We start from the raw sequence: 57,671 nt of genomic DNA on the forward strand, positions 1-57,671 counted from the left end.
AAGAGACAGGTGCTGCACTGCCCTCGGTCTCCCTGTCCCCGGCGTGGCTCGCCGGCCGGACCGTAAAGGAATTCCGGATTTCCCGCGAAGGGGTGCGCGCCCTCGTCATTTCGGAACAGAACGGCGTTACCCGCGTCCAGGTGGCCGGCATCATCCGCGCCGCAGATGGGACACCCCGGGAGCTGACGGCGCCGGTAACCCTTGTCACCGGCAGCAACCCTGACCAGGGTGTCTGGGTCAATGACACCACCGTGGCCGTTATGAAAAGCTCCACGGCGTCCAACGTCACACCTGAGATCCTGTCGCTGACCTCGGGGGCGCCGCAGCAACTGGCTCCGTGGCCCGGCCTCCTGTCGCTGAGCGGTGGAAACGGGCCGGACGAGATCTTCGCGCAGTCGGCCGAGGGTATCTTCCAACGGCTGGGCAACGGCTGGTCACCCCAGATCAAGGGCCCAACTGAGATGTCCTTCCCCGGCTGAGGTGGACTGCGCCGGTTCCAGCCCGGCAGTTACCCACATGCGGGGTCCGGCCTGTTCCGTCCTGGCCCCTCAGATGGCATTTTTTGGGGTATGGGCATTGAACTCTTTCCGCCTGCCAACCCAGCGTCCGACCCGGACCTGACGCCCGCCGAGCCCTGGCCCGCCCGCCATCGATCACCGTACGGCAGCGCTTTCCTGCGCTTCGCTGACCAGCTGGGCGCAGCGGCCATGGAGCTCCTCGCTGCCGCCGTTCCCGTGGACTGCGTCTGCTGCGGAGCAGAGGACCGGGCCCTGTGCGCTGGCTGCAGCCGCCGGGTGCGGCGACTTTCCACGCTGCCCTTCCGCGCCGAAGGCGGCGCCCCTGCGCTGATGGATGTCTCAGGGAGGGTGCTGCTGCCTGTGGTTGCAGCCGGCGTCTACCGGGAAGAACTGGCCCAGGCGCTCCTGTCCTTCAAACGGCATGGCCAGTACCAGGTGCGGCACTCCTTGGCACAGGCGCTCGCGGGGGCCCTCCGCGGCGCGGCGCCGGACGGTGCCGCCATGATCTGCGTCCCCGTGCCCACCAGCACGGCTGCGTTTGCGGCCCGGGGATTCAGCCCGGTCCACTCGCTGCTGGGGGTGGCCGCCCGGCAGGTGCCGGGCGTTGCCGTGGCGGATGTGCTGGCCAGGACGGGAAACGGTCACCCGCAAGTGCCCGGAGGGCAGAAGGGGCTGGATCGGGGGGACCGGGCGCGCCGGGTCCGGGGATCCATGCGGGTCCGGCGCGGAGCGGCTGCCACAGTGGCCGGCAAGGCTTGCATCATTGTCGACGACGTCCTTACCACGGGCGCCACGCTCGCCGAGGCGGCCCGCGCTTTGCACCTCGCAGGGGCCTTCGTCAGGGGTGCGGTGGTCCTGGCCGCGACACGCCCGCCAGGGGCGGCCGACGCCAGCGCAATACCCGCCGGGGCGCAAGGAAGCCACCCCGTCTTAGAAAAAAATAAACCGGAAAAAGGTGAATAACCTGCGTCGATGAACTAACGTCGGTTGTGGGTACAAAGAACAGAATGTACCTTTCGATGGCGGCTCGGAGAGGGGCTCGACTGTCAAGCAGATCGGCCCTAGGACGTGCCGTCGTCGTGTCACCGAAGTCATTTGGAGGGCACCATGGAGTTTATGATCAGCGGACGAAATCTGACGGTCTCAGACCGATTCCGCGAATACGCCGGTGAGAAGATCTCGAAGATCGAGTCTCTCGGCGACAAGGTCCAGCGCGTGGACGCGAAGGTTTCCAAGGAAACAAACGCCCGGCAGACCGGGGACCAGCTCACCGTAGAAGTGACAGTCTTGGGGCGCGGACCCGTAATCCGTGCCGAAGCCAGCGCCGCCGACAAATTCGCTGCCTTCGATCTCGCTTACAACAAGTTGCTTGAACGGCTCCGCCGCGCCAAGGACCGTAAAAAGGTCCACCACGGCCGGCACACGCCCAAAGCCGTCCGCGAAGCCACCGCCTCGCTTGAACCGGCCAGCGCCAGCGAACCGCTTTACCTTGAAGCCAGCCACCGGTCCGATGCCGTGGCCCCGTCAGCGGACAAATCACCTTATGAGGTGGACAACGACATTCCTGCCGGTGACTCACCGGTCCTGATCCGGCGCAAGGTCTTCCCGGCAGCATCACTGACCCTTGACGATGCAGTGGACAACATGGAGTTGGTGGGTCACGACTTCTACCTGTTTGTGGACAAAGAGACCAACACGCCGTCGGTCGTGTACCGCCGCCGTGGTTGGACCTACGGTGTCATCACGCTGGACAGCGACTGCGAGCCCGGCGACTCGGTGGTGGAAGAGAAGATCCTCGCCTACCGTTCGGACGACGTCGCAGCCAACGCCTAGCGTGGGTGTTTTGACTGCCGGAAAGGACTGATGTGCCGGCTGCGCTGAGCCTGAACCAGGCACGGCGGATTGCGCTGGCAGCACAGGGACTTTCGAAAGGGCGGCCCACCGGGCCCGTGTCTTCACGGGCGGTGGGCCGCACCTTTGCCCGGCTGCAGCTGGTCCAGATTGATTCCGTAAACGTCCTCTCCCGGAGCCATTACCTTCCGTTCTTTTCCCGGCTGGGGGACTACGACCGCTCCATCCTGCACAGGATGTCAGGTACACACCCCCGTCGGATGATGGAATATTGGGCCCACGAAGCCAGCTATATCCGGCCCGAGCACTATCCGGATCTTCTCCTGTGGCAGAAGCGTGCCTGGGTTGATGCTGCCGCCATGGACGCGGAACTGCGCGGTGATGTGTCTGGCCGGATCTTGTCGGCGCTGGCACCGGGCCGGCCAATGACTGCTGCCGAACTGACGGCCAGGATCGGCCACGTCGAGGAAAAATCGACGGATAATTGGGGCTGGAACTGGAATGCCGTGAAACGGGTCCTGGAACACCTCTTTGAGGCGGGGCTGGTTTCGGCCGCGGCCAGAACCGACCAGTTTGAACGCAAGTACACACTGACGTCCAGGGTCCTCCCGCGCGACGGCGGCAAAGCGGTCGATGATCCGGACGCAGCCCTGTGCCGGCTGACGGAAGCCGCAGCGCAGGCCCACGGAATCGGATCCGTCAAATGCTTCGCGGACTACTTCCGTACACCCATCAAGCCCACGGCCTTGGCCGTACAGCGGCTTGTGGCGAATGGCAGGCTGGAACCCGTCACTGTTACCGGATGGCCGCGGCTGCTGTACCGGCACGTGGATGCGGCCATGCCCCGGAAGGCGGCGGGCCGTGCCCTCCTCAGCCCTTTCGATTCGATGGTGTTCGAACGCCGGCGCCTGGAAGAGCTGTTCGGCTTCCACTACCGGATTGAGATTTACACTCCGGCGCCCAAAAGGCGCTTTGGCTACTACGTCCTTCCTTTCCTCCTTCGCGACGCCATGGTCGCCCGTGTGGACCTGAAAGCCGACCGCGCCGGCGGCCGGCCGCTGGTCCGATCCGCCTTCGCCGAACCAGGCGCGCCGCCGGATACCGCCGTCGAACTCGCCGCTGAACTGGGCCTTATGGCCCAATGGCTGGGGCTGGGGGATGTGGAGGTCCAGCCGGTGGGTGATCTGGCGCCGGCCTTGCTGATCGCCGTCGCCAGAATGGTGCGCTGATCCGCTCTGAGGAGAAAAGGCACCGCGGTGGTGTCTCTCACGTAGACTAAAAACGCCAGAATTCGGCCGGCAGCAGACTGGGAGCATCTTCACGTGGCATCACTTATCGAAAAACTTCTCCGCACGGGTGACAAAAAGACACTCCGGCAGCTGAGGAACTATGCCGACTCCATCAATGCCCTCGAGGACTCGTTCAAGACCTTTACGGATGCTGAACTCCGCGAGGAAACTGACCGGCTGCGTGAACGCCATCAGGATGGCGAGAAACTGGACGACCTCCTGCCCGAGGCTTTTGCGGCGGTCCGTGAGGCATCGTCGAGGACCCTGGGGATGCGGCACTTCGATGTCCAGCTGATGGGTGGCGCTGCGCTGCACCTGGGCAACATCGCGGAAATGAAGACCGGTGAGGGCAAGACCCTCGTTGCCACCGCGCCTGCCTACCTCAACGCCCTGGCCGGCAACGGCGTCCACGTCATTACCGTGAACGACTACCTTGCCGAGTACCAGTCGGACCTCATGGGCCGCGTCTACCGCTTCCTCGGCCTCACCAGTGGCTGCATCCTTTCGAACCAGGATCCGGCGGTCCGCCGAGAACAGTACGCAGCCGACATCACCTACGGCACCAACAACGAATTCGGCTTCGACTACCTCCGTGACAACATGGCGTGGGACAGGAACGAACTGGTCCAGCGCGGGCACCACTTTGCCGTGGTGGATGAAGTGGACTCCATCCTCATCGACGAGGCAAGAACCCCGCTCATCATCTCCGGTCCTGCCCAGGGCGACACCAACCGGTGGTACAGCGAGTTCGCCAAGGTTGTCCTGCGGCTGGAGCCCGAGAAGGACTACGAGGTCGACGAGAAGAAGCGCACCGTAGGCGTGCTCGAGGGCGGGATCGAAAAAGTCGAGGATTACCTCGGCATCACCAACCTGTATGAGTCAGCCAACACTCCGTTGATCGGATTCCTGAACAACGCCATCAAGGCCAAGGAACTCTTCAAGCGCGACAAGGATTACGTCATCCTGGACGGCGAAGTCCTGATCGTTGACGAGCACACCGGGCGTATCCTCGCCGGCCGGCGCTACAACGAGGGAATGCACCAGGCGATCGAGGCCAAAGAAGGCGTCGAGATCAAGGCGGAGAACCAGACCCTCGCCACGGTGACGCTGCAGAACTACTTCCGCATGTACAGCAAGCTCTCCGGCATGACCGGCACAGCTGAGACTGAAGCCGCCGAATTCATGAGCACCTACAAGCTGGGTGTGGTGGCCATTCCCACGAACCGGGACATGCAGCGCATGGACCAGGCCGATCTTGTTTTCAAGAACGAAACCGTCAAGTTCGATGCAGTGGTGAAAGACATTGCCGAACGGCACGAAAAGGGCCAGCCCGTCCTGGTGGGTACCACCAGCGTCGAAAAGAGCGAGTACCTTTCCCGCCTGCTGGCGAAGGAAGGCATCCGCCACGAAGTCCTGAACGCGAAGAACCACGCCCGGGAAGCTGCCATTGTTGCCCAGGCCGGCCGCAAAGCCGCTGTCACCGTGGCAACCAACATGGCCGGCCGAGGCACGGACATCATGCTCGGTGGCAACGCCGAATTCACCGCCGTCGCCGAACTGGCCAAGCGTGGCCTTGACCCGGAAGAGAACTCCGAGGAATACGAGGCGGCCTGGCCAGGCGCGCTCGAAGCTGCCAAACAGTCGGTCAAGGACGAGCACGAGGAAGTCCTCAACCTGGGCGGGCTCTACGTCCTGGGCACGGAACGGCACGAATCGCGCCGCATCGACAACCAGCTTCGGGGCCGCTCCGGCCGCCAGGGTGACCCGGGGGAGTCGCGCTTCTACCTGTCCCTGAAGGACGACCTGATGCGGCTCTTCAACTCCGGTGCCGCGGAGCGACTGATGAACAGTTCCGTCCCGGACGATGTGGCGCTGGAGTCCAAGCTGGTTTCCCGGGCCATTGCCTCCGCGCAGGGCCAGGTGGAAGGCCGCAACGCCGAGCAGCGCAAAAACGTCCTCAAATACGACGACGTCCTCAACCGCCAGCGCGAGGCCATCTACAGCGACCGCCGCCGAATCCTCGAAGGGGACGACCTGCACGAAAAGGTGCAGTTCTTCGTGGAGGACACCATAGTTTCGCTCATCGACGCGGCAACCGCTGAAGGCAACGGCGACGACTGGGACTATGCCCAGCTGTGGACCAACCTGAAAACGCTCTACCCCGTAAGCGTCACGGCCGACGACATCATCGAGGAAGCCGGCGGCCGGTCGAAGCTGACCGTTGAGATGCTCAAGGAGGAACTCCTCTCCGACGCACGTGTGGTGTACCAGACGCGTGAAGAGACCATCGGTGCCGAAAGCATGCGCGAACTTGAACGCCGTGTGGTCCTTTCCGTCATTGGCCGGAAGTGGCAGGAGCACCTCTACGAGATGGACTACCTCAAGGAAGGCATTGGCCTGCGCGCCATGGCCCAGAGGGATCCGCTGGTGGAATACCAGCGGGAAGGGTTCCTCCTCTTCCAGAGCATGATGGAAGCCATCCGCGAGGAAAGTGTCGGATTCCTCTTCAACCTCGAAGTTGAAGTCACACCCGCCCAGGACGTCGTGGTGCAGGATGATTCAGGAGCCCACACCGAGCACGTGGAACCCCAGGTCCGGGCGGCCGGACTGGAAGCCCCCGAGAAGCCGGCCCAGTTGCAGTACACGGCTCCCGGCGAAAGCGGCGGCACCGAGACCCGCGTCGAAACCCGGACGTCAGGCCGTTCCGGGAACCCGGCAAAGGCTGCCAACCAGGACGCCGGCAAGCGGACCGCGAAGAAGAAAAAGCGCTGAACGCAAGGGACATGTGCACCCTGAAGTGACCACGTGAGGCAGGGTCGGACATCATGTCCGGCCCTGCCTCCGTTAGCGGGGCCCACTCAGCCCACCATAAGTTCGGTGACCCGCCACACCTGCTTGCTGCGCTCAAGCCTGACGGCCACGGCACGGACCCGGACATCGTCGATGACCACCGCGCTTGCCTCGTAGATTCCGTCGCCGACCCCGCAGACCCGGATGGAGCGGACCATCGAGTTCCGGTGCAGCCGGGCCAGGTCTGGATTGCCGGTCCGGACCAGCTCATGCCGGATCAGGGCCGCGCGGTGCTGCAGAGTGGACAGGCACTTCGGGTCGAGCCTGCGGGCCAGTTGGTGGACGGGCCGGATCCCAGCCAGCACCTCCATGGCGGCCTGGACAGTGCCCCGGGCGATGGCCCGCACCTCGGCTGCCTCATCGGCAAACCGCAACGGGGGCGCTTCCGCCCGGCTCCGGGCGTCCGGCCAGGATCCAGGGGGCAGGGTCTTGGCGACTTGCCCGGACGCGGAGTTCTGCTGCAGCCCGTGTCGCTGGGCGCTGAGGGCCTGGGCAGTTGTTCCGATAGCGGCTCGGATGGGGATGCTGGCGGTCATTGGATTTCCCTAGGTTGGTAACGGAGGAGCCGGTCTGGTGCAGGCAGGTCGTCGGAGTCCCTAAGCCGGTCCGGGAGGCACCAGCACCTGCCCGGGCAGCAGGTGGTCGGGGTCAGGACCGATTACTGCCCGATTGGCCTGATACCAGCGGGGCCATTCGACGGCAATGTCAGCGTCACTGGCCTCCGGCCCCAGGTGATCTGCGGCGATGTCCCAGAGGCTGTCGCCGGCGAGCACTGTCACGGCAGGTCCTGCCGGTGCCAGGTCCTGCCCCGGCAGGTTGCCGGGGCGGCCGGGGCTACCGGGCAGCAGGCCCGGGCCTTGATGTTGGGCGGCAGGTTGCCAGCCGGGATGGAGTGCTCCCGGCAACGGCGGGGCGGGGGCGCTGATGCCGGGGATTGATGTGCGGCTTTCGGCAGGCTGCCAGGGTGGTCCGGGTACGGCCGCATTTGCTGCGGTCACGGACACGAGTTGGGCGGACAGGGCGGCAACTGCGAGGCGGCGCATAAAAGCCGGGGAGAGCCAGCCGACCGCTGCAGCCGCCGTGGGCCTGCCGATTCGTTCCAAGAGGGCGCTGCCGGCCGCCAGAACGAAGGCAAGCAGCCACCAGGCCACCAGCAGGCTGCCCACGGCAGCCGCTGCGACTCCCAGGATGTCCTCGGATCCAGGTTCCTGGTGCCGCGAAGCAGAATCCACCCACTGACCGGCAAGGCCCGCACCAATCACAACGAGGAGAATCCCCAGCAACAGAAGAGTGGCTGCGGCGGCGGTGTCTGAAAGCTGTTGTTGCCGTGGCGAAATCACCATTGAAAGCCCATCCAATGCAGTTTGATGCTGTTTGATAGCGTTAAATGCAGTTTGAACCTGATGAAGTACTTTTGTCCAGTGTCCGAACTGACGGGACCCGGCATTGACCTCCCGCTGGCCCCGTCCTACGCTTTGCGCATGCGGTGGGATGCACTCTTCGAGGACCTTGAAGGCCAGTTGGCCGAACCCGGCCGGCTCGCACTCGATGCTGAAATCAGCGACCGGGTGCGGGCCGAGATGGTAAACATCGCCTTGGCAGACAGGCTCCGCGGCTCGCTGGGCTGCGTGGTGGCGGCACACCTCACCTGCGGCGAAGCAGTGCAGGGAACCCTGCAGCATGCCGGCGCCGATGCCCTGTTGCTGGTAGCGGGCGGGTATCAGATGCTCATCCCTTACGCCGCGGTCGGCAGGTACGTGGGCATTGGCCGGCACTCGGCCGCCGAGGAATCGACGGTCCGCAGGAAAATCGGACTGGCCCACGCATTACGGAGCCTGGCGCGGGACCGGGAGGAACTGGTGGTTGTCCTGTCGGCGGGCGAGGGTGCGATGCGGCTTGCCGGCGTGATCGACAAGGTAGGAAAGGATTTCCTTGACCTTGCAGCCGTGGCCCCGGGGGAGGCGCGCCGGAGCGGGCGGGTCACTGAGTTTTCCACCATCCCGTTTGCTGCGGTGGCAATGGTCCGGTCGCCCCGAGGGGACGGCTAAGAACCGGGCATGGCGGGTCAGCCTGCAGAAACGGTGCTCAGAGCTGCTCGGCCGAAGCCTCAGGCCTGCTTGGCCTTGGCTTCACGGATCATCCGGCTGGCCTCGGCGTAGCGTTCCTCGATGTACTGCTCAAGCATTTTTTCCTCCACCCGCCACTGGCCGCGACCGCCCACCTGAATGGCTTTGAGCTCTCCGCTGCGGACCAGGGCATAGGCCGCCGGCGAATTTATCTGGAGCTGCTCGGCGACGTCGGCAAGAGTTAGGAACCTGGGCATGGAACCATTTTGCCATCGGGTGGACAGGTTTGCTGCTGTTATCCACAGATCCGCAGTGTTTGGCCGGATCCCTTTCGCCCTGAGGACCTTGCGGCAACAATGAGGAGTCTGAAGACTGCGGCACGCAAGCGCACCGAGGGAGGCACAGTATGGTTGCTGATCCGCCTGTTCCCGTGGCCAGGTTGAAACGTCCCTCCTGGAAGGACCCCCGGTTGCTGGTGGGCCTGTTGCTTGTCCTGGTATCCGTTGCCGGAGTGGTTTTCCTGGTGGGCAGTGCAGACCGGACCACCGAGGTTTACGCCGCCAGGGACGGCATCGCCGTGGGTGAAGCGCTGACTGCCGCCAACGTGGTGCGGGCCAAGGTCCGCCTCGGTGAAACTGAAAAGCAGTACCTCACCGTGGAAGAAGGCCTGCCGGCGGGAGTTGTAGCCATCCAGCGGATCGGCAAGGACCAGCTGATTCCGCGGGGGAGCCTCGGCGCCGTGGACCGCCTTGACCGCAAACCGGTGGCTCTCACCATCCAGGATGCACTCCCGTCCCAGGCTGTGGCAGGGGCCCGGGTGGACGTCTGGGTGGCACAGCCTGACGCAAGGAACGGCTTCGGTGAACCGACACTCCTCCTGAACGCGGCGGAAATAGCGGAAGTAACCACAGGTTCGAGCACGTTGGGCTCCACCCGGACAACAGTCCTGATGGTGTTGGTTCCGGATAGCCGGATGCCGGCGCTGCTGGGTGCCCAAGCCAATGACGCCCGCATCGCCGTGGTCTGGAATCCGGGCGCCGGTCCGTCATGAGTATTCCCGTCGTCACCGTGGGGCGGGCCGGAGATGACCTGGTCGGTGGACTGGAACGGCTGCATGGACCGGTCACCGTCGTCAGGAGATGCGACGGATTGCCTGAGCTGCTGGCGGCCTGCCAGAGTGGACTGGCCCGGGCAGCCATCGTAGCGGAAGGCTCCGAAGGATTGACGGCAACCCTGGTGGACCGGCTCAGTGCAGTCGGAGTGGCTGTCCTGGCCATCACCGACAGCCAGTCGGAAGCGGCCAGGCTCCTGGGACTCGGGGTAGCATCTGCACCCGCCGGGGTGGGGCCTGAGGACCTGTCCGGCAGGATCGCCGAGGCCGTGGCGATGCTGACCCGGTCAGACGCACGCCATCCGGGCACCAGCTGGACGGCAGACGCAGGTCCTGCCCTGCGACGCCTGCCGGAGCGGCCGGCTGCATCCCGTGAGCCTTCGGCATCGGGACGTGTCCTCGCGGTGTGGGGGCCGGCAGGCGCTCCCGGACGGACCATCGTCGCCACCAACATCGCCGGCGAACTCGCCGGCGAGGGCAAAAAAGTCCTGTTGGTCGACGCCGACACCTACGGTGCGAGCACTGCGGCGGTCTTGGGTCTGCTCGACGAATCAGCCGGGCTGGCCCAGGCCTGCAGGCTTGCTGACCAGGGGGTGCTGGACGCGGAGGCGCTCCGGCGGGCAGCCAGCACCGTTGCGGCACGCCCAGGGACCTTCCAGGTCCTCACCGGCCTTACACGCGCGGACCGTTGGACGGAGGTGCGCGCGTCAGCCCTGACCATTGTCCTTGAACGCGCCCGGCAGCAGTATGAGGTGGTGGTCGTGGACACCGGGTTCTGCCTGGAATCGGACGAGGAGCTCAGCTTCGACTCCATGGCTCCGCGCCGGAACGCGGCTACCCTGCGCACGTTGGAACTTGCTGACACTGTCTACGCCGTTGGAGCCGGCGACGCCGTGGGGGTGCCGCGCCTGGTGCGCGGTCTTACCGAGCTGGAGGCAGCGGTGCCCCAGGCCTCCCCGGTGGTGGTGATGAACAAGGTGCGGGCGTCGGCTGTGGGGCGTGGGCCGGAACGGCAGTTGCGCGAAGCCTGGGAGCGGTACGGACCTGCGGTGGATCTTGGGATCCTCCTGCCGTACGACCGCGCCGCAGCCGACGCGGCGTTGCTCGCCGGGGAGCTCCTGATGGAGGCGGCGCCCGAGTCGGCGCTGCGCAGAGCCATCCGCGGAATCGTTTGTGCAGTTGAACAACGAAAACGAAAATCCTCTGTTTTTTCTTCCACACCGCGTCGCAGACCAAACGGCTAGGCTCGGCATAAGAGCTGCAACGGTGCAGTAAAAATCTTGTGATGGAGGCGTGTGTCGATGTCGTCTGGATCCAGCGTGGAGGATCAGCCCCTTTCCACGGAAGGCCTTGAAGGCTTCCTTGGGGACTACTACCAACACCTTGCCGAGGAGGACGCCCGTGGCTATGCCGGCGAAACGCTCGCGGCCAGGGCACAGCACCATCGCGGAGTGGGGGCCAAGCGGCTTCCGGGCCAGGCCATCGTCTCAATCTCCGACGAAGAAGACAGCAGCGTGGTTTTTGTCGTCACGGATGACATGCCGTTCCTGGTGGATTCCGTCAATGCCGAGATTGTCCGGCAGCATGCAGCCATCAAACTCGTCATCCACCCGCTGTTCGTTGCCACCCGCAACCGGGAGAGCGGCGAGCTCGCGAGGGTCAACAAAGTGCCCGCCTCCCTCGGCATCTCCAGCGGCGACACCGCGGCGATGCCCAGCCTGTCCCACCTGATCGCTACGGGCGAGAACGCTTCGCACATGGAGTCCTGGATCGCCGTCGAAATCAACCGCATCCCCGAGGATGCGAAGGAGGCGCTGTTTACGGGCCTTCGGCGGGTCCTGAATGATGTCCGCGCCTCGGTGGAGGACTGGCCCAAGATGCGCCAGAAGGCCCTGCGCATCGCCGACAGCCTGGACCAGGTGGCCAACCCCTCCCAGATCGTTGAGCTCCGCCAGGCCCAGGACCTTCTGCGCTGGCTGGATAACGGCAACTTCACTTTCCTCGGCTACCGCGAATACGATTTGGTGGACGTTGCGGGCGAGGACGTGCTCGAACTGCGTGACGACAGCGGGCTGGGCCTGCTTCGGGATTCAGCCGACTCCCCACACGTCCAGCACCTCACCGACGCCGGGCGGAAGAAGGCCCGCGAGAAGCGGGCCCTGGTGATCACCAAGGCAAACTCCCGCTCCACCGTCCACCGCTCCGCATACCTGGACTACATCGGCGTCAAAAGCTTCGACGCCGCGGGCAACGTCAATGGCGAACGCCGGTTCATTGGCTTGTTCGCGACCAGCGCGTATGCCGGTTCAGTATTGGATATCCCCATCGTCCGGGAAAAAGTCGACGCTGTCCTCCGTAGCGCGGGGTTCCCCGCCGACTCCCACTCCGGCAAGGACCTGCTGGGCATCCTGGAGACCTACCCGCGGGACGAACTGTTCCAGATCGAGGCCGAGGACCTTGCAGCCACGGCGCTGGGCATCCAGAAACTGCAGGAGCGGCGCCGTACGCGGCTCTTCCTGCGGCCCGACATCTACGGCCGGTTCATGTCGGCCCTGGTCTACCTCCCCAGGGACCGGTACACCACCAACGTGAGGCTCCGCATCGAGCAGGAACTGCGGGAAACGTTCCAGGCCGTGTCCATCGACTACGAGGCCCGGATGACGGAGTCCGCGCTGGCCCGGCTTTTCTTCCGCATCCGCCTGCCCAAGGACGCCGATGTGGTGGACATCAACGCCGAGGAGCTGGAGAAGCGGCTGGTCCGTGCTGCCCGTTCGTGGAGTGAAGGCGTCGCGGAGGTCCTGCGGGAAACCCCTGATGTGGACGATGCCAAGATGCTCGCAGCCATCTGGTCCGAGGCGTTCCCGGCAGGGTACCGGGTGGACTACGAGGTGGAGGATGCCCTTGAAGACATCCGCCGTTTTGAAAAGTACGGCGCCGCAGCCGAACGCATCGAGGGTGCCCGGCAGGAACGGCCAGGTGTCCACGTGTACCTGCCTGAGGGTGCCGGGACAACCCTGGAAGAAGACGCCCGCGTAAAGCTCTACATGCTCGAGCCCAAGAGCCTGAGCCAAATCCTGCCCTTCTTCCACAACCTGGGCCTTGAAGTCCTCGACGAGCGGCCCTTCGAAATTGAAACTGCCGATAACCGCGACTTCTTCCTGTACGACCTTGGCCTGAAATACCCCGCCGGTGTGGATCCGCTGGCCACAGGGGAGCTGCTGGCAGACTCCTTCGGCGCCGCTGTTGGCGGGGCCACTGAAACGGACAGCTTCGACAGGCTGGTGCTGCGCGAAGGTGTCCATTGGCGCCAGGTGACGGTGCTCCGCGCCTACGCCCGTTACATGCGCCAGATGGGCAACACCAGTTCGTTCGGTTTTATGGCCGACACCCTGCTGGCCAATCCAGACGTGACCCACGGGCTCCTGAACCTGTTCGCGGCCAGGTTTGATCCGGCAGGCGGGAACAACAAGCGCACCGAAGCGCAGGACGCCGTGCGGCAGGACCTGTCAGCCTCCATCGAGAAGGTGGCAACGCTCGACGCCGACAGGGTGCTCCGCACCTTCGTTAACCTCATCGAGGCCACGCTCCGCACCAACTACTTCCAGCACAAGCCGCACCTCAGCTTCAAGCTTGACCCTTCGCAGGTCGAAGGCCTGCCCTTCCCGCGGCCCATGTTCGAGATCTGGGTTTACTCACCCCGGGTGGAAGGCGTCCACCTGCGCTTCGGCAAGGTGGCCCGCGGCGGGCTGCGCTGGTCTGACCGCCGCGAGGATTTCCGCACCGAGGTGCTGGGCCTGGTCAAGGCACAAACCGTCAAAAATGCAGTGATCGTGCCCACCGGCGCGAAGGGTGGTTTCTTCGCCAAGCAGCTGCCGGACCCTGCAGCAGACCGTGCAGCGTGGATGGCGGAAGGTGTGGAGAGCTACAAAACCTTCATCCGTGGCCTGCTGGACCTTACCGACAACCTCGTCACCGAAGGCGAAAACGAAAGGCTCGTGCCGCCGTCGGACGTCATCCGCCATGACGACGACGATTCCTACCTGGTGGTGGCTGCGGATAAGGGAACCGCCACGTTCTCCGATATCGCTAACGGGCTGGCCGCCGAGTACGGATTCTGGCTCGGCGACGCCTTCGCCTCCGGTGGTTCGGTGGGCTACGACCATAAGGCCATGGGCATCACGGCCCGCGGCGCCTGGGAATCCGTCAAGCGCCACTTCAGCGAGCTGGACCTGGACACGCAGTCCCAGCCCTTCACAGTGGTGGGCGTGGGCGACATGTCAGGGGACGTCTTTGGCAACGGGATGCTGCTGTCCCGCCATATCCGGCTCCTGGCGGCGTTCGACCACCGCCATATCTTCCTGGACCCCACCCCGGATGAGGAATCGTCGTTCGTTGAGCGGCAGCGGCTCTTTGAGCTGCCCCGCTCGTCCTGGGACGACTACGACAAGTCGCTCATCAGCGCCGGCGGCGGAGTCTTCCCCCGCCACGCAAAATCCATTCCGCTTTCCCCGGAAGTCCGGACAGCGCTGGGCCTTCCGGCCGCAACCTCCGAACTCAGCCCGCCGGAACTCCTCCGCGCCATCCTCCTGGCGCCGGCAGACCTGCTCTACAACGGCGGGATCGGCACCTACGTTAAGGCGGCCGGCGAAACCAACGCCTCCGTAGGCGACAAAGCCAACGACGCCATCCGCGTGGACGGCGGGGACCTGCGGGTCAAGGTGGTGGGCGAAGGCGGAAACCTGGGCATGACCCAGCGTGGCCGAATCGAGGCGGCCCTGCAGGGCGTCATCCTGAACACCGACGCGATCGACAACTCTGCCGGCGTTGATTGCTCCGACCATGAAGTGAACATCAAGATCTTCGTGGACCGTATGGTGGCCGCAGGGAAGCTTTCCCGTGAAGAACGGGCCGGATTCCTCGCCTCGATGACGGACGAAGTTGGCCGCCTGGTGCTCGAGGACAACATCGACCAGAACATCCTGCTGCTCAACGACCGCACCCGGGTGGCGGAGTGGAGCCCCAGCTACGAACGGCTGATGGATTGGCTGGAGGTGCGGGCTGAACTTAAGCGTGACCTTGAGGCCCTTCCCACGACGGCAACACTGCGGGATCGGCTGCAGCAGGGGCAGGGCCTGACCTCACCTGAGCTGTCGGTCCTGGCCGCGTACGCCAAGATCGAACTCGCCTCCGCCCTGCGCGAGAGCGACCTGGCGGATGATCCGTGGTTCCGGCAGACCCTGCGGGCCTATTTCCCGCAGCAACTGCGGGAACGCTTCGACGATGAACTGGATACACACCCCCTGCGCCGGGAAATCATCGCTACGGTTGTAGCCAACGACATCATCAACCTCGGCGGCATCACCTTCGCGTTCCGGGTCATGGAGGAGACGTCGGCCAGCGAGGTCGCCGTAGCAAAGGCCTTCGTAGCACTCCGTGAGGTTTACGGGCTGGACGCCATGGTGGCGGAACTGAACAGCCTGCCGGCCTCGTTCCCAACCGAGCACTGGAGCGCCGTGCACCTCGACGTGCGGCGGCTCCTGGACCGCGCCGTCCGGTGGCTGCTGAGCCAGGGCGGGGTGTCACAGTCCATCGCTGATGTCATAGCCGAGTTCAAGCCCCTCGTGGAGCCCATGCGGGCACACCTGCTGGACTACCTCCAAGGCAGCGACCGCGACCGGGTTTCCGGTTGGCTGGACAAAGCCCGCGAGTGGGACCTCCCCGAAGGTCTCGCGCTGCGGTGGGCCGAACTGTTCGAAAGCTTCGTGCTGCTGGACATCGCCAAGATCGCAAGGCTCCGTGAAGATTCGGTGGCGGACATTGCCGCGGTCTACTACACGGTCTTCAACCGCTTCCACGCGGACTCGCTGCTGGAACGGATCAGCAGCCTTCCGCGCCAGGACCGGTGGCAGGCCCTGGCCCGGGCAGCTTTGCGCGATGACCTGTACTCCACAGTCTCGGACATGACGACGGCGGTGCTGGACGCCACCCCCGCGGGTGGGAAACCGGAAGCGCGGCTGACGGACTGGGAGACACAGAATGCCGAACAGCTGGGCCGGGCAAAGAGCATGTTCGACGAGGTCAACTCGCTCGAGGCCGATGATATGGCTTCACTGTCGGTAGCATTGAGGCTCTTGAGGTCAATCGTCCGACGCTGATAAGCAGGCGTCGCAACTGGAGGTGCAGTGGCAATCTTTACGGACCCCATCAGGGAACATGCTGATTTCGGGCCGGGGGATGCGGAGTGGCTGCACCTCCTGGTGGGGGACTGGCAGATGGTGGCGGACCTGGCGTTCGCCGACCTGGCACTCTGGTTCCCCCACCCTGACCACGGCTATGTCGCTTTGGCGCACGTCCGGCCCTCCACCACGCACACGGTGTTCCATGGGGACTTCGTGGGCGAGGGGATCCGGTCTGACCTGCAGCCCCTGGTGGACAAAGCCTGGCACAGCCGCACCATCGAGCGTTCCAGCGAAACCAACTGGAGCAGCGACATGGCGTTGCGCGTCGAAGCGGTTCCAATGGTGCGCAATGGGCGGACCCTCGCCGTCGTCACCACGCACATGGACCTGTCCAGCTCGCGCATGCCGTCCCGCCTGGAGCTGACCTACCGCCAGTGCGCCTATGACCTGCTCCGGATGGGGACGCTGGGCCTGTGGCCTGATTTCGCCTCACCTACCGGCTCCCGCCGCGGTGCGCCGCGCGTTGGCGACGGACTGATCAGGCTGGACGCCGAGGGCATCGTTCAGTACGCCAGTCCCAACGGCGTATCGGCTTTCCGGCGGCTGGGTGACGGCGAATCGCTGGAAGGCCGGTCGCTGGCGGAGGTGACCGCGAGCCTGCTCAAGGACCGGCGCATGGTGGACGAGACCCTGCCCCTGGTGGTCACGGGCAGGATGCCCTGGCGCAGCGAAATCGAGTCCCGCGGCGTAAGCCTGTCCCTCCGGGCCATCCCGCTGCGCGATGAGCAGCAGCGGTTCGGCGCCCTGGTCCTTTGCCGCGACGTGTCCGAGTTGCGGCGCCGCGAAATGGAGCTTGTTACCAAGGACGCCACCATCCGGGAAATCCACCACCGGGTCAAAAACAACCTGCAGACCGTGGCGGCGCTGTTGCGGATGCAGTCCCGGCGGATGGTCAGCGATGAGGCGAAGCAGGGCCTGGAGCAGGCCATGCGCCGGGTTGCCACCATCGCCCTGGTCCATGAGACGCTGTCCCAGGGCCTGACGCAGAGCGTCGACTTCGACGAACTGATCGGCCGCCAGTTCCGCCTCTCGGCGGAGGTTGCCTCCCCATCCCAACAGGTCAAAACCGAGCGCTCCGGAACGTTCGGAGAACTGCCCAGCGATCTTGCAACGCCGCTTGCCCTGGTCATCAACGAACTCGTAACCAACGCAGTGGAACATGGACTGGCCGGCAAGGCTGGGACGGTTTGGCTGATTGCGGACCGGACGGACGGGGACAACGGCGAAGAAATCACGGTGACCATCGCCGACGACGGGGTGGGACTTCCCGAGACGCCGCACGTTGAGGGACTGGGACTGCAGATTGTGCGCACCCTGGTGACCAGCGAGCTGGGTGGCAGCATCGCGTGGCTTCCCCGCGACGGCGGCGGAACCGCGGTCCAGATCCTGTTGAGCCTCGAAGGCAAATAAGCCCCTCTCGTTACCCGCGGCGGCGGGAACGCAGAAGCCCCGGTGGCAACCTTGTGAGGTTGCCACCGGGGCTTCCGGCTAAAGCCATGGTTGGGGACCGAAGCCCCGCGGGATCAGGAGGCGCGGCGGGCCCTGGCTGCGCGGCGCTTAAGGGCACGGCGCTCGTCTTCACTCATGCCGCCCCACACACCGGCGTCCTGGCCGGACTCAAGGGCCCATTGCAGGCAGGTGTCCACCACCGGGCAGCGACGACACACGCTTTTGGCCTCCTCGATCTGCAGGAGGGCAGGTCCCGTGTTTCCCACGGGGAAAAAAAGTTCCGGGTCCTTTTCGAGGCACGCTGCGCGGTTACGCCAATCCATGCTGATCAGTCGCTCCAATTCTGGGAAAAGCTCTTGTGAAATTATTCACTAAGCGCTACAAAGGAAAAGGGCCCGGCAGGGCCCCGTTGGTCATCTGAATCCAGCCTGTCATGTTAACGCTGTGTAAACAAGGGGTAATAACGCTTGATATCCCGGGAACGCTGAGCGATACATCACACTGTGGGGGCAGGCCCGCACCACTGTCCGACTATGTCCGGTAGGGTGCCAGTGTGTCAAGACCCCCCGCACCGCCACCAGAGCCCGCCGTCCCCGCGGAGGAACCGGACAGCCGCCCGGATTCCGCTGTGGGAGACATAACCCTCCACCGCCCCCGGGCCGTCCTTGTGGTGGCCGGTATCGTGACCGCCGAGGCCACCGCACTGCTGGTGGCCGCAGCCTGGTACGGCTACCAACTGTTCTCCGGCAGCCCCGTGCTTTCTTTCTGGGGAGCCGTGTTCACGCTGGGGCTGATGCTGGCTTTTTCGGCATGGCTTTACGCCACGGCGGTTTTCCTGAGCCGCGGCTACCGCTGGACCCGGGCCGCCGCCCTGGTGGCACAGCTATTTGTCCTGGTCATCGGATTTCCGAGCATCAGTGGTGGGGTAGTGATCCCCGGCCTGTTGATGGTTATCCCGGCGATCATCGCCACCTTGCTCCTTTTCAGCAGCAAAGTCATTGGCTTCGCGACCCGGACCGGGAACCCGGCGCCCACCCTCTGACGGTCCTGCTGGTCCTGACGGTCCTGCCCAGGCCACCTGCACAGGGCGGGAACGTCCGTTGGACACCAGGACCGCCCGTCCTGGCGGGGGCCTGTCCTCGAGTTCGAAACGGATTCCCAAAAGATCCCCGTCCGCCAGGCTCCGCGGCGACAACAGCAACGCGGTTCCAGCGGCCCGGACGTCCGTGGCGAGCGGAAACCGGTGCATCAGCAGGGGGCTGAACCGGGCCGTAAAAACCACTGCGTAGCCCAGGGTGTGCACGGCTGCCAGATCCGCCAGCGCAGCGGCCGGCAGCAGGTCTGCGTCATCGGCCAACAGCACGGTACTGCGGGGGAGCCGGCCCGTGCCCGCCTCCGCCAGGGCGCGCTGGAGCCTTGGAGTTGCGTCGGCATCAGCGGCCAGCTGCAACCACCGGTCCGGGGCCGGATTCAGTGCCTGGATGGCAGCCAGGACCGCTGACTTGCCGCTTCCCTGCCCGCCCAATACCGCCAGCACGCCGCCGGGCGGGAGCGGCAGAGAAGCGGGAGCCAGTTCGTCGCCGCCGATTCCAAACACCAGTGATGGGCCTGCGGCCGCCGTGCCGGCAGCTGCAGCGTACGGGTGCGGCCCAGGAAACCGGGTCCGAACCTGACTGACCGTCACCACGGCAGGCAACGGTTCCACCTTGAAGGGACGCCGTTCGACCTGTGGCGCCACCGGCGTTCCGGGCGACCCAACAAATACCTGGCATACCGCAGCGTTGCTGCCGGCCACGGGCCCGAAAGCCACAGCCCGCCCCCTGGCGGCCGCGACGGCGGGCAGTCGCGGCCAGGCCAGGCGGCCTTCCTCCGTGGAACCGGCAGGGAAAAACAGCCTGTTGGGCAGCGCCCCGAAAAACCTTGCAGTCACCAGTTCCCGGCCGCCGGAAACAATGATGGTGATCGCTGCCTGCGAGCCATCCCGGACCAGGTCGTGAACCAGCTCTTCGGCCCACGCCAGCGGACCGGCACGGAACGCCGAAACCCAGGATCCCCAGCCGGTAATGACCAACACCAGTGGCGTGCCGGATTCTTCTCCGCCGAGCCTGCGGGCCATCTCCTGGTGCAGCAACTCGAGGACCCGGACGGCATGGCGTGCCTCATGCAGGCCGGCGTGGGCACCCGTCCGGTGATCGCCGGCCCGGTGGCGGAAGGCGCCAACGGCGTCGAGGTAGTACAGGTGGCTCTCCTGAGGGTGCGAGGCAAGCCCTATCACTGCAAGTTCCAACGCATCCAACGCTCCGGAACCGGCTCCGCCCAGCAGGGCCAGATGGCTGTCCAGGGCCGGATCCCACACCAAAGGAATGACCTGCTGTTCCGCCGGCAGGTCCAACAGTCCCAGGCCAACGGGCCGGGACTGCACGCCGGATTCGGATCCGGCGCCTGCAGGTTCCCGGCCGCCACGCCACGGCGGGCCGACAGGCCGCTGATTGTCGATTACGGGCTCCTGGACCAACAACGGCAATGGCGCTGCTACCGGCCGCCTTGGGGGCGCCCCGTTCCAGCTGGCCCACAGGTCCCTGACCAGGGCCACCAGTGGAGCTGCTGCGCGGGCAGGGGTGGGCGCAGCGTCAGGTTCACCGGAGCCGGCGCCGGGATGTTCCAACTGATCCACCGCCCGCCGCACCCATAACGGCGGCGTTGCCCGACCCGTAGCGCTGGTTGCGGTTTGAAACTCCTGGATGCATTCGCTGCCCCGGGCCAGGAATGCCCGGCCCGGTAAGCCGATGCCGATGGCGGCGGCCGCCGGGGATCTGATGATCTCCATCGATTCCATCTCCGACTGGACACGAAGGGCGATGCTGGACGTGACATTGGCCCGGATGTCCGCGGTGAGCGCACCCTGGGGCCGCTGGGTGGCCATCACCAGGTGCAGGCCCAGCGACCTGCCAACGGCAGCGATCCGCATCAGTTCACGGAGTACCTCGGGTGCATCGTCGACCAGCATCCGGAACTCGTCGATGATAATCACCAGGTGGGGGAGCGGCGGATCCCCCGGTGCGGGCAGGAAGGCGCCGAGGTCCGGGACGCCCGCAGCGGCGAGGACCCGCTCACGGAACCGGACTTCGGCACGCAGGGAGGCCAGCGTCCGATCCAGTTCGTGGCTCGAGAGGTCGGTCAGCAGACCCACGCAGTGAACCAGCCCGGCCAGGGGACCCAGGCCGGAACCGCCCTTGAAATCAATAAAAAGAAAAGTGACCCGATCCGGCGGATACGTGAGGGCCAACGCCAGGGCCAGCGTCCGCAGCAGCTCCGACTTGCCTGATCCCGTGGTCCCGGCCACCAACAGGTGGGGGCCGTCCGCTTCCAGGTCAAACCCGCACGATCCTTCCGGTCCCAGCCCCAGCGGAACTGGAAGCCCGGCCTGCCCGGCACCGGATTTCCAGCGGAAGGCCGTTTGGCCGGCAGAGGTCGGAACCAGCGCACTGAGTGGGCAGGCCGCCGGTGTTGGCTGCGTGCCCGGATCCGGACGCATCGGAGCCACTGCTGACTGACGGCAGAAGCGGCTGAAAACAGACTCTGAGGCCAGGTCCGGGACAAATTGCAGCCGCCGCGGGCCTGACTGCACGGTGGATCCCCGCCCGGAGAGGATCACAGTGGAATCGTCCGGGCCTCCTGCCGGAAAGAACTGCAGGACGCGCCAGCCCCGGCGCAGAGCCTCACCAGGCAGTCCATCGCCGGTGCTGTCTTCGGCTGGGTCTGCCGGTGAACCAAGGACCAGGAAAACGCCGGCGCCGCCATTCCGGGACAACGCATCCAGGCATGCAGGCGTGGTGGCGGTCAGGGCCACCTGTGGCAGATACCGCGCGGCCAGGGGCAGCAGCGAAGCGGGACCGTGGACAAGCACCCGGGCATTGCGGCCCCGCGGGTACCCTGTCAGCTGCATCAGGAACGACCGGCACATCCCCAGGACGAGGTCTCCGGGCCCGCGGATGGTTGCATGCCGGATACCCGGGTCCAGGGACACGGGGACAGTACCCGCTGACGGGATGCGGGCACCGGGAACAGGCGGTTCGATCAGGACATTTGCCGGCCGCCGGGCCAGGCCCAGCCGGAGCCACAGGCCGTCCGGCGGCGGATCGTCAGAGGTCCCGGCAGCCTGCCGCGCTGCCAGTGCCACCAGGGACAGGGCCGGAGCGGACTGCACCCGCCGCTGCCGGTCCTGTTCCACGGCCGACCGGACGGCCGCAGAAAGTTCGCGCCTGTAGCGGCGGGAAGCTGCCACCGGAAGGGCGACGGAGACCGCGGACACAGCAGAAAACGCCAAAAACAGCCACATCCCGGTGAAAGCCGAGAGGCCGACCCCCACCACAAGTGGCAGGAGGGCAGGCAGCAGCAGGGCCCTGCTGAACGGTTCGCTCCGGCCGGGGACAACCAAGGGCATCTGCACGGAAAGCCCGGCATCCGACAGCGGCGCCTGTGGCACATCGACGAAAACGAGGGACATGGTGGTGTTGCCGCACCGGATGCCCGACGAGGTGGACACCGTCGCCCGGTTGACCTGCACACCGTCAACCTCGGTGCCGTTGGCACTGTCCAGGTCGACAAGAACGATGTCTGTGTCCGTGACAACCAGCCGGGCATGTTCGCGGGAAAGGTCAGGGTCCGGGATGGAGATCCGCGCATGGTCGCGGCCGATGGTGTAGGTTCCCCGCCGCAGGGGTATCAGGGTGCCGGCGCCGGGTCCGCTGTGCACTGCGAGTATCAGTGACGCCGGTGGCAGGCCATGGCTGCCGGGCCGTTGGGCACCCCGGCCCTGCTGGCGGTCCGTGCGGTACCTTGCTCCGCAGGCCACGAGCACCGCCCCATTGACCAGGGGTGGCGTTCCAACGGCCAGGGAGCCCAGGTCCTGTCCCGCCACCGTCACCCCAACCACGGCATAGGACGCCGCGAGGACTGGGAGCAGGTCACTGCCGGGAGTCCCCGAAGGGGCTGCAACGGTCAGCTCCAACGGTTCCGTTGGCACCGCTGAGCCGGGGCGGCCCACCAAGGTGAAATGCAGTGTCATGGTTGTGGTCCTTACCTCGTTGCCACCACGCTAGCCAGCAGGCTTCCCGCCGTCGCGGCTGCGGGTTTCCATGTGGAAAAGTGCGGATGTCAGCGGGCGTCCGGTCTCGCCGGTGGCATCCGCCTCGGTTAGGATCGCTACACCATCACCTCCGTCCGTTTGGAAAGCAGGCGCCTCCCGTGAGCACCGTAGCCGCCAGCGCAGACGTCTCCGCGGATGCCCTGATCGGTGCCGGGACAAAAGTCTGGCATCTGGCCCAGGTCCGGGAGGCTGCACGTGTGGGGGAGAACTGCGTTGTGGGCCGGGGGGCCTACATCGGCCCCGGAGTGGTGCTGGGCAATAACTGCAAGGTCCAGAACTACGCCCTGGTCTACGAACCGGCAGTGCTGGCGGCCGGTGTTTTCATCGGCCCGGCAGTTGTGCTGACAAATGATGTTTTCCCCCGCGCAGTAAACCCCGACGGCGGCCTGAAGACTGAGGACGACTGGCACAAGGTCGGCGTCACCATCCTGGAAGGCGCCGCTGTGGGTGCCCGCGCCGTCTGCATCGCCCCGGTGACCATCGGGGCTTGGGCCACTGTGGCAGCAGGCGCCGTTGTCACCAAAGATGTGCCGGACTTTGCCTTGGTCGCAGGGGTCCCGGCACGCCGGATCGGGTGGGTAGGGAAAGCCGGGCAGCCGCTGCGGCTGGAGGGACAGGACTGGGTTTGCCCGATCACCGGAGCGCATTACCGGGAACACGACGGGACCCTGCGGGAGGCCTGATTCATGGGCCGTGCGTGCCGCCGATATTGGTTGGCTTCATACCCCCTCAGGTACGCTAGAGCCGCAGACCCTGCACAACAGGGTGCTGCCCGCTTTCTATCCAGGAGATTTTGTGACCGCTGACCTCGTTATCGTAGGGTCCGGCTTTTTTGGCCTGACAATTGCAGAGCAAGCCGCAACGGAGCTCGGGCTCAAGGTCGTTGTCCTCGACCGCCGCCACCACATTGGTGGAAACGCATACAGTGAAAAAGAAGAGCAGACGGGAATTGAGATCCACCGCTACGGCGCGCATCTCTTCCACACCTCAAATGAGCGGGTCTGGGAGTACGTCAACCGCTTCACCACTTTCACAAACTATGTGCACAAGGTTTACGGCGTCCACAAGGGCGAGGTCTACTCACTCCCCATCAACCTGGCCACCATCAACCAGTTCTTCCGGGCCAACCTCACCCCGGGCCAGGCCAAGGACCTGATTCAGGAACAGGCAGGCGAACTGGCGGGAACCGATCCGCAGAACCTCAATGACAAGGGAATCCAGCTGATCGGCCGGCCCCTATATGAGGCCTTCATCAAGCACTACACCGGTAAACAGTGGCAGACGGACCCCAAGGACCTGCCGGCCGGCATCATTTCCCGGCTCCCGGTGCGCTACAACTATGACAACCGGTACTTCAACGACAAGTATGAGGGCCTGCCCACCAACGGTTACACGGCCTGGATCGAAAAAATGGCAGAACACCCGAATATCGAGGTCAGGCTCAACACCGACTTCTTCGACGAAAGCCACGAGTACAGCAAGGAAAAGGTGGTTGGCACCATACCCGTCATCTACACCGGGCCTGTCGACCGCTACTTCGATTTCTCAGAGGGCGACCTTTCCTGGCGGACCATCGACTTCGAAGAGGAAGTCCTCGACGTCGGCGATTTCCAAGGCACGTCAGTGGTGAACTACAACGACGCCGACACTGCCTACACCCGCGTCATCGAACCACGGCACTTCCACCCCGAGCGGGAGTACCAGACTGAGAAAACCGTCATCATGCGCGAGTTCTCACGCGCGGCCGAAAAGGGCGACGAACCCTATTACCCCATCAACACGCCGGTGGACCGTGACCGCCTGCTCAAGTACCGCGATCTTGCAGCGGCGGAAAAGGACGTCCTGTTCGGCGGGCGCCTGGGTACCTACAAATACCTGGACATGCACATGGCCATCGGCTCTGCCCTGGCAATGTTCGATAACAAGATCCGGCCGCATTTCGAGAGTGGCGCCAAGCTGGAAAGCGGAGGCGTCGACGCATGAACGAAGCTCCGGGCTGGGCCACCCTTCAGCGGGTGATTTTCCCGCCGGAGTCCGGGGTGGACACCATGTCGCTCTATGCGGACGCCGGCCCGGCCACCGGGGCACGGTTCAAGGAGAGCGATGAGTTCGCCAGGAACACCAAGCCTGTCGAGGAAAAACTCCACCTTGTAGGTTCAAGCTCACGCGACGTTCATTTCGATGATCTGCTGTCGCGCCACTCCATCCGGGTTCGGGCGGGCGAGCAGCTCTCCCTGGGAACGTATTTTAATGCCTTCCCTGCAAGCTACTGGCGACGCTGGACCCCGTTGCGCGACATCCGGCTTGTGGTCGAGACGGCAGGACACGGCTCCGTCGCGGTCTACAAGTCCAATGCCCGCGGCACCGTTCAGCGGGTGGACGGCGCGAGGGTGGACGGCGACAGCCGGACAGAGTTCCTGCTGTCCATCAAACCGTTCGGTGATGGCGGCTGGTACTGGTTCGACCTGGCATCGGGCGCCGGGGACCTTGTCCTGAAGGAAGCCCGCTGGGAGGGACCGCCGGCACTTCGCGCCGGGAAGCAGGCCACCATCCAAATCACCACCATGGACAAGCCGGACTTCTGCCTGGCCAACATCCGGACACTGGCCGACCACCCCGAAGCGCTTGAACTCGCAAGGGAAGTCATTGTTGTCGATCAGGGCTCCCGGAAAGTCGTCGCCGAGCCAGGCTTCGCTGATGTCGCTGCGCGGCTGGGATCCAAGCTTCGCATCATCAACCAGGCCAACCTGGGCGGCTCCGGCGGCTTCGCCAGGGGCATGTACGAGGGCGTCAACAACGGCAGCGACTATGTCCTGCTGCTTGATGATGATGTGGTCATCGAGCCCGAAAGCATCCTGAGGATGATGGCATTCTCGGGCCGCTGCAAGAAACCCACGATCGTGGGCGGGCACATGTTCGACCTTTACAGCCGGAGCACCCTGTATTCGATGGGTGAGACCATCGACGCGCGGACCTTCTCGCCGAGCCAGCCGCACGAGGACATGCAGATGCGGCACGACTTCAGTGTGTCAAACCTTCGTCAGACTCCTTGGCTCCACCGGCGCTTCGACGTTGATTACAACGGCTGGTGGATGTGTATGGTCCCCACGTCGATCATCCGCGATATCGGCTTGCCGCTGCCGCTTTTCATCAAGTGGGACGACTCGGAATACGGGCTTCGCGCACGGGCTGCCGGATACCGCACAGTTTCGCTGCCCGGCGCGGCCCTCTGGCACATTTCATGGCTGGACAAGGACGACCTGGTGGGCTGGCAGGCCTACTTCCACAACCGCAACAGACTGATTACTGCGCTCCTGCACAGCCCGCATCCCAAGGGCGGGGATGTTCTTGCCAGGTCGTTCCAGGAAGACGTGAAGCACCTTGTTTCGCTCCAGTACTTTACGGCACAAAACCGCCTTCAAGGCCGGGACGACCTGCTCGAGGGACCTGGCCGCCTGCACCCGACACTTGGCACCCAACTGGCCCGCATCAACGAGGCCCGCAATTCCTACACTGATGCACAAATGGTGGAGGACGTAGACGACTTTCCGGCGCCCGCCTTGGGGGCAGGACTGTCGGCGGGATCCGACAGCAGGATGCCTGCGAAGAAGGACATGGTCAGATGGGGTGTGGCCACGGTGGCACGGCAGTTGCTCAAACAGCCTTCAGCGGAGTCACTGGAGCGTCCCCAGGCCTATCTTGCGCACCTTGATAACCGCTGGTTCCGCATTGCGAATTTCGATTCGGTGGTTGTTTCAAATGCCGAGGGCACCGCTGCGTCCTGGTACAAGCGCGATCCCCGCAAACTGAAAGCCATGCTCAAGCTCTCCGCCGTGCAGCATGCCAGGCTGTTCAGGAACTGGAACTTCCTCGCAGAAACCTACCGCTCGGCCCTGCCGGACCTCGTATCGATGGAATCCTGGCGGAAAACCTTTGATGATGCAGGCAAGTCGGCCGCTGGCTCTGAATAGCCGTCCTGGCGCGGCTGCCGGTCGGCTGCAGCCGGCCGGGGCGCGCTGGGCCGGATGGTCAGCCAGCGGTGCAGGCAAAGCCCGCTGACAGCGAGTACCAGCAGGTACATGGCCGTCAGGCCCTGCCAGGTTCCCGGGGGCTGCCAGAGCGGCTCGAGCATCTCTGTCCAGTTGACGTGGTCCTGGATCCCCAACGTGTAACGGCGCATTCCTTCAAGGAAAACGTACGTGTGCGCCAGGATGGCGAGGACGATGCTCCACCGGAGCAGCGACGAGCCCCATGGTGTCACTTTGTACGGGCGGAAGCGGACGGTGACGCCGGCCGCCAGAATCATCGTCACAACCATCGCCAAGGCGTACCGGCCCTGCCAGATCCAGCCCAGCTGCTCACTGGAACTTGCCTGCAGGACAACAGGAATCACGAGCACGGTCAGCGTGAGCAGCACCATTGCCCACCGCCCACGGACCGGACGGGACGTATAGGCGAGAAGCAGCATGGCCCCGAAGCCGAGGACCCAGGCGTAGGTGGCGGCGACGGGCGGTTGTGTGTCGAGCCAACCGAGGACACCCACGTACTGGGCCATGAAGGCGACTGTTTTATCCACCATTTCCACAGCCGCCACGTCTGCCGGGATGGATTCACTGCCGGCCAGGAGGCTTTCGAAGCTCTTTGCCGAAACAACCCACCAAAGTGCGAATGAGCATGACAGTCCCACGGCCAGGACGGCGGCCTGGGCCCGCCTGTCCCGCAGCGCCCGGAAGAGTGCAGGGGCGCTGTGACAGAGCATGGCGGAAAGGGCGGCAATGGCAAGCCAGAGCAGGGAAAGGGGCCGGGTATGGGCCAGCAGCGCACCAGCCAGCGCAAAAATGACAAGCAACAGGCTGCTGATTTTTGTTTTACGGGCGGACTGTTCAAGGATGGCGCAGAGGCTCATGAACACCGCACCTGATGCAGCGATTTCCAGGGCGTTGGGATTAATGGCGCCGGTGAGGAAAAATACGGACGGCGTCAGGGCGATGGCGCCGGCAATAACAGGCCTTTGAAAGCGGCGAAGGGAAGCAGCCGCACAAAAGATTGACGCAAGAAAAAATGAAACAAGCCAGGTGTTGATAAGCCGCATCGCATAAATGGCCGGCTCGCCGCTGAGGCCCCGGCTGCCGAGGCCAACAATTGCATAGTAGACAGGATTGTAATTGCCGGCCGACGTCTTGGCGGGAATCCAGGTCCTGTCGCCGGCATCAATTTGCTGTGAGCAGTCCGGGGTGACATCCGACTTTTGGGCAAAGCAGCTGTACTCGCCAAGGTGCGCAATGTAGCCCGGGACATTAACGGTGAGCGGCTCACCCTGAATGCCGGAGCTGCTGCCGCTGAATTGTCCCCTCGCCACGGCTGCGGCTTTGATGGCGTGGGCGGGCTCGTCGGGGACCGACATAAGGGGAGAAGCGAAGCTCCAGATCGACCCCAGGCAGCCAAACAGCAACCAAGCGGTGACCAGGACGCGGACCGGGGAAGGTAGCTGGTTGAGGCTGGATGAACGACTGTTTTTGGGCGCCAGAGCCTGCCTCTTGAAAATCTGCATGATAGTTTAAATGGTACTTGGAGCTGTGCCGTTCGCTGGCTGAACACTCCGTACCACTGGAGAGGCCACCCATCATGCGAAAATCTGCTCCCAGGGAGTCGTCCGCCTCAGCGGCGACCGCAGCAGACCCTGCCCCGTCAAACCTTGCGGTGGTCCTTTACCGGCATCCGATAGTCCGGTTCCTGCTGGTGGGCGGGTTGTCTTTTGCGCTTGACTTGGGGCTTTTGGCGATATTCCATGAGGTATTCGGGGTGCCGCTGTGGATTGCCACGCCCATCGCATTCCTCATCAGCCTGGTATTCAATTTTCTGTTGCAGCGGATTTTCACTTTCCAGGCGAATAACAATGGAAGCGTCAGCGCGGCAAAATACGTGCTGCTGGTGATTGTTAATGTCTTGGTCAGCGATTTGATTGTCACCGGCTTTGACGCGGCGGGCTGGTCATATATTTTTGGAAAGGCATCGGCAACAGCGCTGACGACAGTTTGGAATTACTTCCTCTACCGGCACTGGATTTTCAAGCGCGTTCCCGAAGAGTACAGCGGTTCCTGAACTATCCAACGAGACGGTTGTGCCCTCTGGCTTGCATGGTTGTGCCGACACGACGAAGTCCCCGTCCCGGAAGGGATGGGGACTTCGTCGTTTCAGTCCGTAGGGCCGGTCTCAGCCCGGATGCCGCCGGGAGGCATTCGTGTTCCCGCACCCACCGGCGAACCCGGCACAGGAGCGCTGGGCAGCCCGCTGGGCCCGGTGGATGGAAGGGGCGGGCTGGGCTTCCCGGTCCGGACCGGGCTCTTGCCCCCGGGACGCCACACGGGAAGCTGCTGTCCGCCATGCAGGTACCGGAAGAGAATCAGGCCTCCTGCCGCGGTGACCAACAGATAGGCGACGCTGAGGACAAACCAACCAAGTGGCGGCTGCCAGTGGGGGGACGAGAAGAGGGTCTGCCAGTTGGCTATTTCGCTGATACCAACAACGTAGCGCCGCAGCACGTAGACGAAGGTCAGGGTGTGGCAGAAAACCATTACCCAAAAAACGACCCGTGAGACCCTGACGGCAGCCGGGCTGGCGGGGAAGCGGAGTTTGCGTAATCCGAGTCCCACGCTGATGAACAGGACCATAACGAGGGGCAGGGTGTACCGGCCCTGCCAGATGAATCCCATCCCCCGCCACAGGGCGGTCTGCAGCAGCGCCGGCACCAGGTACAGCATGGCCAGGGCCACCCAGTAACCGGTCCAGTGCCGAAGCGGCCGGACGCAGAAGGGGACAATCAGTGCTGCCACCATCAACCCGCCCCAGACAAGCTGGACCAGTTCCGGCGCCGGTGTGTCGAGCCAGCCCATGGTGCCGATGTACTGCGGGAAGAAGTCGTAGGTGCGGTCAAGCATGATGATGAATCCGCGGTACAGCGGTGCATCGGGATGCGGGCTTGCAATGCCTTCCGGCGCCACGCCCACGTTTGCGGGCCCGTTGGATGCCAGGTACATCCACACCAGGCCCAGCACGGCGCCGGGGACCGCCAGCCCTGCGGCTATCAGGACGCGCTTGTCACTGAAGACGGCAATCGTGCGGCGGAAGCGGAATGAACAGACACCGACTACCAGGGCGCAGAGCAGCCAGATCAGTGATATTTGCCGGGCGTTGGCAAGGACCACCGTTGCCGCAGCAACCGTCGCCAGGGCCGGAATCACCCTTTTGGTATTACGCCAGTTGTCCAGCACCACAACGAATCCCGCGAAAGCGGCCATGGTCGCAGCGATTTCCAGGGAGTTCGGATTGATGCCACCGCCCAGGAACAGGACCATTGGCGTGACACTCAGTGCAGCAATCAGCACCGGGAATTTGGGGCGCCTCAGTTCAGTAAGGGCTGTGAAGCCGGCGGCAAAGAACACCGCACACAGCAGCGCGCTGACCAGGCGCATTGCGTAGAGGGCCGGCGCGCCGGACATGAACAAAGTGGGCAGGCCAACCACCCAGTAGTACATGGGGTTGTAGGACCCCGCGGACGTCACCCCGATGTTGGTGAACGTATCGTCCGAATAGATGGGGGCAGTGCAGTCAGCCGCTTGGGTGCGGTTGAACTTGTAGCAGCTTTGCGCGTGCAGGCTGGCGATGTAATTGGGAACCCGGACATGGACACCATGGCCGAACGAAGTGCCTTCCTCGACCAGGACCTGGCCCCGGACCACGGCAGCGGCCTTGATGGTGTGTGCCGGTTCATCGGGAGCACCCATCAGCGGGGTAGCCAAGGACCACAGACCGAACAGGAGGGAGAAGATGGCGGTGAGGAGAGCGAACGTCGGCAGCGGCCGGGGAAGGCTGCGGCGTCCGGTGTTTTTCGTAAGGATGGTCATTGTCCGCCTCCAACGGTGCTGATGAGCCTGCGGGCGTCGGCAATGGCTTTTTTACCCGGAGACATCACGAACGCGAACGCATTGGCGTTCTTCTGCGCCTCTTCACTCAGGACGCTTTCAGCCATCGACTGGGTCAGCCTGCCCAGCTCGGGTTCCTCGTACTGCCGGCAGACGTAGACATAAATGACTGTCGCGAGCGCGTAGCCGGATCGGCCGTCGAGGCCCTGCACCACGGACCTTGCCGAGGACTGGACTGTGCCTGTGCTGACGGCGTCGACAACCGAAGTGGCCTGCAGCCGCCGGGGCTTGCCGTCGAAGACCAGTTGCGCGGCAGTAAATCTGTTGCCGATGATGCTGCCGTCCAGGATCGACAGCCCGCCGTCAGTGTCGTCGAGCTTGTTCGCAAGGTCCAGCGGCGGTGAGGATACCTGTCCCAGGACCGTTGACGGCAAGGAATCAGGGGTGGCAGGCGTCCAATCCACGCCGGCATCCCGGCCGAGATAGTCGTTGACCGGTCGGACAGTGTCCGATGGACCTTCCGGGACCAGCACCGTGATCCCGAGATCCGGCAGGTCTGTTTCGGGGTTCAACTCGAGCAGGCGCGGGTCGTTCCAGCGTGTGATCCGGCCTTCAAGGATGCCGGCAAGGACCGGCGCATCCAGCACCACGTCACTGACGTCCTTGATCTTGATGGCTACACCCACCGGCAGGACTCCTGCAGCGAAGGAGACGGCACCGTCGGCCGTGCACATCCCGCGCACGGACGCGGCCACATCGTCCGGAAGCGGGGATGAGCCAACAGCAAAATGGGCCTGCCCGTCCTGGAAAGCCTTGAGGCCGGGGGCTGTGCCGTCCGGGGAGTAGCTTACCGAGGCGCCCTTGACGGCTTCGCCCCAGGCCAGGCCCCAGGCACTGACTGACCCCTGGGCGGCATTGCTGCCGATTCCGGTCAAAGCACCCTGGATGGTACCCGGGGGAGTGGTTGAACAGGCAGCCAACGACAGGAGGCCCACCAGCAGTCCTGAAGTGCGTATTTTATTGCGGTTGGAAAGGTGAATCACGTGTCAAGCCTAATGCCCACACCCGGCGGCGACGGGCAGGCCGCCTCCCGCGGGACGCCCGGACATCCTCACCCGCAACCCGAGATCCGGTACAGCCGCGCTGCGTCGCCTTCTGAATCAACGAGGGTAAGCCCCCTGGCCTGGCCAATATCCGTGACACCCGGATAGGTCTCGGAGCCAGGCAAATCGATGAGGTAGTCGGAACCGAAATCCAGGACGTACTGGACGTTCTGGTTGCGAAGGGCGGGACACAGCCCGCTCACGTCGGGCCCGTCCTTGAGGCTTTCGTTGATCAGCTTTGCGTCCGGACCGGCTTCTGCAAACAGGTGCGCGGTCAGCACTCGCCGTCCCGTGTACGCGTAGGCGAGTGAGCTGCCGTTCCAGGGATTGTCGGCAATCACGGCGTCAGCTGGAACGTGGTCCGGCAGGCGTTTCAACAGGGCCAGTTCAGCCGGGGTCAACAAGTCGGAATCGGCACTCAACTTGTACACCCCTGATGCGCCGCGGATGTAGTGTGTGAGCGGCCCGGCGGTACTGGCCAGGGCCAGCAGGACGATGGTTGCCGCCGCGGCGACGAGGGCGGGACCGCGGCCGCGGAGTTGTGCCCGGCCTTCAAGTGTCCCCTGCAGCCTGGCCGCCATGGCTGACGACTGCCACCAGTCCCAGAGAGCCAATGCACCGAGCACGGCAAGGGGTGTGGCGAACAGCGGCAGGAGCGCTGCGAGCCTGTAGGTGTCGCCGTACCAGGTGCCTATCAGTGCGTCCCGGACGGCACCCTTGGGGAACGACGCGGCCACAACGTAAAGGCCGCCCAGGACAGCGTATGAGAATGCCATCCAGCGGTGCTTTCGTTGCCGGAAAACGGTGAGCAATCCGGCCACTGAGAGGGCGGCGACAATAACGGCCGGGATCGTGGATTGCATGGTGCTGACCGTGAGGATTTCACCGACGGCGGCGCCCGGCTTAACTGCCGGGCCCCAACTGTCGTACGGGGCTGGACGCAGCTTGAACCACAGCAGGGCCGCAACCAGGAGCACGGCCAGGCTGGCGGCACTGAACAGGACGGACCGGAGCGCGCCGGCCCGGAGGCCGGAGCGCCTCGCGATGCGCCACCAGAGCAGTCCAGCCAGGGGCAGGCCCATCGCTATGGTGGTGTTGACCGAGCTCGTGTGGGCGAAGGCAATGCCGCCCAGCCCGAGTATCAAGGCAAAAATCCAGCTGCGCAGGGGGTCCGTGCGGGTCCGCCCGAGCCGGACAACGGCCGCGAGGCAGGTGATCAGCGCCGGCATCATGCTGACGGCCAACGCGTAGGGGAACAACGGACCCCAAACGATCATGAGATACGGGAAGGCAACCTGGGCCGCTGCAATGATCCCTGTGACCACCAGGGCTGCGGGCCGGCGCGAGATGGTTTTGGCCACCAGGAACAGGCAGGACGCGGGCCAGAGGACAGCGGCGATAACCAGGTTCAGGGCGTTCTGCGCCGTGGGGATGTCGACGGCGGCCACCTGGACCAGGAGCGCGGCGAAGGAGTGCCATGCCGCGGGATAGACGGCGTCCAGGCCCGATACCCCCTGCAACGCAGCGAGATTGAGCGAGGACGCGTTGCCGGTATCCAGGATGAACCGGATGGCGTTCAGGTGGAAGACATTGTCGAACACCTGCGAAGGGTCTGCCGGCGAGCCCACCAGCTGCACAAACCTGATGGCTGTTGGGATTGTCGCCAATGCCAACGCCGCGAAGGGCAGCCATTGGCGGAGGGGCGGTGCCCCTGTAAGACGCCACCTGACTCCGCGCGTTACTGCCAACGCTGCTGCGGCCAGCAGGGCGCTGACCAAAAGGTAAGGCAGGATGCTCCACGGCACGCCAATGGCCCCGCCGAGTACCCCTGCCAGGCCGGCGGACGCAGTGGACAGCAGGGGCGCCAGGCCAAGGATGGCTCCGGCGCGGAACTTCAGGCACGCACCGATCAAAGCGCCCGGTATATACAGGAGCAGCACTGCCAAGGCTATCGCAGGTACGGCGCCAAGCCAGCTCACAATGCGGCCCCGTCAACTTCGCGGGTCGGGGCCTCGCCCCTGACCAGGCGCAGGATGGCCAGCAGTTGGATCACGGTAACTGCCACTTCGCCGATCACCAGGCCGAGGGCGCCGCCTTGGCCGCCCATAAGGCCCGACAGGATGATCATGGCCGGCAGACCCAGCACTGCCCCAACAATGGTGCTGTAGAACACAACGCGCATCTTCTTGGCCGGTACAAGCCAGTGCGCCCCGGTGGAGGTTGTGACGCAAACCAGGAAGAATGACAGGCCAAACCAGAAGCAGGTCCAGAAATCGGCAGGCACCTTCGGGAACAGCATGAAGCTAACCCACGGCCCCAGGAGCGCCAGGAGCGCCCAGCCTGCAAGGCCGAGGCCGGTGAGGGCCCGGAGTGAAAACACCCGTCTGCGGGTATGGTCGCCGCCGTGTTCGCTGACCCAGCCCTGAAGGCTGTTACCCAGGGCAGCCGTGGCGAGGAGCCCGATCCGGTAGAACTTTTCGGCCGTTACGAAGGATGCAAGTCCGGCCGTTGACGCGGCAAACTGCACCACAAGCACAGGTGTGGACGCGTAGGCCCCGGCCGCAGCAGTAATGCCGGCACCCGCACGCAGCGCCCAGATTTCCTTCAGGATGGCGGTAAGGCCGAGTCCGCTGAAATCACTTCGGTTCGAGTGGTCCTTGTTGAACCAGAGGGTTCCCGCCAGCCCCAGCACTATCAGGGCAAGCGGGTAGAAGGAGATCTCACCCGTTGCAAACAGCAGGGGAATGACGCCCAGTGTTGCCACCATCCGGGGGAGGACGTCGTATTTGGCAATGCGCCCGGCATGTCCGGTCGCGATGCAGTACCAGGCCGGGGTCAACCCTGCAGCGGCCTGGGCGCAGGCCATCAGGAAGGCAAGCCAGAACTGGCTGGCGCCTGTGGTGAAGGCCAGTGTGAGCGCCATCAGCGGCACGGCACAGACAAACATGAACGAGCGGGTGACGAAGCTGACGGCGTAAAAGCGCCGCCGCACGGTCTCATCACCGGACGCGGCGACCGCGGCCGGGCCGGTCAGGGGCCAGCCGAGCCCGATGAGGATGGCAGCGATGGCACCGACGGCCTGTCCCACAGCGAGTGAGTTCCAGGCAGGAGCGCCGCCAACGTTGGCGATGATGGGCAGCAGGATGAAGGAGGACAGGGACGCCAGAAGCGGCAGCCCGGCGAACGCTGCGATCCTTTTGATCATGCTGCCGTCTCCCCGGTGCCGGCAGCGGCTTTACACATAGTCATAAGCGTCCTTGCCGAGCTGGCCTTTTACAAAGACGTCTTCCACTTCGCTCCTGAACCTGGACTTTTCGTTCAGGATGGCGGCGCGGTAGCCGTCCTGTTTGGCAACCTCGGCGTCAAAGTTGCCAATGAGCTGCGGGAGCATGGCTGCGGCAGTCGATACCTCGTCCTTGCCCGGCGTGATTTTGTGTTCCCAGGGGACGGGGACGTCGGCGTAAAAAGCTCCGGAGCCCCGGCGGGCCACGATGCTGAGCGCGCCGGACAGTGCCGCCTCGCGGGGCATCCGGTCTTTTCCGGGATGGTGGCCCAGGTCAAGGTAGACCCCGCAGCCCTGCAGGGTGCCCACCACTTCTGCCCGGGTCATGCCAACGATCGGCTGCCATTCGATCGAGGGCGGGCACAGTTTCTTCACGGCCTCGATGATGTGGCCGCCCTTGGCCGGGTTGTACGTCACCAGGTTCCTGTTGCGGCTGGTTTCCGGATGGGCCTGGAATTCGCTGTTGGGTGTGTAGTCGGAGATCAGGGACGGCACAACATCAAAGCGTGTCGCCACGAAGGCCCACGCGTAAGAGGACTGGACGAGGTGGGCCACGTCGCGGTCGTTGCGGAGGAACGCGGGGGCCACCTTGTTTTTCCACATCCGGGCGAAGGGGACGGCAGCTTCTTTGGCCTTTTCAAAGGGGCCGGCATCACTTCGGTGCCACATCCGCTCCGCCATAAACGTGAGGGAGTTATCGATGCTCAACCACCAGCACATGCGGCGGGCCAGTTTTACGCCTGACATCTCGTAGACGTAGGTTTCCGGATACACCACCACGTTCCCGGGGGCGTCAATGATCGCCGGGGCCTCCGGCGCGTTGTAGATGTTGTACTGCTCAACCCTGTCGTTGTGCACCGTGTGCGGGTGCGGAACGAGGTAGGCGTCGCGGCCCAGTTCGCGCAGCATGTCGACAAGCTGATGCAGTGCTTCCGGGCCGCCGGTCCTTAGTCCTTTGTGGTACAGGACGAAGATGGTTCCTGAGTGATCGGTCATGGGTGGTCCTTCGATTTCGGCCGCGCAGTGGGGCGCCGGCGCTGCATGATGGAATTCCTGCTCAGCGCAGGCGGGCGGCCAGGGCGTCGTCGATCTTTCCCATCTTCAGGCGCTGGGCGTCACGGACGCCGGCCAGGGCGGCCACAAGGTGCTTGCGCCGGTTGGGACCAAAACCAAACCGGACCACATGGCTTTGAATCTCCATGTAAATCCGGCGCAGCACCCATTTGGGCTGCTTGAAAGCGTACCGGCGGGCGAGGACCAGGGAGTTCCTGGTGATGTAGTAGACCCGGAAAGGTGCGTGGTAGTACACAAAGAGCTTTTTCGCGCCGACGTGGGCATGCCACCCGAGGATCGTCATGGGACGCGCATTGCCCAGGCTGTGCTCAAGGTTGCAGCCCCGCCCGGCAAGGGCACGGAGCCCCTTTTCGCGGAGCCGGGCATTGAATTCCGAATCCACGCAATCAATGAAGAATCCCTCATCAAAGGACCCCACAGCGGTGAAGGTACTGGTGCGGACCAGGCTGCCGCTGGTCATGGGGTCAAAGATCTGCGGTTCCTCCGGGCTTCCCCAGGACGGCAACGGGATGTTGTTGTGCGACTCGGCGCAGACCATGCCCACGGTGGCCGGTTCGGAGGAGGAGGCAGCCGTTGCCAGGGCCGAAGCTACGTAGTCGCCGGTGAAGCGGGAATCCTGGTCCATGGTGACCACCCATTCCGGGTCCCAGCGGCTGATTGCTTCGTTGACGCCCAGGTTGAGGGCCCGGGCAATGCCGGAATTGGTGCCAAGGCGGACCACCACAGCGCCGGCGTCTTCCATGGCCCGCAGCGATTCGGTGACATCCGCCGGCGATCCGTCGTCAACCACCACCACGTGCTCCACATACTGCAGGAGCCATTCGATGTTTGCCACGTTCTCGGGGCCGGGGTTGAATGCCGAAACCACACCGCACACGTTGCGGGCACGGCTGGTCACTGCCGGTTCTTCCGCGCCCATCAGACGGCCCCCACCTGGCGGAAGCGCCGGAGCGCCGTGGCAAGATTGCGGACAAATGCCAGCCTCGCGCGCAGGATCTTGGAGGCCGAGCGGATGCCGCTGGGGGTCAGGTTCTCGCCGTGGAGCCGATGCAGGATGGTGTCTTCTTCCAGGTAAACGATCGAACGGTTGACGTTGCCCACAGTTGCTATCCACTGGTCGTGGGATTCGTCCATATAGGCGGGAAACGGCAGGATCTGGGCCAGGAGTACACGCCGGAATGCCATGGCACAGCCCCAGTGCAGCCGGTACCCCACCACGATGCCCGCAAGGTTCCGGACGGTGTGGTCCGAATCGGCCGCTTTCAGGCGGATGTCGTGGAAGCGCCCTGAGGGCCCCTCAACGTGCCGGCAGTTGCTGACCACCATGTTCCGGCCGTCAAGGGCGGAGATCATCCGTTCCACCCGGCCCGGCAGCCAGACATCATCCTGGTCCGAAAGGAACACGTATTCGCCGCGGGCTTCACCAAGGGCCCGTTCGAAAGTACGTACGTAGCCCACGTTGCGGTCGGCGTTGATCAGCCGGATCCGGGGGTCGTTCATGCCTGCGACCAGGTCGGACGTCGCGTCGGTGGAGCAGTCGTTGACCACCACCAGTTCGTCGTGGGGTCCGATTTCCGGCAGGATCGAAGCGATTTGTTCTTCGATGTGGCGGGCGCCATTGTATGCCGCCATGCACACGCTGATGCGCGGCGAAGGGGCAGTTGCGGGCTCCATAAGTTTTTTCTCCTCGGGCCTCCGGGCGGTGCCAGCGGGGCGGGCAGGGTCCCCAGCAGTCTAGCAAGCCGGGCCTGCAGGGAGGGACGCGGTGCCGGTCAACTATAATTGGTGGAACACTGCCGGCGAGCTCTTCGCGCGGAATCCACGGAAGGAACCTCAGGTCCATGACCGTTGACGTAATGTTGCCGTACTACGGCGATGTCCATCAAATGAAGCTCGCAGCCCGCAGCGTGATGAATCAGGAAAACCAGGACTGGCGGCTCGTGGTTATCGACGACGGCTACCCGGATCCCGAGCCTGAGCGCTGGTTTTCCACGATCACGGATCCCCGGGTCACGTACCTCAAGAACGAGCAGAACCTGGGTGCCAACGGAAATTACCGTAAGGCCCTGACCCTCGTCGAGGCACCGTATGTTGTCATCATGGGCGCAGACGACGTTATGCTGCCCAACTACCTTGACCTCGTGACGAGCGCGTTCGCGGAATACCCGAAGGCGGACGTGATCCAGCCGGGTGTCCAGGTGATCGACGAGCAGGGAATCGCCTGCACGCCGCTCGTGGACGCGGTGAAAAAGATCTACGCTCCCAAGACCAGCGAGCGGATCGAACTGAAGGGCGAAGTGATGGCCACCAGCCTGGTGCGTGCCGACTGGGCTTACTTCCCGTCCCTTGCCTGGCGCTCGGAGACTGTGAAGCGCATCGGCTTCACCGAGGGCCTGGATGTGGTCCAGGATCTTGCCCTCCTGCTGGACATCGCCGCCGAGCATGGTTCGATGATTGTTGACCCGGTCCTGGCGTTCCTTTACCGCCGGCACTCGGCGTCTGACTCGTCGGTTCGCGCGCTTGACGGCCGCCGTTTTGATGAGGAACGACGCTTCTTCCAGCAGCAGGCGGAACGTTTCGCGGCCATGGGTTGGAAGGGCGCCGCGAGGGCCGCGAACTTCCATACGACGTCCAGGCTCAACGCCGCGTCGTTGATCCTGAAGTCCGTCGGCAAAGGCAAGTTCGACTCGCTGCCCAGGCTGGCGAAGCACATCGTGCGTTAGTCAGCCCCGTAACGGAGTGGGCTTAACGCCGTCGGGTCCCCAACAGAACACTGTTGGGGACCCGATCGCGTTAACGGGACCGTCAGCCCTCCGGGTCCGCTGCACCGGCGTTCCGGGTACCGGACTCGAAACGGTGCTGCAGGACTTTCAGCTCGGATTTGAGGATTGCCACTTCCTCGCACAGGATCCTGACCTCGTCCTCGGCCTGGGACTGTTCCCGGGACAGGTGGAGGCAGACGCCCACCAGCAGCACAAGCGTCATGATGAACAGCAGGTTAGCCGGGACCTGGATGCCCAGCAGCCCGCTGGCTTTTTCCAGCAGGGAGGGGAAGGCCGACAGCAGGAGGGTGCCGATGCCCACCACAATCCAGAGGATGGCGTACTTTTCCCGTAGTTTCTGGCGGCGGAGCATTTCGAAAACAAAAAAGAGTATTGCCAGGACGACAATGGAGCCCATCAGGAGCGACATGTTGGATTTCCTAGTTGGTAGACGGCTCGGTTTTTTTCCGGGTCAGCGCGAACAGGAGCGCCAATCCGGAGCGTCCAAGGTACATCGCTGCCTTGACAGGGTTGTGGCTCGGCGTGCCACCCTGCCGCTCCCGCATGGACACCCCGACCTGCTGGACTGTGCAGCCTGAGCGGATGGCGACGACCAGGGAATCGATGGTGTCCCCGAGGTACTCGGCAGGGTAGTGATCCACGTACTGGCGGATGGCCTTGGAGTTGGCCGCCCGGAATCCTGAGGTGACGTCGGTGAGTTTTGTTCCGGCCAACCGGGAGATGGTCCAGGCCAGGACGTTCATGGCCCACTTGCGGGGGCCGCGGACCTCGTAGTTGCCTTTGTCCGCGAATCTGGCGCCGATGGCAATGTCCGCGTGTTCGAGGCCGTCCAGGACGGCTTTGATGTCCCTGGGATCGTGCTGTCCGTCTGCGTCCACCTGGATCACCTGGCTGTACCCGTGGGTCTTGGCGTATTTGAAGCCCGTCCGCATGGCGCCGCCCACCCCCATGTTGAACGGCAGCTGCAGCACGATGGCCCCGGCGGCCCGGGCCACGTCCGCTGTGTTGTCCCGCGACCCGTCGTCCACCACCAGCACGTCGCAGGAAGGTCCGAATTCAAAGACCTCCGTGATGGTTTTCCCAACGGATTCTGATTCGTTCCATGCAGGCATGATGACCAGAGTGTCGGACCGTGTCACTTTGCGCGGTCCACATTCTCGACGTAGCTCTTGAGGCGCGTTGAAACGAGCGGAAGCTCCAGCCCGGAAGCTTTGATCTTGGCCAGGTCCAGTACGCTGTTCAGCGGGCGGGGGGCTGCGGACTTGCCCTTGAAGTACTCCTCGGTACTCACCCCGGTCACCGACCCGCGCGGTTTGCCGGACAGCTCGTAAACGTCCGCTGCGATGTCCGCCCACGACTGCGGCTCGCCGTCGTTGCTGAGGTTGTAGGTCCCGTACGCTGCACCTGACGTCAGCAGATGCCTGATGCCGGCCGCGATGTCGCTGGTGAAGCTGAGCCGTCCCACCTGGTCGTTGACCACCGACGGTTCAATGCCGCGGTCCGCCAGCGAGGCCATGGTCCGGACGAAGTTGTTGCCTTCGCCGATCACCCAGCTGGTCCTCACGATGTAGTGGCGCGGAACCACGCTGACGATCGCGTCGCCGGCGGCTTTCGTTTGGCCGTAGACGCCGAGCGGCGTCAGCGGTTCATTTTCGTGGTGGACTGCCCGGCCGCCGTCGAACACGTAATCGGAGGAGACGTGCACCAGGGTAAGGTCATGTTCGACGGCGGTCCGCGCCAAGCGCGATACGGCGGCGACGTTGACGGCCCAGGCGGCCTCGCGGCCTTCGGGGGTCTCCGCGGTGTCCACGGCGGTGTAGGCGGCCGCGTTGATGATCGTGGAGTAGTTCTTCCAGTTCCGGCCGGCGAAGGCTTCGTCGCTGCCGAGGTCGAACCCGGCGCGGCCGGCGAACTCAACGGAAGGGTCGCCGTCGTACAACCCGCGGAGGGCCTTGCCCAACTGGCCGTCGGCACCCACCACCAGGGTCTTTTTCGCGGGCATGGGGATCACGTCAGCCAGGCGCGGGTGCGCCTTGTCCTTGTCGGACAGCTCCGCCTGCGCCAGGGAAATGGGCCACTGGATCGCTGAAGCCTCATCCGCAAGGTTGAGGAACGTGTACTGGCCCTGCGCGTCCGCTGACCAGTGGTCGTTGACCAGGTACGTGTACGCGGTGTTGTCCTCCAGGGTCTGGAACGCGTTGCCCACACCGCGGGGAATGAAGATCGCCTGGCTGGCGTCCATTTCGGCGGTGAAGACGGCGCCGAACGACGGGCCTTCGCGCAGGTCAACCCACGCGCCGAAAATCCGGCCGGTGGCCACGGAGATGAATTTGTCCCACGGCTCCGCGTGGATGCCGCGGGTGGTGCCCGCCTTCTCGTTGAAGGAAATGTTGTTCTGGACAGGCTGGAAATCCGGCAGGCCCAAAGCCACCATCTTTTCCCGCTGCCAGTTTTCCTTGAACCAGCCGCGGTTGTCGCCGTGGACGGGCAGATCGTAAAGGACAACGCCCGGAATGGGTGTTTCCGTGGCCGTCAGCTTTTTGCCGAACTCGATGGCCATGGGCTACTGGCCCTGCTCTTTGTACTTGGCTTCCGTGGCGGCCTTCTGCGGGCGCCACCAGTCCTGGTTGTCGCGGTACCAGGCGATGGTGTCCTCGATGCCGAGGTCAAAGTTGGAGAACTGGGGTTCCCAGCCGAGCTCGTCACGGAGCCTGGTGGAGTCAATGGCGTAGCGCAGGTCATGGCCCGGCCGGTCCACCACGTGGTCGTAAGCGTCCGGGGACTGGCCCATGTGCTTGAGGATCAGCTCCACAACCTCCTTGTTGTTCTTTTCGCCGTCGGCGCCGATCAGGTACGTCTCACCGATGGTGCCCTTGTCGATGATGGCCAGCACCGCGGAGGAGTGGTCATTGGCGTGGATCCAGTCGCGGACGTTTTCGCCTTTGCCGTACAGCTTCGGGCGGATTCCGTCGATCACGTTGGTGATCTGGCGCGGAATGAACTTCTCCACGTGCTGGTACGGGCCGTAGTTGTTGGAGCAGTTGCTGATGGTGGCCTGCAGCCCGAAGGACCGGACCCAGGCGCGGACCAGCAGGTCGGAGCCCGCCTTGGTGGACGAGTACGGGCTCGACGGGTTGTACGGGGTCTGCTCGGTGAACCGCTCCGGGTCATCCAGCTCCAGGTCGCCGTAAACCTCATCCGTGGAAATGTGGTGGAAGCGCCGGTTGTGCTTGCGGGCCGCTTCGATCAGCACGTAGGTGCCAATGATGTTGGTGTCCAGGAAGGGGCGCGGATCGTGGAGGGAGTTGTCATTGTGTGATTCGGCCGCGTAATGAACCACAACATCGGTCTCGGCGACGAGGCCGTCCACCAGGCCGGAATCGGCGATATCCCCCTGCACAAAACTGAAACGGTCTGCAGGGAGGCCCTTGAGGGACTCCAGGTTGCCCGCGTAGGTGAGCTTATCCAGCACCGTCACGGTGTGGTCAGTGTGCTCCAGCACGTAGTGGACAAAATTTGAACCAATGAACCCGGCACCGCCGGTTACGAGGAGTCGCGACATAGTCCCCAACGATACCGGATTTGCCGACGCACTTAGTGGGAGGAAAGATGGTGGCATGCGCGGAATAATACTTGCCGGCGGTACCGGCTCCAGGCTTCACCCGATCACATTGGGAATCAGCAAGCAGTTGGTCCCGGTTTACGACAAGCCAATGATCTATTACCCGCTTTCCACCCTGATACTCGCCGGCATCCGTGACATCCTCATTATCACCACGCCCCACGACAGCGAGCAGTTCCAGCGGCTGCTGGGGGATGGCTCCCGCTTCGGCGTCTCCATCACGTACAAAGAGCAGCCGTCCCCGGATGGTTTGGCGCAGGCGTTTGTCCTTGGCGCAGAGCACATCGGGGATGACAGCGTGGCCCTGGTCCTCGGCGACAACATCTTCTACGGCCCGGGAATGGGCACCCAGCTGCGCCGGTTCGAAAATATCGACGGCGGGGCCGTCTTTGGGTATTGGGTGGCGGACCCGAAGGCTTATGGCGTGGTGGAATTCGACTCCGCGGGGAAGGCTATTTCCCTCGAAGAAAAACCCGAAAAGCCCAAAAGCCACTACGCGGTACCCGGCTTGTATTTCTACGACAATGACGTGGTGGAAATTGCCAGGGACCTCAAGCCTTCGGCCCGGGGCGAGCTCGAGATTACCGATGTAAACCGCACCTACCTGGACCGGGGCAAGCTGCAGGTTGAAATCCTGCCCCGGGGCACCGCATGGCTGGACACCGGAACGTTCAGCGACCTCAACGATGCCTCCAACTTTGTCCGAACCACGGAGAACCGCCAGGGATTGAAGATTGGCGCACCCGAAGAAATCGCATGGCGGCTGGGCTTCCTGTCAGATGAGGAACTCCGCAAGTTGGCTGAGCCCCTTGTTAAGAGCGGCTACGGTGCGTACCTGATCAACCTGCTCGAGCACGGACGTTAAGGGCGCCGCGCACTCCAGAGCCGGCGAAGTGCTCCCCGGATGCCGACGGATATTCCGTCCGGCGTCCGGGGAGCATTTTCGTTAATTGCGTCAACAACAAGAAGGCCCGGCGACGGCGCGTTATTTACCGTGTCCGGGCCCTCCCGCTGTTGGTGCCGCGTGCTAGGACACTGTGGTCCAGACACCGCGTGAAGCGGTCCAGTTGACCCGGCCGCCCTGGAAGTTCTGGCTGCAGGAACCATTGCCGGGCGTGCACGTCTGGCTCGACGTGGGGAAGCCGAGCCGGCCCGCCTCGAACCCCTGGGTTGCCCAGGCCTGCTGGATGGGGCCTGGCGTGAGGGGATGGGCGCCGCTGGTGGGCGACCACATGATGGTTCCCTTTTCGAAGTTCTGGAAACACCCTCCGCTGCGCAGGCCGCAGGTCGTTCCGCTGGTGGGGTAGCCCAGGGACCCGGTCTCGTACCCGGAGGTGGCCCACCTGGCCCGGATGGGGGCCGAGGTCAGGGCGTGCGCCCCGGTTGAGGGCGAGTACATGACGGTTCCCCTGGTGAAGTTCTGGAAACAGCCGTTTTTCTGCAGGCCGCAGATTTGCCCGCTGACCGGGTAGCCAAGTTTTCCACCTTCGAAGCCGGAACCGGCCCAGGCGTCCCGGACGGGGCCAAACATGACGGCGTTGGCGCCGCTGGCCTTGGACCACATGACGGTTCCGGCCGAGTAGTTCTGGAAGCAACCGCCGCCCGCCAGTCCACAAACAACGCCGGATGCCGGGTAGCCGAGGGTGCTGTTCTCGAATCCGGCCTTCTGCCAGAAGTCGCGGATGGGGCCGTTGATGCTGGGCTGGGCGCCGGTCTTCGGTGAGTACATCAGGGCTCCCTTCTCAAACATCTGGAAGCAGCCCGCGTCCTTGAGTCCGCAGTACTGGCCTGAGGTTGGGAACCCCAGCGTACCGGTGCCCCAGCCGGATGTTGCCCATCCTGCAGCCATGGGTCCGGCTGGAACGGTCGCAGGGGGAGTGGCGCGGGAGTAGGCGGCGACGCCTTTTTCAAACGGCTGCCGGCACTGGGTCTGCGCATCGGAGCAGGTTGCATTGCCGGTGGGGTAGCCCAGGCTCCCGTTTTCAAAACCGGTGCTCTGCCAGTAGGAGAGCAGTTTGCCGGTGACCGGGAATGCCCCGGTGGCAGGTGAGAACAGGAGGGTTCCCTTCTGGAACAGTTGGTAGCAGCCGCCGGCCCGGATGCCGCAGACTTCTCCGCCGATGGGGTAGCCGATCGGTTCGCCCCGGGTCAGTGCCGCCTTCCATGAGTCAGCCATGCCCAGGTAGATGGGCCAGGCGCCTGTGGTTGAGGTCCAGGCCACCACCCCGCCCGTGAAATTCTGCCGGCAGGTGGAGGCTGCGCAGGTGGCTTCCGCCGCAGGGTAGCCCAGGAGGCCGTTTTCATAGCCGGCACGGCCCCAGGCGTCCAGCAGGGGGCCGGCCTTGACCAGCTTCGCAGCCGTTGCGGGGCTCCAGAGGACCGTTCCGGCCTCGAACAACTGGAAGCAGCCGCCTGCTTTGAGGCCGCACACCGCGTTGCTGGTGGGGTAGCCCAGGGCGCCGTTCTCATAACCCCTGGCCGCCCAGTAATCCCGGATGGTGCCGAAGCCGAGGACTGATGCGCCGGTGGCAGGGGACCAGAGGATGGAGCCGCCCTGGTAGTTCTGGAAGCAGCCACCCTTCTTGAGCCCGCATACCACCCCTGATGTGGGGTAGCCCAGGGAGCCGTTTTCGAAGCCGTTCCGCTGCCAGGCGTCCCTGATGGGTCCGTTGAGGCTCGGTTGGGCGCCCAGGTCAGGCGACCACATGATGGCGCCGCCCTGGTAGACGCGGTAACAGCCGCCATCCCGGAGTCCGCAGACTATGTCGCTGGTGGCAGCCCCGAGGGCGGGCAGCGTGGCACGCAGCGCATTGATGGGCGCCGCGGCCGCCACGTTGTTGCTGTTCGACGCGAAGGCCTTCAGCCCTGCCAGGTCACCGTTCCACACGTTTGAGTCGCCGGCCAGGGGTCCGGTGCTGCTGTACTGCCAGATGCTGTAGGTGTTCCAGCTGCCGGTGGGAACGGCGCCGGCGTTGTTTGTCGGGGCGCCGGGGTAGGCGGCAACCCAGAGGGGGTAGTCTCCGAACCCTGTCGGGTTGCCGAGGCACTGGTTCCACCATGAGGTGTTGGTGTAAATGGCGGGCAGGCGCCCTGTCAGCGACCTGACGGTGTTGCCGAAGTCCCTGACCCAGGCGCCAAGCTGCGCGGCGGACATGTCGTAGCAGGTGTTGCCGTAGTAGATCCCGTCGATGGTCCGGCCCTCGTAGGGGTTGAACTCGAAGTCCAGGACAGGCGGCAGCGTTGAGCCGTCGGCTGACCAGCCGCCGCCGTTGCGGACGAAGTACCGGGCCTGCTCGGCGCCGGAGGACCTGTTGGGGATGGCGAAGTGGTAGGCGCCGCGGATCATCCCGACGTTGCGTGAACCCTGGTACTGGGATGAGTAGGACGGATTTGTGTAGTACGTGCCTTCGGTGGCCTTGACGTACGCGAAGCGCGCGCCCATGTTCCACTGCTGGTTCCAGTCCACGCTTGGCTGGTGTCCGCTGACATCCAGGCCCTGGACGCCAAAGGTGGGCATCCACGTGCCTTCTGCGGACAGCGATTCGGAGCGGAGCAACCGTGCTGAGGAACTCTTGGCGGTCACCCGCGCTGAACGTTGACCCATTTCGGCCCCGCCGGCCGCCAGCACGTCTGCCATGGATTCGTTAAGGGTTGGCTCAGGTGACGGTGCTGCGGGGACCGGCGCAGGCGCCGGTAGGGTCTGTGCCGGGGCGGGAGCTGTCGGTGTGGCGGAGGGCGACGGGGCCGGTGCGGCGGGTGTGGTCTGCTGAGCGCCGGTGCCGGTTGCCGGCTTGCTGGTTTCCACCGCCGATCCGGACACGGGCGGGACTGTGGGCTGCGGCGTTACTGCCGAGGCGATGCCCGGCCCTGCTATCAGGGACGCTGCCAGCGCGGCCGCGCCAATCAGGCTGAGAAAGGGTCGTGAGACAGGCGACGGGCGCGACTTCATATGAACTCCGGTGATAGGGCCGCTCCCCAGAAGCGAGCCATCAGAATCTGCTGATCCTGGACAAACAACACATCCTGGATTCCGCAGGGGAATGTCAGAGACAACTGGCTGGGCCAACGTAGCACCATGTGCTAAATGTGACCAGTGTTTCAGTTGATTCCAATGTGACCATTATGCAGGCAGACGCAAGGGGCCGGAAGTCACACGGCATCCTCATCTTTTGCGGGGCAGAGTCGGCGCCGGAAACGGGCGGAAAGGCGCGTGGAGACACCGGCGCGCGGAGGTCTTCCACATTCGTGCGGGAACACCTTGGCACTCCTCCGCCCAACACGCCGTATGAGATTTACGTGGCGCGGAACGGGGCGTCGGAACTGTCCGCGCTGAGCGACCAGCAGGTCCGCGGCGTCGTAAAACGGATGCTCGAAAGCTCAGGACGGCGCCTGGACGGGCCCTCACGCGTCGTCGACGCGTCCCTCGTCTGCACAGCTTTACTCTGCACAGCTTTACTTGGACGGCGGAGTGGAGGTGTCCCGCGGATCGGGTTTCGGGATTACTCCTTCGTCCCCGGGAAGCACCTTGCCCTGATCCCGCTCGGCCTGATCCTCAACATTCAGCTCCCATGCGTCGCCCGGCGAGCAGGGGGCGGTAGCGCCGATACTGTAGGACTGGTCAGCGGCATCAGTATCGAATTCAGCCCGGAGGACGGGTCCGCCCTCTGCGAAGACCACCGGGTGTGTTGTCGGGTTTACGGTGCGTACGGTCATGCCCAGGGATTCCCAGTATTCGGCGACGCGTTGGGCGTCTTTAACGTGTTCCGTTCCCTGGGGTGCCCAGTGGTCGTAGCTGTAGTTGGCACCCTCCACACCTTTTCCGAGGGCGCATTCCTGCGCCCCGGCTACACCGTTGCGGGGCCACCACCCGGTGACGTCGAGCTGTTTGGTGGTGTTGATGACGAGCTCGACCACACGGTCCCGTCCATCTCTGGCGCTGACCGTCTGTTCCGGTGTCGTAGTCTCTGACATTGTGGTGTTTGGCTCCTTCTCAGCGCATGCGGATACCGTCATTCCCATCACGAGTCCGACCAGGGCCGCAGTGAGTGTCCTCATATGTTTTTTAGCGGCCGGCATTGGACAACCCTTCCAGTAAGGCTTTCTGCAGATCCGTCGGACCCAGGGGCACATACGGGCTCATCTTTTCCGCTTCGCCTGTGATTGCCCAGACCGTGTTCTTCAGGGATTCAGTCCTCTTGTCGAAGTATCCGGCTTGTTCGCCGTCGTCACCAATGAGCGCGCTATGGTCTGTTACGGCCCTCCCGGCGTCGCCGCCAGCGTCAGTGCCGAAGGCGTGGGAACCGAACTCAGGTTTGATCGGGTTCACGTGGTGATCGCGGCTGGTTTCCCGGCCGGTCCAGGCCCACTGGTCTCCGCTTTCGGTTTCCCCAGGTATCTTGTCGCGCGCATGTCCGGAGTATACGTGTCCGACGTTGAGGTCAGCGGCGGTATGGACGTTGTCCGGTAGTCCTGCGGAGCCAAGGGTGACGAAGTTATCCACCCGGATTCCAGGCTGCGTGAGGGCCACCGCAGCGGTGGTCGTTCCGTAGGAGTGCGCCACAATATTGAGCTGCGGCGCGCTCTCACCGCGGACTGCAGCCAGGCCGCCGAGGGCTCCCGCCAGCTTCTGCCCACCCGCGACTGCTCGATTCACATCAAGAACGCCGACGTCGAGATTGTTGTCCAATGCCGGCACGGGAGGTGTCTCATATCCGATCCAGGACACCACGGCGCTCCCCGAGGGAAGCTGGTCGTGCAGGTTTTGGGCTGCTTTCGTCCACCCCGTCATGTCATTGCTGGTCGTGCCCATCCCCGGAACAGCGTAGGTGACACTGCCGGCCGTATCGAGATCACCGACCGACACCGCAGCCAACGGGGGCTTGTCCTCGGTGAAGGAAACCAATTGCCGTTTCTCCCACCCCTCAGGCGTGAATTGCGCCTTTTGGATGTTGCGCAGCCCGTCGAGTTGCTTTTGAAAGTTGTTGAGCGTTTGCTCCAATCCGGCCGCCAACGGGGACGCCGCGCCGAAGCCCGCGGGAGTGTCGTAGATCAAAGCCTGTATTTGCGCGATCCGGGTCTCCGCATCGGCGACCGCTGCCTTGAGCGCGGTTTGGTTGGCCTGATTCCGGGCCGTATAAGGCACTCCTTCCAGATTTCCGAAGTCCGTAGGAAACTGTGTCAGCAATAGGTCCTGCCGTTCCGAGAACGGGGTTTTGCTACCCGTTGGCGGGTTCAGGCCTGTCCACCACGTGTGGATTTCGCCCGGGTTCATCAGCTGAAGATGAGACCGCAGGGCAGGAGAGGCCGCAATCGTGGCAGCGAGTTCTTTCGCCGACAGGGTCGAGAGCAAATTTAAGAGTTCCCGATTGCTTAGTGGCGTGACAGCAGCAGCGGCAACATCGAGTGCGGGATTTGAAATGGATCCGCCGCCGGCCGCGGCGAACGCATCGGCGATATGTTCAATCCACTTCGCATCAGCCTCGTTTTCGCCCAACAGCCGCTCAAAGCCCCCTGGGAAAGAGTTCGATCCGAGCAGCACCCACGAGCAGGAAGAGGTAAATGACGCCCAAGCGTTGCGAAGCTGTATGAGGTCTTGCCGCATGCCTGTGTTACCTGCCCTGGCTTGGGCCACGAAGGTGCGTAAATGGTCGGGAACGGCCGAACTCTTCCCGTCCGAGGACCCAGAGCCCGCGCTGCGGTTGCGTTGGCTGGGGGAGAAGGCCGCTGAAATGGTTGGTGGCGCGATGGGGGTCTCAGAGGGTTTCGGATCAAAGAGCCCCTCCACTGCGGTGCCGATGTCTCCGATGAAGTTCTCGGGCCTGCTTTCACGTTCAGCTTCCCGCACCTGCCACGCTGCCAAACGGGATTGGCGCTCGCGTTCCGACCGCGCCTTCTGCTGCGCTTCTTCGATCTGTCCGGCAAGACCGTCAAGTACAGCGGCGAGTTTTCCACGATCTTCAGCCTCACTGGAGGAAGCTTCCCTGAACAGGTCGGCGTACGCGCCGGCGAAATCCTCCAGCGCCGTCTCCACCGCGCCACGACGCAACACACCCTCATCACGAAGCCGCCCATCCACATCCCTGGCAACCCCGACCAACGACGTGGCAGCATCATCATCAAACGCTAAAGCCACGGTGTTTACTCCCCCCAAAGGAAAAACGGCGCAGGAACGACTTGGTTCCTGGGCGCCCGGCCCCTGCATCATGCCGCGAGGAAGGGACGGGACTTTGGCTACATTACCAATATGGACGATTAATTCCAATAAATTGATAAACTATTCAGGGGCAAGGAAGCCGAACTTCAGCTCACCCTCACCAGGGTTGCAGCGCCGGTTTGGCCGCCTGTGTTCCACCAGGCCTGGCTGATGCCGGCACCGATATAAGTGCCGGGCAGCGCCGGCAATGGCTACAGCTGACAGCCGGGTTTTTAGAGTTGTTAATGGATCCCCAATTTTTCCTTGCCTACCGGAAGAGGCGGGCTGCGGCCCTTAATGCGGTAACAGTGTTCGCCCGGGAAGTACCGGTACGGCAGGGATCTTGCTGGTGCTGCGGCCCGGGCATAAGATGCCCGAACGCTGTTGTCAGGGATTTATCCCGTCCCCCTGGGGGGAACTTGTTGCGACCGCCAAGGAGACTCCTCATGAAACGCAGAACAGCCCCGCTGGTGATGGCCATTGGACTTTTGGCCGGACCGGGAACGGGTACTGCCACAGCCGCCCCGCCAACTCCCACAGATCCCTCGGTTCAGCAGTTCGATTGCCCCGGTTTCGTCATATCTGCGCAGGTCACGGGAGCTGAAAAGGTGATTCCCCACTCCCTCCACTTTGCCGGTTCCAAGCCCGTCACCCTGTTTACCAACGTCGCCGCGGCTTCCACGCTAACCCTTTCGGGACCAGCGCCCGCTTTGAAGGTTTTCAGCTCGTCCATCAACGGAACGGTGCGCGTTGCCTGGGACCCTGGAACCGCTGATTTTATTTACAAAGCCACCGGACGGAACTTGATCACGGTTCCAAAGCACACCGGATATCCGGGCGGCGTGTTCCTGACAGTAGGCCAGGTGGCTTGGACGCTGGATGGGCCCGTCGACCCTGACGGGGGCCTCACGGGGCCGGGGACCGTCACGGATCTCTGCAGGTTGCTGGCGCCGTAGCGGGAAAGCCGCCGACTTTTGGCTCCGCCGGAAGCAGGGGTTTTCCACATTCGCTGCCGGGTGCCTTGGCACCCCACTCTCAGGTCCCTAGGCTGGACCCATTCGCACTGCCTCCAACGGAGGTGGCAGGTTCTACAGGGGTACGCATGGATGCTCTGGGAATAGTCGAGGACGAGGTCCGCGAGCTCATCCGCAGGCGCGGGCTTGATCCGTTGCGGCAAGCCGTCGAGGTCCGCCGACTGGTGGAGGCTGCCGTCACCGATTACGACGAGCGCTCACTGCTGGGTACCCTGCCGCCCATCGGAGCCTTGGATTCTGCGCGCAGGTTCCTCTTTGACGCGGTGGCAGGGTTCGGCGTCCTGCAACCCCTGCTGGATGACCCCAGCATCGAGGAAATCTGGCTCAACACGCCGTATGAGATCTACGTGGCGCGGAACGGGGAGTCGGAACTGACCTCGCTGAGCCTCACCGACCAGCAGGTCCGCGACCTCGTGGAACGGATGCTGAAGAGCTCAGGACGGCGCCTGGACGTGTCCTCACCCTTCGTGGACGCGTCCCTGCCCGACGGCTCGAGGCTGCACGTGGTGATACCGGATGTGACCCGCCGGCATTGGGCAGTAAACATCCGGAAATTCGTGGTTAAGGCCAGCCGGCTGGAACACCTGGTGGAACTGGGAACGCTGACCCCACAGGCCGCAAGATTTCTGGGGGCAGCAGTTGCCAGCGGACTGAACATCCTGGTCTCGGGCGCCACGCAGGCAGGAAAAACCACCATGTTGAACTGCCTGGCCGCTGGCATCGGCAGCCGCGAGCGCGTGATCACCGTGGAGGAAATCTTCGAGCTGCAGTTCCCGTTGCGGGATGTGGTGGGGCTCCAGTGCCGGCAACCAAACCTCGAAGGCTACGGTGAAATACCCTTGCGTCGTTTGGTGAAGGAGGCGCTGAGGATGCGCCCGGACCGTCTGGTGGTCGGAGAGGTCCGGGAAGCGGAATGCCTGGACATGCTGATTGCCCTGAATTCCGGCCTGCCGGGGATGTGCACTGTCCATGCCAACTCGGCGCATGACGCAGTCACCAAGATCTGCACCCTGCCCCTACTGGCGGGCGAGAATATCTCGAGTGCGTTTGTGTTGCCAACGGTCGCCTCGTGCATCGACCTGGTGGTCCATTGCTGCCGGCAGGCCAACGGCAGGCGGGAAGTGACGGAAATCCTGTCGCTGGGCCGCCGGGTGGAGAACGGGATTATCGAGTCGTCACTGGTGTTCGCCACCGTGGACGGCGTACTGCAGCCGAGGGCAAACTCCATGCCGGAGGCCGAAAAATTTGCCCGGGCAGGCTACGACGTAGCCGCCCTGCTGGATCCCCGATGATGGCCGCCCTGGCAGGCATGACGGCGGGTGCAGGGCTCCTCCTTGTTTGGTGGTCCTGCTGGGAATCGCAGGCCGCACGGAAGAGGCCCCGCCGTCCCAACCGGCTCGCCGACCTTTTGGCCGCCTCGGGGGTCGCAAGGGTGAGTGTCGGAGGCCTGATTGGCTCGTGTCTGGGCCTTGGCGCGGCGGTAGGCGCACTGGTTTTCGCCATCAGTCGTTCCGTTCCCATCGCGGCTTGCTTCGGACTTTTCGCCCTGGGGCTTCCCATCACCATCCTGCGGTGGCAGGCGCGGAAGCGGAGCATGATGCTGCGCCAGCTCTGGCCGGATGTAGTGGATCATCTCCGCTCCGCCATCCGCGCCGGCCTGCCCCTTCCGGAAGCCCTGATCCAGCTGGGCACCAAGGGCCCCGAAGAGCTGCGTCCGGTGTTCCGGGACTTCGGGGCTGACTACCGGGCCGGAGGGCAGTTCGACGGATCACTGACCAGGCTGAAGGACAGGCTCGCCGACCCTGTCGCCGACCGGATCGTCGAAGCGCTGCGGCTTACCCGCGAGGTGGGCGGAACGGACCTGGGCCGGTTACTGGGGACTCTCGCCGAATTCCTGCGCGAAAGTGCTCGTACCCGCAGCGAGCTCGAAGCGCGCCAGTCGTGGACCATCAATGCCGCACGCCTGGCCGTGGCCGCGCCCTGGATTGTCCTGATGCTTCTCGCCACCAGGCCCGAAGCCGTCCATGCCTACAACACCCCCATGGGGGCCGCCGTGCTGCTGGGTGGACTGGTGGTCTCCCTTACCTGCTATTCAATAATGTTGAAGATCGGCGCCTTGCCCCAGGAAGAACGGGTACTGCGATGAACGGCATCCTCACCGCGGGCATCGTTGTAGGGCTCTCGCTGGGCATTGGCCTGTGGCTTGTTGTTGCCAGGTCACCGCTGATGCGGGCCACCACTCTCGCGCAGCGGATCGAACCGCAACTGCGCTCGCAGAACCTCACATCACGGTTGCTCCTCGCCGGCGATACCCACCCGGCTCCGTTCGGCCCGCTGGCAGGTATCCTTCGGCCTGTACTGCATGACGCGCTGGCCGCCCTGGGCCGGTTGAACCCATCTGCCGGTGGCGCGGCACGCCGCCTGGCGCAGGCGGGCATCACCAAATCGGTCCTCGACTTCCGCGTGGAACAACTGGTGTGGGCAGCCTGCGGGTTCATCGCAGTCCTCGCCATCATGGTACCCGGGTCAGCATCCGGGCGGCTCAGTCCGGTGCTGGCCGCCGTCCTGGTCGCAGCCGGCGCCGTGGGTGGGTTCGTCGGCCGGGACTACTGGCTGGGAGTCCAAATCCGGCGGCGGGCGGTCCGTATGCTGGCAGAATTTCCCAGCCTCGCAGAGCTGATGGCGCTCGCGGTCAGCGCCGGTGAGAGCGCCACCGGGAGCCTGGACCGCATTTGCAGGACTGCCCGGGGAGAGCTGGCCCGCGAGTTTGCGATGATCCTTGCCGAGACCCGGTCAGGCAAACCTTTGGTCCAGGCGTTGCAGGAGTTTTCCGCGCGCACGGACCTGGCACCTTTGGCCAGGTTCGTTGACGGAATCATCGTGGCGGTTGAACGCGGAACACCCCTGGCTGATGTGCTCCGGGCGCAGGCCCAGGACGTCCGCGACAACGCCAAACGCGATCTGATGGAAGCCGCCGGCAAGAAGGAGATCGCCATGATGGTGCCCCTTGTGTTTGGCGTCCTGCCGCTTACCGTCGTCTTCGCAGTTTTCCCCGGTCTCGCCGCCATCAATCTGGGTTTTTAGGAAGGCCCGCCGCACTGCCACCAACAACCAGCCAAGGTCGGGGGACCGGGCGGCCATCTCCGGAAGTACTCAAGAAACAGGACGGTCAAATGAAAACCATCGGACTCCGCGTCGTGGTGGCGCTTGTTACCCTTTTGGCGCCAACCACCGGTACACGCCGGCCGGCCAACCGCCGCCGTGCCCGCACCATCCCCGCCGCGGCACAGCGGACCGGTGGCAAAACTCCGGGAAGTGGGCACCCGGAACGCGGCGATGTCCCCGGCTGGGTAATGATCACATTGATGTCGGCCGTCCTGGTGGCCGCGCTGCTTGCCTTGGCCGGTCCCGCCCTTGAAGCGATGTTCAACCAGGCCATGGACACGGTGGGTGGGTAGCCCGTGTCCACCCCCGCCAGGAGCCGGCTCCGCCAACCGGCGTCCGAGCTTCAGCCGGCGGACGCCGGCGAACGTGGGTCCGCGGTGGTCGATTTTGTCCTGGTCGGGAGCCTGCTGACTGTTCTGTTCCTTGCGGTCATCCAGCTGACACTGATCCTGCACGTCCGGAACACCCTTGTTGATGCCGCTGCTTCGGGTGCCCGCTACGGGACCCTCGCCGACCGTAATGCCGCGGATGCGCAGGAGCGGACCCGCAGCCTGATCGGAACCGCACTGAACCCCGGCTTTGCTGGGGAGGTCAGCACCGGGGAGGTGACCGTACAGGGACTTCGCACCCTCGAAGTGACAGTGCGCGCACCGTTGCCGGTCATCGGGCTGATCGGACCCCAGGGGATGCTGGAGGTTACGGGCCATGCGGCGGTCCAGCAGTGACCCGCGGAAGAGTGCAGGTCTTCGGATGCCGGATGCATTCCCGGCCCTGAACCCACCAGCGGACCCGGATGCAGGAACCGACGGTGAACGGGGGAGCGCGGTGGTGGAATTCACCTTCCTGGCGGTCCTGTTACTGGTTCCCCTGGTGTACTTCATCATCACTGCCGGCCAGGTCCAGGGCGCTTCCTTCGCCGTGGCCGGTGCAGCCGACCAGGCCGCCAAGGTGTTTGTGGCGTCGCCTGCGGAGGTGGACGCCCGCGCCGCCGCCGAGCAGGCAGTTCAGCTAGCCCTTGCGGACTTCGGCCACGGCCTGGATCAGGCCCGGGTGGATACCAGCTGCAGCTCCGCTGACTGCCGGGCAGCCGGCTCAACAGTCACTTACACCATCCGGTTGACCGTTCCCCTGCCGTTCATACCCTTTAACAACGGGCTTGGCCTCCATGCCACGGAGGTGCAGGCCTCATCCACCCAAATGGTCGGCAGGTTCCGGTGACGCCGCGCGCCGAAGAAGGACAGATCACCGTTATGGTGGTGGGCTACCTGGCCGTCGCGCTGCTGGTGGCCACCGTGATGCTGGGCATCACCTCGGTGTACCTGGAGCACAAGCGCCTGCTGTCCCTGGCCGACGGCGCCGCCCTGGCCGCGGCGGACAGCTTCACCCTCGGCGAGGTGGCAGCCCAGTCGGGCAGCCCGGCAGCCCTCCTCGACCCGGGCAGGGTCCGCAGCGCGGCCACGGACTTCGTGGCTGGCAGCCCTGCCGCTCTCCGCTTTGACAGCCTGGCTGTGGCGGGGGAGACCGGCACCCGGGACGGAGCCACGGCAGTGGTGGTCCTGACCGCTGCCGTCCACCCGCCCATCGTGAACTTCCTGGTCCCGGGCGGTATTCCCATCGAAGCCAGGTCCACCGCCCGGTCCCGGCTCACCCGGTGACCACGGCACGTGACGGACGGTTTTGCCGGATAGCGTAGGGTTAAACAACCATGGCCAATATTGATTTTTCCGCTGAAATCCGCGCGCTACGCGGCACCTACACCTCCATCGAACGCGTCACCGATGTTGAGGCACTGAAGGAAGACATCGCCGAACTGAGCGAGCGGGCAGGCGAGCCCAACCTTTGGGATGACCCGGCGGCGGCCCAGAAAATCACCTCAAGGCTCTCCCACCGCCAGTCCGAACTGGAGCGCCTCACCAGCCTGGAATCCCGGATCGACGACCTTGAGGTCCTGGTGGAACTCGGCCAGGACGAGGGCGACGCCGACTCCATGGGCGAAGCAGCCACGGAGCTGGAATCCATCCGAATAGCCCTCAAGGACCTCGAGGTGGTCACCCTGCTGTCCGGCGAATACGATGAGCGGGAAGCCGTGGTCTCCATCCGGGCAGGCGCCGGCGGCGTGGATGCCGCGGACTTCGCCGAGATGCTGATGCGCATGTACCTTCGCTGGGCCGAACGCCACGGTTACCCCACCACGGTGATGGACACGTCCTACGCCGAAGAAGCCGGCCTGAAATCCGCCACGTTCGAGGTTAAGGCCCCCTACGCGTTCGGCACCCTCAGCGTTGAAGCCGGAACCCACCGCCTGGTCCGCATCAGCCCGTTCGACAACCAGGGCCGGCGCCAGACGTCCTTCGCCGCCGTCGAGGTCATTCCGCTGATCGAACAGACGGACTCCATCGAGATCCCGGACAACGAAATCCGCGTTGACGTCTTCCGTTCGTCGGGCCCGGGCGGTCAGTCGGTCAACACCACCGACTCGGCAGTACGCCTCACGCACCTTCCCACCGGAACGGTCGTCTCCATGCAGAACGAAAAGTCGCAGCTCCAGAACCGCGCCGCCGCCATGCGCGTGCTCCAGTCCCGGCTGCTGCTGCTGAAAAAGGAGCAGGAAGACGCCGAAAAGAAGGCCTTCGCCGGCGACGTCAAAGCCTCCTGGGGCGACCAGATGCGGTCCTACGTCCTGAACCCCTACCAAATGGTCAAGGACCTCCGCACCGAACACGAAGTGGGCAACACCTCGGCCGTGTTCGATGGCGAGATCGACGACTTCATCGACGCCGGCATCCGCTGGCGCACCGATAACCGCAACGCCGAAAAGTAAACCCCGCGGCGGCGGCCTTGCCGACACGCCATCGGCAAAAAGCATGTGATGCCGGCAACCCTGCGTATAGTCGAGGGGCCGGGGCCCTAATTCCCCCAAACGAAAACCCGTGCACCGGCTGCAGACTGGGCTGCAAGTCTCAGCCATGCCTGCAGGGTACTTAGGGCCATGATCCGATTCGAAAATGTCACCAAGGTCTACGACCAGACAGCCAGGCCTGCGCTGGACGCCGTCAACCTTGAGATTGACCGCGGCGAATTCGCCTTCCTCGTGGGCGCATCCGGCTCCGGAAAATCCACCTTCCTGCGCCTTGTGCTCAAGGAGGACCGGGCGTCCTCCGGTGCGGTGTACGTCGCCGGCCAGAACGTCGCCAAGATTTCCAGTTGGCGGGTGCCGCGCCTGCGCCGCGGCATCGGCGTTGTCTTCCAGGACTTCCGCCTCCTGCCCCAGAAAAACGTCTTCGCCAACGTGGCCTTCGCCATGCAGGTCATCGGCCGAAGCCGCAGCGTCATCCGGGACACCGTCCCCGAGGTCTTGAAGACCGTGGGCCTGGAAGGTAAAGAGCACCGCATGCCGCACGAGCTTTCCGGCGGTGAGCAGCAGCGCGTGGCCATTGCCCGCGCCGTGGTCAACCGGCCCGGCATCCTGCTGGCTGATGAGCCCACCGGAAACCTCGACCCCACCACATCCATGGGCATCATGGGCATCCTGGACAAGATCAACCAGAACGGCACCACCGTGGTGATGGCCACGCACGACGACGACATCGTCAACGAGATGCGCAAACGGGTGGTGGAACTCAAGAACGGCGTGGTTATCCGCGACGAGGCCAAGGCCCTTTACACGTCCATGATTCCCGTGGTGGGCCAGTCCCGCCGGCTCAAGGATGCCAGTGGTCGGGAAACCCCGGGCGAGGCGCCCGGGGAAAGCGGGGCACAGCGATGAGGCTCGCATTCATCCTCAGCGAGATCGGCAGCGGCCTGCGCCGCAACGTCTCCATGGTGGTCTCGGTCATCCTGGTCACCTTTGTCTCCCTCACGTTTGTGGGCGCGGCCGGCATGTTGCAGATGCAGATCAACCAGATGAAGGGCTACTGGTACGACAAGGTCCAGGTCGCCGTTTTCCTCTGCAGTGACGGCTCGACGGCGGC

Annotated in this window: 46 protein-coding genes and 1 pseudogene (1 of these 47 running past the window's edge); 27 read left to right on the forward strand and 20 right to left on the reverse strand. The window is 64.3% G+C overall.

The window, feature by feature from the left end; all coding sequences use genetic code 11:
- From ACU18_RS11000 to secA, 5 genes are all read left to right on the forward strand, one after another.
- Positions 1-479 (forward strand): LpqB family beta-propeller domain-containing protein (locus tag ACU18_RS11000; RefSeq protein WP_231686058.1); only part of this gene is annotated, 479 nt, incomplete at its 5' end.
- A 90-nt stretch (positions 480-569) separates the two neighbouring features.
- Entirely contained in the window at positions 570-1,481 is a 912-nt protein-coding gene (locus ACU18_RS11005) for a ComF family protein (RefSeq protein ID WP_050685596.1), read from the forward strand.
- 144 nt (positions 1,482-1,625) lie between these two features.
- Positions 1,626-2,351: a ribosome hibernation-promoting factor, HPF/YfiA family gene (gene hpf, locus ACU18_RS11010; RefSeq protein ID WP_050685658.1), complete on the forward strand. Its 726-nt coding sequence runs from the start codon at positions 1,626-1,628 to the stop codon at positions 2,349-2,351.
- A gap of 32 nt (positions 2,352-2,383) precedes the next feature.
- On the forward strand, positions 2,384-3,598 hold the full coding sequence (locus ACU18_RS11015) for a winged helix-turn-helix domain-containing protein (protein WP_050685597.1): 1,215 nt from the start codon (positions 2,384-2,386) through the stop codon (positions 3,596-3,598).
- Positions 3,599-3,691: 93 nt separating this feature from the next.
- Positions 3,692-6,430 carry a preprotein translocase subunit SecA gene (secA, locus tag ACU18_RS11020; protein WP_050685598.1) on the forward strand — a complete coding sequence of 913 codons (2,739 nt, stop codon included), beginning with the start codon at positions 3,692-3,694 and terminating at the stop codon, positions 6,428-6,430.
- A gap of 86 nt (positions 6,431-6,516) precedes the next feature.
- Here the strand turns inward: secA and ACU18_RS11025 are convergent, their stop codons facing one another.
- Positions 6,517-7,044, reverse strand: coding sequence for an Rv3235 family protein (locus tag ACU18_RS11025; protein WP_050685599.1), 528 nt, complete (start codon positions 7,042-7,044; stop codon positions 6,517-6,519).
- Between the two features lie 60 nt (positions 7,045-7,104).
- Positions 7,105-7,851: a LysM peptidoglycan-binding domain-containing protein gene (locus ACU18_RS11030; RefSeq protein WP_050685600.1), complete on the reverse strand. Its 747-nt coding sequence runs from the start codon at positions 7,849-7,851 to the stop codon at positions 7,105-7,107.
- A gap of 78 nt (positions 7,852-7,929) precedes the next feature.
- Between ACU18_RS11030 and ACU18_RS11035 the strand changes: the two genes are divergently transcribed.
- A complete protein-coding gene (locus ACU18_RS11035; RefSeq protein WP_331456840.1) occupies positions 7,930-8,556 on the forward strand; it encodes a hypothetical protein in 627 nt (208 codons plus the stop codon).
- A 59-nt stretch (positions 8,557-8,615) separates the two neighbouring features.
- Here the strand turns inward: ACU18_RS11035 and ACU18_RS11040 are convergent, their stop codons facing one another.
- Complete coding sequence (locus ACU18_RS11040; RefSeq protein WP_050685601.1) at positions 8,616-8,831, reverse strand: helix-turn-helix domain-containing protein; 216 nt, start codon at positions 8,829-8,831, stop codon at positions 8,616-8,618.
- A gap of 149 nt (positions 8,832-8,980) precedes the next feature.
- Between ACU18_RS11040 and ACU18_RS11045 the strand changes: the two genes are divergently transcribed.
- Genes ACU18_RS11045 through ACU18_RS11060 form a run of 4 tightly spaced genes read left to right on the forward strand, consistent with a single transcriptional unit; the run spans position 8,981 to position 17,334 of the window.
- Positions 8,981-9,625, forward strand: coding sequence for a hypothetical protein (locus tag ACU18_RS11045; RefSeq protein WP_050685602.1), 645 nt, complete (start codon positions 8,981-8,983; stop codon positions 9,623-9,625).
- Positions 9,622-10,929 carry an AAA family ATPase gene (locus tag ACU18_RS11050; RefSeq protein WP_050685603.1) on the forward strand — a complete coding sequence of 436 codons (1,308 nt, stop codon included), beginning with the start codon at positions 9,622-9,624 and terminating at the stop codon, positions 10,927-10,929. The genes ACU18_RS11045 and ACU18_RS11050 overlap by 4 nt, the downstream gene beginning before the upstream one ends.
- A gap of 57 nt (positions 10,930-10,986) precedes the next feature.
- Positions 10,987-15,840, forward strand: a complete 4,854-nt coding sequence (locus tag ACU18_RS11055) for an NAD-glutamate dehydrogenase (RefSeq protein ID WP_050685604.1) — start codon at positions 10,987-10,989, stop codon at positions 15,838-15,840.
- A 27-nt stretch (positions 15,841-15,867) separates the two neighbouring features.
- Positions 15,868-17,334 (forward strand): sensor histidine kinase, encoded by a 1,467-nt coding sequence (locus ACU18_RS11060; RefSeq protein WP_050685605.1) that lies wholly within the window; start codon positions 15,868-15,870, stop codon positions 17,332-17,334.
- A gap of 113 nt (positions 17,335-17,447) precedes the next feature.
- Here ACU18_RS11060 and ACU18_RS11065 read toward each other — a convergent pair whose 3' ends face one another.
- Positions 17,448-17,696 (reverse strand): WhiB family transcriptional regulator, encoded by a 249-nt coding sequence (locus tag ACU18_RS11065; protein ID WP_015937605.1) that lies wholly within the window; start codon positions 17,694-17,696, stop codon positions 17,448-17,450.
- A gap of 230 nt (positions 17,697-17,926) precedes the next feature.
- Between ACU18_RS11065 and ACU18_RS19650 the strand changes: the two genes are divergently transcribed.
- A complete protein-coding gene (locus ACU18_RS19650; protein ID WP_442853709.1) occupies positions 17,927-18,415 on the forward strand; it encodes a hypothetical protein in 489 nt (162 codons plus the stop codon).
- A gap of 1,806 nt (positions 18,416-20,221) precedes the next feature.
- On the opposite strand, the pseudogene ACU18_RS20230 reads toward ACU18_RS19650, so the two are convergent.
- A pseudogene (locus ACU18_RS20230) lies at positions 20,222-22,441 on the reverse strand (FtsK/SpoIIIE domain-containing protein); the annotation flags it as partial.
- A gap of 179 nt (positions 22,442-22,620) precedes the next feature.
- On the opposite strand from ACU18_RS20230, the gene ACU18_RS11075 reads away from it, so the two are divergent.
- The 3 genes from ACU18_RS11075 (at position 22,621) to ACU18_RS11085 (ending at position 26,493) form a co-directional block, all read left to right on the forward strand.
- Entirely contained in the window at positions 22,621-23,205 is a 585-nt protein-coding gene (locus ACU18_RS11075; RefSeq protein ID WP_050685606.1) for an acyltransferase, read from the forward strand.
- A 112-nt stretch (positions 23,206-23,317) separates the two neighbouring features.
- Complete coding sequence (glf, locus tag ACU18_RS11080) at positions 23,318-24,505, forward strand: UDP-galactopyranose mutase (RefSeq protein WP_050685607.1); 1,188 nt, start codon at positions 23,318-23,320, stop codon at positions 24,503-24,505.
- A complete protein-coding gene (locus ACU18_RS11085) occupies positions 24,502-26,493 on the forward strand; it encodes a glycosyltransferase (protein WP_050685609.1) in 1,992 nt (663 codons plus the stop codon). Before glf ends, ACU18_RS11085 begins: the two co-directional genes overlap by 4 nt.
- Here ACU18_RS11085 and ACU18_RS11090 read toward each other — a convergent pair.
- The gene (locus ACU18_RS11090; RefSeq protein ID WP_082178291.1) at positions 26,403-28,073 is read right to left on the reverse strand and encodes a DUF2142 domain-containing protein; all 1,671 of its coding nucleotides are present in this window, start codon (positions 28,071-28,073) and stop codon (positions 26,403-26,405) included. The genes ACU18_RS11085 and ACU18_RS11090 overlap by 91 nt on opposite strands.
- Before the next feature lie 74 nt (positions 28,074-28,147).
- Here ACU18_RS11090 and ACU18_RS19310 point away from each other — a divergent pair, with 74 nt between their 5' ends.
- Positions 28,148-28,624, forward strand: coding sequence for a GtrA family protein (locus tag ACU18_RS19310; RefSeq protein WP_082178292.1), 477 nt, complete (start codon positions 28,148-28,150; stop codon positions 28,622-28,624).
- Between the two features lie 92 nt (positions 28,625-28,716).
- On the opposite strand, the gene ACU18_RS11105 is transcribed toward ACU18_RS19310, so the two are convergent.
- The 7 genes from ACU18_RS11105 to ACU18_RS11135 all read right to left on the reverse strand — a co-directional run bounded on the left by ACU18_RS11105 (position 28,717) and on the right by ACU18_RS11135 (position 37,578).
- Positions 28,717-30,426 carry a DUF2142 domain-containing protein gene (locus ACU18_RS11105; protein WP_050685613.1) on the reverse strand — a complete coding sequence of 570 codons (1,710 nt, stop codon included), beginning with the start codon at positions 30,424-30,426 and terminating at the stop codon, positions 28,717-28,719.
- On the reverse strand, positions 30,423-31,487 hold the full coding sequence (locus tag ACU18_RS11110; RefSeq protein ID WP_082178293.1) for a substrate-binding domain-containing protein: 1,065 nt from the start codon (positions 31,485-31,487) through the stop codon (positions 30,423-30,425). Before ACU18_RS11110 ends, ACU18_RS11105 begins: the two co-directional genes overlap by 4 nt.
- Before the next feature lie 68 nt (positions 31,488-31,555).
- Positions 31,556-33,526 (reverse strand): DUF6541 family protein, encoded by a 1,971-nt coding sequence (locus tag ACU18_RS11115; RefSeq protein WP_157407678.1) that lies wholly within the window; start codon positions 33,524-33,526, stop codon positions 31,556-31,558.
- A complete protein-coding gene (locus ACU18_RS11120) occupies positions 33,523-34,752 on the reverse strand; it encodes a lipopolysaccharide biosynthesis protein (RefSeq protein WP_050685618.1) in 1,230 nt (409 codons plus the stop codon). Before ACU18_RS11120 ends, ACU18_RS11115 begins: the two co-directional genes overlap by 4 nt.
- 30 nt (positions 34,753-34,782) lie before the next feature.
- A complete protein-coding gene (locus tag ACU18_RS11125) occupies positions 34,783-35,826 on the reverse strand; it encodes a hypothetical protein (RefSeq protein ID WP_050685620.1) in 1,044 nt (347 codons plus the stop codon).
- 61 nt (positions 35,827-35,887) lie between these two features.
- Positions 35,888-36,802 (reverse strand): glycosyltransferase, encoded by a 915-nt coding sequence (locus ACU18_RS11130; protein ID WP_197273566.1) that lies wholly within the window; start codon positions 36,800-36,802, stop codon positions 35,888-35,890.
- Between the two features lie 20 nt (positions 36,803-36,822).
- Positions 36,823-37,578, reverse strand: coding sequence for a glycosyltransferase (locus tag ACU18_RS11135; protein WP_050685623.1), 756 nt, complete (start codon positions 37,576-37,578; stop codon positions 36,823-36,825).
- 167 nt (positions 37,579-37,745) lie between these two features.
- Here ACU18_RS11135 and ACU18_RS11140 point away from each other — a divergent pair, with 167 nt between their 5' ends.
- Positions 37,746-38,627 (forward strand): glycosyltransferase family 2 protein, encoded by an 882-nt coding sequence (locus ACU18_RS11140; protein WP_050685624.1) that lies wholly within the window; start codon positions 37,746-37,748, stop codon positions 38,625-38,627.
- An 82-nt stretch (positions 38,628-38,709) separates the two neighbouring features.
- Here the strand turns inward: ACU18_RS11140 and ACU18_RS11145 are convergent, their stop codons facing one another.
- Genes ACU18_RS11145 through rfbB form a run of 4 tightly spaced genes read right to left on the reverse strand, consistent with a single transcriptional unit; the run spans position 38,710 to position 42,249 of the window.
- Positions 38,710-39,096 (reverse strand): DUF2304 domain-containing protein, encoded by a 387-nt coding sequence (locus ACU18_RS11145; protein WP_050685625.1) that lies wholly within the window; start codon positions 39,094-39,096, stop codon positions 38,710-38,712.
- A gap of 10 nt (positions 39,097-39,106) precedes the next feature.
- Entirely contained in the window at positions 39,107-39,799 is a 693-nt protein-coding gene (locus ACU18_RS11150; protein ID WP_050685661.1) for a glycosyltransferase family 2 protein, read from the reverse strand.
- A gap of 23 nt (positions 39,800-39,822) precedes the next feature.
- Positions 39,823-41,247, reverse strand: coding sequence for a sugar nucleotide-binding protein (locus tag ACU18_RS11155; protein ID WP_050685626.1), 1,425 nt, complete (start codon positions 41,245-41,247; stop codon positions 39,823-39,825).
- Positions 41,248-41,250: 3 nt separating this feature from the next.
- Complete coding sequence (gene rfbB, locus ACU18_RS11160; RefSeq protein WP_050685627.1) at positions 41,251-42,249, reverse strand: dTDP-glucose 4,6-dehydratase; 999 nt, start codon at positions 42,247-42,249, stop codon at positions 41,251-41,253.
- Between the two features lie 55 nt (positions 42,250-42,304).
- Between rfbB and rfbA the strand changes: the two genes are divergently transcribed.
- Entirely contained in the window at positions 42,305-43,174 is an 870-nt protein-coding gene (gene rfbA / locus ACU18_RS11165; RefSeq protein ID WP_050685628.1) for a glucose-1-phosphate thymidylyltransferase RfbA, read from the forward strand.
- Between the two features lie 162 nt (positions 43,175-43,336).
- Here rfbA and ACU18_RS11170 read toward each other — a convergent pair whose 3' ends face one another.
- The 3 genes from ACU18_RS11170 to ACU18_RS11180 form a co-directional block, all read right to left on the reverse strand.
- Positions 43,337-46,258, reverse strand: a complete 2,922-nt coding sequence (locus ACU18_RS11170) for a GH25 family lysozyme (RefSeq protein WP_231686060.1) — start codon at positions 46,256-46,258, stop codon at positions 43,337-43,339.
- A 503-nt stretch (positions 46,259-46,761) separates the two neighbouring features.
- Entirely contained in the window at positions 46,762-47,280 is a 519-nt protein-coding gene (locus ACU18_RS11175; RefSeq protein ID WP_157370899.1) for a hypothetical protein, read from the reverse strand.
- Between the two features lie 91 nt (positions 47,281-47,371).
- On the reverse strand, positions 47,372-49,441 hold the full coding sequence (locus ACU18_RS11180; protein WP_197273567.1) for an alpha/beta hydrolase: 2,070 nt from the start codon (positions 49,439-49,441) through the stop codon (positions 47,372-47,374).
- 1,162 nt (positions 49,442-50,603) lie between these two features.
- Here ACU18_RS11180 and ACU18_RS11190 point away from each other — a divergent pair.
- From ACU18_RS11190 to ftsX, 10 genes are all read left to right on the forward strand, one after another.
- On the forward strand, positions 50,604-51,827 hold the full coding sequence (locus tag ACU18_RS11190) for a CpaF family protein (RefSeq protein ID WP_050685632.1): 1,224 nt from the start codon (positions 50,604-50,606) through the stop codon (positions 51,825-51,827).
- A complete protein-coding gene (locus ACU18_RS11195; protein WP_050685663.1) occupies positions 51,827-52,681 on the forward strand; it encodes a type II secretion system F family protein in 855 nt (284 codons plus the stop codon). The genes ACU18_RS11190 and ACU18_RS11195 overlap by 1 nt, the downstream gene beginning before the upstream one ends.
- Complete coding sequence (locus ACU18_RS11200) at positions 52,678-53,619, forward strand: type II secretion system F family protein (protein ID WP_050685633.1); 942 nt, start codon at positions 52,678-52,680, stop codon at positions 53,617-53,619. Before ACU18_RS11195 ends, ACU18_RS11200 begins: the two co-directional genes overlap by 4 nt.
- Positions 53,620-53,708: 89 nt before the next feature.
- A complete protein-coding gene (locus ACU18_RS11205) occupies positions 53,709-53,993 on the forward strand; it encodes a hypothetical protein (protein WP_231686061.1) in 285 nt (94 codons plus the stop codon).
- An 84-nt stretch (positions 53,994-54,077) separates the two neighbouring features.
- The gene (locus tag ACU18_RS11210) at positions 54,078-54,425 is read left to right on the forward strand and encodes a TadE family protein (protein ID WP_231686064.1); all 348 of its coding nucleotides are present in this window, start codon (positions 54,078-54,080) and stop codon (positions 54,423-54,425) included.
- Between the two features lie 25 nt (positions 54,426-54,450).
- Positions 54,451-54,918, forward strand: a complete 468-nt coding sequence (locus tag ACU18_RS11215; protein ID WP_050685635.1) for a hypothetical protein — start codon at positions 54,451-54,453, stop codon at positions 54,916-54,918.
- Positions 54,919-54,950: 32 nt separating this feature from the next.
- On the forward strand, positions 54,951-55,355 hold the full coding sequence (locus ACU18_RS11220) for a pilus assembly protein TadG-related protein (protein WP_050685636.1): 405 nt from the start codon (positions 54,951-54,953) through the stop codon (positions 55,353-55,355).
- Between the two features lie 50 nt (positions 55,356-55,405).
- Positions 55,406-56,521 (forward strand): peptide chain release factor 2, encoded by a 1,116-nt coding sequence (gene prfB / locus ACU18_RS11225; RefSeq protein ID WP_050685637.1) that lies wholly within the window; start codon positions 55,406-55,408, stop codon positions 56,519-56,521.
- A gap of 168 nt (positions 56,522-56,689) precedes the next feature.
- Positions 56,690-57,466 carry a cell division ATP-binding protein FtsE gene (gene ftsE, locus ACU18_RS11230; protein WP_050685638.1) on the forward strand — a complete coding sequence of 259 codons (777 nt, stop codon included), beginning with the start codon at positions 56,690-56,692 and terminating at the stop codon, positions 57,464-57,466.
- On the forward strand, positions 57,463-57,671 hold the 5' end (the start) of the coding sequence (gene ftsX, locus ACU18_RS11235) for a permease-like cell division protein FtsX (protein ID WP_050685639.1). It continues 706 nt past the right edge of the window; only the first 209 of its 915 coding nucleotides appear in the window; the start codon lies at positions 57,463-57,465; its stop codon lies beyond the right edge, outside the window. Before ftsE ends, ftsX begins: the two co-directional genes overlap by 4 nt.

This window comes from Arthrobacter sp. ZBG10, assembly GCF_001238605.1.
Taxonomy (GTDB): Bacteria; Actinomycetota; Actinomycetes; order Actinomycetales; family Micrococcaceae; genus Arthrobacter.

What these genes read in the sequence shown, in the direction of transcription:
- ACU18_RS11140 (WP_050685624.1), top strand. Translation starts at nt 37,746, where the DNA reads ATGACCGTTGACGTAATGTTGCCGTACTACGGCGATGTCCATCAAATG.
- ACU18_RS11125 (WP_050685620.1), bottom strand. Translation starts at nt 35,826, where the DNA reads ATGACCGATCACTCAGGAACCATCTTCGTCCTGTACCACAAAGGACTA.
- ACU18_RS11200 (WP_050685633.1), top strand. Translation starts at nt 52,678, where the DNA reads ATGAACGGCATCCTCACCGCGGGCATCGTTGTAGGGCTCTCGCTGGGC.
- prfB (WP_050685637.1), top strand. Translation starts at nt 55,406, where the DNA reads ATGGCCAATATTGATTTTTCCGCTGAAATCCGCGCGCTACGCGGCACC.
- ACU18_RS11120 (WP_050685618.1), bottom strand. Translation starts at nt 34,752, where the DNA reads ATGATCAAAAGGATCGCAGCGTTCGCCGGGCTGCCGCTTCTGGCGTCC.
- ACU18_RS11170 (WP_231686060.1), bottom strand. Translation starts at nt 46,258, where the DNA reads ATGAAGTCGCGCCCGTCGCCTGTCTCACGACCCTTTCTCAGCCTGATT.
- ftsE (WP_050685638.1), top strand. Translation starts at nt 56,690, where the DNA reads ATGATCCGATTCGAAAATGTCACCAAGGTCTACGACCAGACAGCCAGG.
- ACU18_RS11085 (WP_050685609.1), top strand. Translation starts at nt 24,502, where the DNA reads ATGAACGAAGCTCCGGGCTGGGCCACCCTTCAGCGGGTGATTTTCCCG.
- ACU18_RS11155 (WP_050685626.1), bottom strand. Translation starts at nt 41,247, where the DNA reads ATGGCCATCGAGTTCGGCAAAAAGCTGACGGCCACGGAAACACCCATT.
- ACU18_RS11145 (WP_050685625.1), bottom strand. Translation starts at nt 39,096, where the DNA reads ATGTCGCTCCTGATGGGCTCCATTGTCGTCCTGGCAATACTCTTTTTT.
- ACU18_RS11190 (WP_050685632.1), top strand. Translation starts at nt 50,604, where the DNA reads ATGGATGCTCTGGGAATAGTCGAGGACGAGGTCCGCGAGCTCATCCGC.
- hpf (WP_050685658.1), top strand. Translation starts at nt 1,626, where the DNA reads ATGGAGTTTATGATCAGCGGACGAAATCTGACGGTCTCAGACCGATTC.
- ACU18_RS11105 (WP_050685613.1), bottom strand. Translation starts at nt 30,426, where the DNA reads ATGACCATCCTTACGAAAAACACCGGACGCCGCAGCCTTCCCCGGCCG.
- rfbB (WP_050685627.1), bottom strand. Translation starts at nt 42,249, where the DNA reads ATGTCGCGACTCCTCGTAACCGGCGGTGCCGGGTTCATTGGTTCAAAT.
- ACU18_RS11005 (WP_050685596.1), top strand. Translation starts at nt 570, where the DNA reads ATGGGCATTGAACTCTTTCCGCCTGCCAACCCAGCGTCCGACCCGGAC.
- rfbA (WP_050685628.1), top strand. Translation starts at nt 42,305, where the DNA reads ATGCGCGGAATAATACTTGCCGGCGGTACCGGCTCCAGGCTTCACCCG.
- ACU18_RS11065 (WP_015937605.1), bottom strand. Translation starts at nt 17,696, where the DNA reads ATGGATTGGCGTAACCGCGCAGCGTGCCTCGAAAAGGACCCGGAACTT.
- ACU18_RS11090 (WP_082178291.1), bottom strand. Translation starts at nt 28,073, where the DNA reads ATGCAGATTTTCAAGAGGCAGGCTCTGGCGCCCAAAAACAGTCGTTCA.
- ACU18_RS11150 (WP_050685661.1), bottom strand. Translation starts at nt 39,799, where the DNA reads ATGCCTGCATGGAACGAATCAGAATCCGTTGGGAAAACCATCACGGAG.
- ACU18_RS11135 (WP_050685623.1), bottom strand. Translation starts at nt 37,578, where the DNA reads ATGGAGCCCGCAACTGCCCCTTCGCCGCGCATCAGCGTGTGCATGGCG.
- ACU18_RS19310 (WP_082178292.1), top strand. Translation starts at nt 28,148, where the DNA reads ATGCGAAAATCTGCTCCCAGGGAGTCGTCCGCCTCAGCGGCGACCGCA.
- ACU18_RS11175 (WP_157370899.1), bottom strand. Translation starts at nt 47,280, where the DNA reads ATGTCAGAGACTACGACACCGGAACAGACGGTCAGCGCCAGAGATGGA.
- ACU18_RS11215 (WP_050685635.1), top strand. Translation starts at nt 54,451, where the DNA reads ATGCCGGATGCATTCCCGGCCCTGAACCCACCAGCGGACCCGGATGCA.
- ACU18_RS11195 (WP_050685663.1), top strand. Translation starts at nt 51,827, where the DNA reads ATGGCCGCCCTGGCAGGCATGACGGCGGGTGCAGGGCTCCTCCTTGTT.
- ACU18_RS11040 (WP_050685601.1), bottom strand. Translation starts at nt 8,831, where the DNA reads ATGCCCAGGTTCCTAACTCTTGCCGACGTCGCCGAGCAGCTCCAGATA.
- ACU18_RS11220 (WP_050685636.1), top strand. Translation starts at nt 54,951, where the DNA reads ATGGTGGTGGGCTACCTGGCCGTCGCGCTGCTGGTGGCCACCGTGATG.
- ACU18_RS11045 (WP_050685602.1), top strand. Translation starts at nt 8,981, where the DNA reads ATGGTTGCTGATCCGCCTGTTCCCGTGGCCAGGTTGAAACGTCCCTCC.
- ACU18_RS11205 (WP_231686061.1), top strand. Translation starts at nt 53,709, where the DNA reads ATGAAAACCATCGGACTCCGCGTCGTGGTGGCGCTTGTTACCCTTTTG.
- ACU18_RS11050 (WP_050685603.1), top strand. Translation starts at nt 9,622, where the DNA reads ATGAGTATTCCCGTCGTCACCGTGGGGCGGGCCGGAGATGACCTGGTC.
- ACU18_RS11030 (WP_050685600.1), bottom strand. Translation starts at nt 7,851, where the DNA reads ATGGTGATTTCGCCACGGCAACAACAGCTTTCAGACACCGCCGCCGCA.
- ACU18_RS11025 (WP_050685599.1), bottom strand. Translation starts at nt 7,044, where the DNA reads ATGACCGCCAGCATCCCCATCCGAGCCGCTATCGGAACAACTGCCCAG.
- ACU18_RS11055 (WP_050685604.1), top strand. Translation starts at nt 10,987, where the DNA reads ATGTCGTCTGGATCCAGCGTGGAGGATCAGCCCCTTTCCACGGAAGGC.